This is a genomic window from Bifidobacterium sp. LH_413 (genome assembly GCF_056357015.1).
In genome coordinates, this window is record NZ_JBKEVK010000002.1 from 113,445 (window position 1) to 171,115 (window position 57,671).

At 65.8% G+C, this 57,671-nt stretch carries 39 protein-coding genes, 1 other RNA gene and 1 pseudogene (1 of these 41 only partly in view); 9 read left to right on the forward strand and 32 right to left on the reverse strand.

Annotated elements, in window-relative coordinates:
- Window positions 1-34: 34 nt before the first annotated feature.
- Entirely contained in the window at window positions 35-1,252 is a 1,218-nt protein-coding gene (locus tag AC1AYN_RS04835; protein WP_476532384.1) for a LacI family DNA-binding transcriptional regulator, read from the forward strand.
- Window positions 1,253-1,286: 34 nt separating this feature from the next.
- On the opposite strand, the gene AC1AYN_RS04840 is transcribed toward AC1AYN_RS04835, so the two are convergent.
- From AC1AYN_RS04840 to AC1AYN_RS04850, 3 genes are all read right to left on the reverse strand, one after another.
- Complete coding sequence (locus AC1AYN_RS04840; RefSeq protein ID WP_476532385.1) at window positions 1,287-2,771, reverse strand: UDP-glucose--hexose-1-phosphate uridylyltransferase; 1,485 nt, start codon at window positions 2,769-2,771, stop codon at window positions 1,287-1,289.
- Between the two features lie 204 nt (window positions 2,772-2,975).
- The gene (locus AC1AYN_RS04845; protein WP_476532386.1) at window positions 2,976-4,070 is read right to left on the reverse strand and encodes a hypothetical protein; all 1,095 of its coding nucleotides are present in this window, start codon (window positions 4,068-4,070) and stop codon (window positions 2,976-2,978) included.
- Window positions 4,071-4,219: 149 nt separating this feature from the next.
- Window positions 4,220-4,879, reverse strand: coding sequence for a histidine phosphatase family protein (locus tag AC1AYN_RS04850; protein WP_476532387.1), 660 nt, complete (start codon window positions 4,877-4,879; stop codon window positions 4,220-4,222).
- 166 nt (window positions 4,880-5,045) lie between these two features.
- Between AC1AYN_RS04850 and AC1AYN_RS04855 the strand changes: the two genes are divergently transcribed.
- Entirely contained in the window at window positions 5,046-6,473 is a 1,428-nt protein-coding gene (locus tag AC1AYN_RS04855; protein ID WP_476532388.1) for an MFS transporter, read from the forward strand.
- A 246-nt stretch (window positions 6,474-6,719) separates the two neighbouring features.
- On the opposite strand, the gene AC1AYN_RS04860 is transcribed toward AC1AYN_RS04855, so the two are convergent.
- Complete coding sequence (locus AC1AYN_RS04860; protein ID WP_165784846.1) at window positions 6,720-7,256, reverse strand: GtrA family protein; 537 nt, start codon at window positions 7,254-7,256, stop codon at window positions 6,720-6,722.
- Between the two features lie 206 nt (window positions 7,257-7,462).
- Here AC1AYN_RS04860 and AC1AYN_RS04865 point away from each other — a divergent pair, with 206 nt between their 5' ends.
- The gene (locus AC1AYN_RS04865) at window positions 7,463-8,938 is read left to right on the forward strand and encodes an aldehyde dehydrogenase family protein (RefSeq protein WP_476532389.1); all 1,476 of its coding nucleotides are present in this window, start codon (window positions 7,463-7,465) and stop codon (window positions 8,936-8,938) included.
- A gap of 42 nt (window positions 8,939-8,980) precedes the next feature.
- Window positions 8,981-9,331, forward strand: coding sequence for a phenylpyruvate tautomerase MIF-related protein (locus tag AC1AYN_RS04870; protein WP_476502953.1), 351 nt, complete (start codon window positions 8,981-8,983; stop codon window positions 9,329-9,331).
- 260 nt (window positions 9,332-9,591) lie between these two features.
- Here the strand turns inward: AC1AYN_RS04870 and AC1AYN_RS04875 are convergent, their stop codons facing one another.
- The 11 genes from AC1AYN_RS04875 to ptsP all read right to left on the reverse strand — a co-directional run bounded on the left by AC1AYN_RS04875 (window position 9,592) and on the right by ptsP (window position 26,767).
- Window positions 9,592-11,109, reverse strand: a complete 1,518-nt coding sequence (locus AC1AYN_RS04875) for a formate--tetrahydrofolate ligase (RefSeq protein ID WP_476532390.1) — start codon at window positions 11,107-11,109, stop codon at window positions 9,592-9,594.
- Window positions 11,110-11,199: 90 nt separating this feature from the next.
- Window positions 11,200-12,639, reverse strand: coding sequence for an MFS transporter (locus tag AC1AYN_RS04880; RefSeq protein ID WP_476532391.1), 1,440 nt, complete (start codon window positions 12,637-12,639; stop codon window positions 11,200-11,202).
- A 497-nt stretch (window positions 12,640-13,136) separates the two neighbouring features.
- The gene (locus tag AC1AYN_RS04885; RefSeq protein WP_476532392.1) at window positions 13,137-14,756 is read right to left on the reverse strand and encodes a C69 family dipeptidase; all 1,620 of its coding nucleotides are present in this window, start codon (window positions 14,754-14,756) and stop codon (window positions 13,137-13,139) included.
- A gap of 289 nt (window positions 14,757-15,045) precedes the next feature.
- Window positions 15,046-15,600, reverse strand: coding sequence for a YbhB/YbcL family Raf kinase inhibitor-like protein (locus tag AC1AYN_RS04890; RefSeq protein ID WP_034527399.1), 555 nt, complete (start codon window positions 15,598-15,600; stop codon window positions 15,046-15,048).
- Window positions 15,601-15,883: 283 nt separating this feature from the next.
- Window positions 15,884-19,780, reverse strand: a complete 3,897-nt coding sequence (locus AC1AYN_RS04895; RefSeq protein WP_476532393.1) for a fibronectin type III domain-containing protein — start codon at window positions 19,778-19,780, stop codon at window positions 15,884-15,886.
- A gap of 206 nt (window positions 19,781-19,986) precedes the next feature.
- Window positions 19,987-21,417, reverse strand: a complete 1,431-nt coding sequence (locus AC1AYN_RS04900; protein WP_476532394.1) for a 6-phospho-beta-glucosidase — start codon at window positions 21,415-21,417, stop codon at window positions 19,987-19,989.
- A gap of 14 nt (window positions 21,418-21,431) precedes the next feature.
- A complete protein-coding gene (locus AC1AYN_RS04905) occupies window positions 21,432-21,767 on the reverse strand; it encodes a PTS sugar transporter subunit IIA (protein WP_476502960.1) in 336 nt (111 codons plus the stop codon).
- Between the two features lie 66 nt (window positions 21,768-21,833).
- Window positions 21,834-22,136 (reverse strand): PTS sugar transporter subunit IIB, encoded by a 303-nt coding sequence (locus AC1AYN_RS04910; protein ID WP_476502961.1) that lies wholly within the window; start codon window positions 22,134-22,136, stop codon window positions 21,834-21,836.
- Window positions 22,137-22,330: 194 nt separating this feature from the next.
- A complete protein-coding gene (locus tag AC1AYN_RS04915; protein WP_476502962.1) occupies window positions 22,331-23,677 on the reverse strand; it encodes a PTS sugar transporter subunit IIC in 1,347 nt (448 codons plus the stop codon).
- A gap of 309 nt (window positions 23,678-23,986) precedes the next feature.
- Complete coding sequence (locus tag AC1AYN_RS04920; RefSeq protein WP_476532395.1) at window positions 23,987-24,694, reverse strand: GntR family transcriptional regulator; 708 nt, start codon at window positions 24,692-24,694, stop codon at window positions 23,987-23,989.
- 417 nt (window positions 24,695-25,111) lie between these two features.
- Window positions 25,112-26,767 (reverse strand): phosphoenolpyruvate--protein phosphotransferase, encoded by a 1,656-nt coding sequence (gene ptsP, locus AC1AYN_RS04925; protein ID WP_476502964.1) that lies wholly within the window; start codon window positions 26,765-26,767, stop codon window positions 25,112-25,114.
- A gap of 248 nt (window positions 26,768-27,015) precedes the next feature.
- On the opposite strand from ptsP, the gene AC1AYN_RS04930 reads away from it, so the two are divergent.
- Window positions 27,016-27,279, forward strand: coding sequence for an HPr family phosphocarrier protein (locus AC1AYN_RS04930; RefSeq protein WP_101623155.1), 264 nt, complete (start codon window positions 27,016-27,018; stop codon window positions 27,277-27,279).
- Window positions 27,280-27,468: 189 nt separating this feature from the next.
- Entirely contained in the window at window positions 27,469-28,479 is a 1,011-nt protein-coding gene (locus tag AC1AYN_RS04935; RefSeq protein ID WP_476502965.1) for a LacI family DNA-binding transcriptional regulator, read from the forward strand.
- Between the two features lie 54 nt (window positions 28,480-28,533).
- Here the strand turns inward: AC1AYN_RS04935 and AC1AYN_RS04940 are convergent, their stop codons facing one another.
- The 6 genes and pseudogenes from AC1AYN_RS04940 to ffs form a co-directional block, all read right to left on the reverse strand.
- The gene (locus tag AC1AYN_RS04940) at window positions 28,534-29,685 is read right to left on the reverse strand and encodes a DNA polymerase III subunit delta' (protein WP_476532396.1); all 1,152 of its coding nucleotides are present in this window, start codon (window positions 29,683-29,685) and stop codon (window positions 28,534-28,536) included.
- Entirely contained in the window at window positions 29,682-30,326 is a 645-nt protein-coding gene (gene tmk, locus AC1AYN_RS04945; RefSeq protein WP_476532397.1) for a dTMP kinase, read from the reverse strand. The genes AC1AYN_RS04940 and tmk overlap by 4 nt, the downstream gene beginning before the upstream one ends.
- A 15-nt stretch (window positions 30,327-30,341) precedes the next feature.
- On the reverse strand, window positions 30,342-31,148 hold the full coding sequence (locus AC1AYN_RS04950) for a topoisomerase C-terminal repeat-containing protein (RefSeq protein ID WP_476532582.1): 807 nt from the start codon (window positions 31,146-31,148) through the stop codon (window positions 30,342-30,344).
- Window positions 31,149-31,255: 107 nt separating this feature from the next.
- Window positions 31,256-33,491, reverse strand: a pseudogene (gene topA / locus AC1AYN_RS04955) (type I DNA topoisomerase); the annotation flags it as partial.
- A gap of 164 nt (window positions 33,492-33,655) precedes the next feature.
- Entirely contained in the window at window positions 33,656-35,035 is a 1,380-nt protein-coding gene (locus AC1AYN_RS04960; protein WP_476532398.1) for a phosphatase PAP2 family protein, read from the reverse strand.
- Between the two features lie 289 nt (window positions 35,036-35,324).
- Window positions 35,325-35,421: signal recognition particle sRNA small type (ffs, locus tag AC1AYN_RS04965), an RNA gene on the reverse strand.
- A gap of 186 nt (window positions 35,422-35,607) precedes the next feature.
- Here ffs and AC1AYN_RS04970 point away from each other — a divergent pair.
- A complete protein-coding gene (locus AC1AYN_RS04970) occupies window positions 35,608-37,956 on the forward strand; it encodes a transglycosylase domain-containing protein (RefSeq protein ID WP_476532399.1) in 2,349 nt (782 codons plus the stop codon).
- Window positions 37,957-38,239: 283 nt separating this feature from the next.
- Here AC1AYN_RS04970 and leuA read toward each other — a convergent pair whose 3' ends face one another.
- Window positions 38,240-40,159, reverse strand: coding sequence for a 2-isopropylmalate synthase (gene leuA, locus AC1AYN_RS04975; protein WP_476502970.1), 1,920 nt, complete (start codon window positions 40,157-40,159; stop codon window positions 38,240-38,242).
- Window positions 40,160-40,320: 161 nt separating this feature from the next.
- Between leuA and AC1AYN_RS04980 the strand changes: the two genes are divergently transcribed.
- Window positions 40,321-41,730 (forward strand): metallophosphoesterase family protein, encoded by a 1,410-nt coding sequence (locus AC1AYN_RS04980; protein ID WP_476532583.1) that lies wholly within the window; start codon window positions 40,321-40,323, stop codon window positions 41,728-41,730.
- Between the two features lie 64 nt (window positions 41,731-41,794).
- Here AC1AYN_RS04980 and AC1AYN_RS04985 read toward each other — a convergent pair whose 3' ends face one another.
- Complete coding sequence (locus AC1AYN_RS04985) at window positions 41,795-42,415, reverse strand: DUF5701 family protein (protein WP_034530326.1); 621 nt, start codon at window positions 42,413-42,415, stop codon at window positions 41,795-41,797.
- A 151-nt stretch (window positions 42,416-42,566) separates the two neighbouring features.
- On the opposite strand from AC1AYN_RS04985, the gene asd reads away from it, so the two are divergent.
- Window positions 42,567-43,661 carry an aspartate-semialdehyde dehydrogenase gene (gene asd / locus AC1AYN_RS04990; protein WP_476532400.1) on the forward strand — a complete coding sequence of 365 codons (1,095 nt, stop codon included), beginning with the start codon at window positions 42,567-42,569 and terminating at the stop codon, window positions 43,659-43,661.
- 55 nt (window positions 43,662-43,716) lie between these two features.
- Here the strand turns inward: asd and AC1AYN_RS04995 are convergent, their stop codons facing one another.
- The 9 genes from AC1AYN_RS04995 to AC1AYN_RS05035 all read right to left on the reverse strand — a co-directional run.
- Window positions 43,717-44,499: an ArsR/SmtB family transcription factor gene (locus AC1AYN_RS04995; RefSeq protein WP_476532401.1), complete on the reverse strand. Its 783-nt coding sequence runs from the start codon at window positions 44,497-44,499 to the stop codon at window positions 43,717-43,719.
- 164 nt (window positions 44,500-44,663) lie between these two features.
- Window positions 44,664-50,000, reverse strand: coding sequence for a S8 family peptidase (locus AC1AYN_RS05000; protein WP_476532402.1), 5,337 nt, complete (start codon window positions 49,998-50,000; stop codon window positions 44,664-44,666).
- A gap of 442 nt (window positions 50,001-50,442) precedes the next feature.
- Window positions 50,443-51,318, reverse strand: a complete 876-nt coding sequence (locus AC1AYN_RS05005; RefSeq protein WP_476532403.1) for a zeta toxin family protein — start codon at window positions 51,316-51,318, stop codon at window positions 50,443-50,445.
- Entirely contained in the window at window positions 51,315-51,647 is a 333-nt protein-coding gene (locus AC1AYN_RS05010; protein WP_476532404.1) for a hypothetical protein, read from the reverse strand. Before AC1AYN_RS05010 ends, AC1AYN_RS05005 begins: the two co-directional genes overlap by 4 nt.
- A 388-nt stretch (window positions 51,648-52,035) precedes the next feature.
- The gene (cas2, locus tag AC1AYN_RS05015) at window positions 52,036-52,368 is read right to left on the reverse strand and encodes a CRISPR-associated endonuclease Cas2 (protein ID WP_476532405.1); all 333 of its coding nucleotides are present in this window, start codon (window positions 52,366-52,368) and stop codon (window positions 52,036-52,038) included.
- Window positions 52,365-53,270 (reverse strand): type II CRISPR-associated endonuclease Cas1, encoded by a 906-nt coding sequence (cas1, locus tag AC1AYN_RS05020; RefSeq protein ID WP_476532406.1) that lies wholly within the window; start codon window positions 53,268-53,270, stop codon window positions 52,365-52,367. Before cas1 ends, cas2 begins: the two co-directional genes overlap by 4 nt.
- A 10-nt stretch (window positions 53,271-53,280) precedes the next feature.
- The gene (cas9, locus tag AC1AYN_RS05025; RefSeq protein WP_476532407.1) at window positions 53,281-56,727 is read right to left on the reverse strand and encodes a type II CRISPR RNA-guided endonuclease Cas9; all 3,447 of its coding nucleotides are present in this window, start codon (window positions 56,725-56,727) and stop codon (window positions 53,281-53,283) included.
- Between the two features lie 215 nt (window positions 56,728-56,942).
- Window positions 56,943-57,512, reverse strand: a complete 570-nt coding sequence (locus AC1AYN_RS05030) for an ACT domain-containing protein (protein WP_476502978.1) — start codon at window positions 57,510-57,512, stop codon at window positions 56,943-56,945.
- Window positions 57,513-57,590: 78 nt separating this feature from the next.
- A protein-coding gene (locus AC1AYN_RS05035; RefSeq protein ID WP_163197055.1) for an aspartate kinase crosses the window boundary here: on the reverse strand, window positions 57,591-57,671 show its 3' end. Its footprint extends 684 nt past the window's final position; 81 of the gene's 765 nt are visible here — the last part of the coding sequence; the start codon falls outside the window, past its right edge; it ends in the stop codon at window positions 57,591-57,593.

Sequence of the window (57,671 nt, forward strand, 5' to 3'; positions counted from 1 at the left end):
GCAACGCGCTGATCACGAACGGAAAGCACTACCCATGACCGGCAATACCGCATCATCGACGAACACCCCCACGCGTGCGACGCGTGACGCGAGCACGGCGGCGGGGACAGGCAAACGCGATTATCTCCCCGCCGAACGGCAGGACATGATCCTCAACCTGCTCACCCGGCAATCCGTCGCCACCGTCGCCGAACTCGCACAGCTCCTCAACACCACCGAAATCACCGTGCGACGCGACCTGACCGTCCTGAGCAAGGCCGGACTGCTCAAGCGCGTGCGCGGCGGCGCGATGTCCGTCGGCGACGCCACCGAGCGCGCGACGGCCATTCCGGCCGCGGGCGCGACGCTCTCCGAGCGCACCGCGACCGACGGCATCGCCCTCACACCGGTCGCGCACGCCGTCGAACTCGGTGACGAGACGCCCGCCATCGGCGTCATGCTGCCCGAACCCAGCTTCTTCTGGCCCGGCGTCATCAACCACATGCGCGACATGGCTTCGCGCATGGGCCTGCGCGTCGTCACCCGCGAGACCTCCTACAACGCGGATGTGCACGAGGACGAGATCCTCGACGAGCTCACCGGCGACTCGACCATCTGCGGTCTGCTCGTCGCCCCCAACGCGCACGCCGACAGCGGACGCCGCACATGGGATTGGATCGACCGGGCGGACATGCCGGTCGTCGTCATCGAACGCGACCTGCCGATGCTGGCCACGCACTACGTGGACTCGGTGCGCACCAACCATCCGTACGGCGTGCGCAAGGCCGCCGCGCACTTCCTCGAACGCGGGCACACCCGCATCGGCGCCGCCCTCACCGACACCCCCACCTCACCGCTCATCCAGGAGGGATGGCGGCGCGTCGTCGCCGGATGCGACGAAATCGACTGCCCGTTCATCATCGATGGCATCCAGCCGTATGACACGAAGGGCGTGGCCAAAATCGCCGACGAGGTCATCGACTCCGGCGTGACGGCCATGCTCGTCCACTCCGACTATCTGGCCATCGCGCTCGCGCAGACGCTGGAACAACGTGGCAAGCGCGTGCCGGAAGACATCTCGCTGATTTCAGTCGACGGGTTCGCCACGCCCAGTTCGCGGCCGCTCACCGTGCTGCGATCCTCCGAAAAGGATTTCGCGGCGGCCGCGCTGGAGACGCTCGTCAACCGCATCCAGAACCCCGGATCCGCCACACGGCACGTGTACGTGGATCCGAACCTCATCGACCGCGGATCCGTGGCCGACATCCGCTGACGGAACGCCTCCGGCGGACGCCGGCCACGCCGCCTCACGCCTCGGCTTGCGCGGTGCGCGCGAAGCCGAGGGAGGCGAGGAAGTCCGCCGCGTCGCCGCTTGCGGCGAAGACGGCGGTCCCGGCGAGGATGCGACGGCACGTCGCGCCGAGTTCGTCGCGCGCCGCCTCGACCGTTCCGGCCGCGGCACCGGCGACGCCTGCCGCGCCAGCCGCGTCGCCGAGCACGCCCAGTTCGTCGGCGAGACGTCCGGGCACCACGAACAGTCCCTGCATGCCGGCCAGTCCGATCTCATCCGTTCCGATGATCGCCTGCGCCGACTCCCCCGCCGCCACGTCGCCGTCCGTTCCGGACGCGGCGTCGCGCAGGATGAGGTTCATCTCGTAGCCGCGATCGGTCGCGATGAGGCTCGCCGACACCGACGCCCCGTCACGGACGACTCCCTCACCGGCACCGGCACCAGCACCAGCGGAAACGCCCTCGCCCTCGACCCACGCGGCGCGGATGCGCTCGGACGCGGAGACGGCCGTACCGGCCGACTGCGCGACGACGCGCACCGCGGTGCCCGGCCAGTCGAGGAGCTCCACGACCGCGTCGGACGAACCGGGCACGGCGAACGTGGCCGCCGCCTCGGCGCGATGCAGCGGCAGGAGCTCGGCGCCGCCCTCGTAGTGCTCGTGCACGGCGGCCGTGCCGCCACGGAGCGCCGACGCGGCGTCGCAGCCGATGAAGTGGCCGGGGAACCGGTCGACGAAATCGATGAGGCGCGCGAACATGTCGGCGTCGGCGATCAGCGGCGTATGCTCCATGCTCGCGCACACGCCATGCTGGCGGACGATGCCGTAGCGCTTGAACCGCCAGAACCAATCGTCGCCGCCGAGCGTGAGCGGCACGGTCCTGAGCGTGCGACGGCCGCGCGGCGCGTAGCCTTCGTTCTCGTGGCACGCCCCGCACGCGGGGTAGCGTCCGGACACGTCGCCGGAGGCGGGGTCCTCCTGCGCGAACTCGGGCTTGGCGAGGTCGATGACGAAGGCAAGCCCGTGCGCGTCGAATCGGGGGTTCGCGTCGAGCTCGCTCTTCTTCACGGAATCATTGCCCACGCAGTAGTCGTACAGCCAGCGCATCGCGTCCTCGCCGCCGCCGTTGCGCTCCTCGTCGAGGAAGCGGCGGGCCACGGTCGAGGGGTTCGCGGAGAGCAGGCCCATCACGCCGTCCGACGCGATCGGCGCCTCGTCGCGCGTGCAAATGCCGGCGACGACGATGGCGTCGCGGAACCGGTCGAGCAGACGGTCCGGGGTCAGCGGTTCACGGGAGGTCGCGCCGGTGACGCGGTACGTGGCGAGGCCGAGCATCGCGAGTATCTCGTTGCGCTTCCAGTCCACGTCGAGCGGGTCGAGTTCGAGCCGTCGCGTCGCGTAGTCGATGAGCGCGTCGATGCTGCCGTACACGTTGGCGAGCGCGTCGGCCTGAGCCGCCGCCTCGCCGTCGATCTCGATGGGGTCTCGATCGGTGAATGCCATGGATGTCCCTCCGCCGTTTGCCGAATGATGCGGGCGTTCCGGGCCGACTTCGTCGCCGGCTACGTCGCGCCATGATGACCCCATCGTAGTCGTCGCGCGGCGTTCCGACAACCGTCGCCGCGACGATACACCGTCGTGATGCACCGTCGCGGCGGCACGGCGGACGCGACCACGTACCCGCAATACGTACCCGCGATCACGCGGTCACAGCTCCACGGTCTCCTTGTTGTCGTTCTTGACGTGCGCGAATTTGGCGGCGAGCGCGGCCTTGTTGCGCTTCTCGTCCTCCTCCTTCGCCTTCTTCTTCGCCTCGGCTGGGTCCCACAGCACGTCCTCGCGATGCTTCGTCCATTCGGCGGCGGCGAGCGGCGCGACGAACGCTGCGGTCGCGTCGAGCAGGGCGGCGTCCCCCACGCCGGTCGTCGCGCCTTCCGCGGCCGCCGTCGCGGCGTCGGCGAGCGCGGCGGCACGGGCGGCGAGCAGGTCGCGGATCTGCACGTCGGTCAGGCAGATGCGCGGCACGGAGATCTGTTCGCGCAGCTCGTTGACGACGAGCAGCAGCGGCAGCACGGCGCGCACGGCGGCATCGTCGACCGGTGTATCGGCGGTGACCAGCGCGGCTGGCCCGGTGGCGGAGTCGTCCTCGACGGCGGCGAGCAGCGCGTCGCACACGGTGAGCGCGGCCGCGAACCGGTGCGCCATCGCGTCGACGAGCGCGGGCGACGGCTCGAACGCGTCGTCGTCGACCGGCACGGCGGCGGCACCGGCGGCGTCCGCGGCTTCGGCCGCGCCGCCGGTCTCGCCGCCATCGCCGGTACCGTCGCCGGCGACCGCGTACTCCCCCGCGTCGAACGTGCCGTCGTTCACGGCGGCTTCGACGGCGTCCAGCGTCGCGTGCACGCGCACGGACGCGGCGTCGTCCCACGTGATGCCGAGGTCGGCGGCGACGTCGTCGACGAGCGTCGCGTCGCCGGTGTCGGAGAAGTCGGCGAGCGCGTCGTAGGCGTCGTTGGCGGCGAGCAGCGCGTCGACGATCGTCTGCGGACGTCCGGGGATCGCGTCCGCGCCCTCGTACACGAATTCGGCGTCGGGCACGGTCACGTCCTCGCCGGTGAGGATGCGGGCGAAGGCGCGCGTCACGCGCACCTGCAGGTTCTCGCCGTATTTCGCGTCGTTGTCCATGCGCATCGCGTCGGTGAGCGGCCACAGCGCGATCAGGCGCGCCGCCTCGCGCGCCGCCTCGCGCACGGCGGGCGCGGCGGCCACGCGCACGATGTCTGCGGTGTTCAGTTCGGTCATCTTGCTCCTTTGCGTTTCGTTCGGACGGCGTGCGATGCCTTCCGTCGTGCGCGGCGCACGGCACCCCACCCGTCCGGCTTCGCCGGCCACCCTCCCCTCTCGCGGGGAGGGAAGCGGCCACACGTATCGGCTTTGATTCTAGTGTGCGTCTATTGGATTCCGGCGGCGGGGTCGACATACGTGATGGACATCACACGGCCGGTCTCGCAGTCGAACGTGATGGACGTGATCGAGGCGAGCGCGGTGTGGCGCAGGAACATCCAGTGTTCGGCGTGACCGGTTTCGAGCAGATGACGGAACGACCAGATCGGCGATTCGTGGCTGACGACGATGATCTGCTCGCCGGGGTGCTGGCGGACCTTCTCGCGCGCGAAGTCGCCGACGCGTGCGGCGATGTGCGCGTACGACTCGCCCCAGCTGGGCTTCCACAGGTTCGCGACGAGCCTCCAGTTGCCGTTCCTCCACAGCGCGCCCTCGCCGTGGCCGATGCGCTTGCCCCGGAACTCGTTGCCGGCTTCGATGACGCGTTCGTCGGTCGTGAGCGTGAGCGGTTCCTGCCCGCGCGCCTCGCGCACCGGGTTCAACGCGGCGAGGATCGCGCCGGCGGTCTCGCGCGTGCGGTCGAGCGGCGACGAGTAGACGGCGGAGACGGTGTTCATCTGCGGGCTCGCGGCGATGTACGCGCCGGTCGCCTCGGCCATGCGGCGGCCCACGTCGGACAGGTGGAAGTCGGGCAGGCGCTCGTAGAGCAGATGATCGGGGTTGTACACCTTGCCGTGACGGACGAAATGGATGGTGGTGGCGGTCATCGCCGGCCTCCTTCGGGAATCGGTGAACGGTTCGCGATACGGTTCGCACTATGTATTCCAATCTACCGCGGTACGGCCGCGTGTCGCGGCGCACGCGCGCGTAGAGTGGCCGCGACCGAAGAGGGCCGACGTTATCCGATCGGGAGCGGAAAGGAGCGGGTGCGGTATGTCCAATACAGTGATCACCGGAATCAGGGATGTCGCCGGCAAGGTGTTCGGCGGGTATGCGGAGCTGCTGCGCATCCCGCACACGGCACGGTATTCGATCGGCGGCGTCATCGCGTGCATGCCGTTCCCGATGATCGGCATGACGATCACGATCTCCGTGCAGCATTACTACGGCAACTATTCGCTCGCCGGCCTGCTGACCGCGCTCCAGGCGATCGCGCTGGCCGTCGCGACGCCGCTGCTCGGCAAGCTCACCGACAAGTTCGGCCAGCGGCAGGTCTCGATCCCGACGATCATCGTGTGGATCGTCGCGGCGATCGCGCTGACCACGTCGATCACGAACCGCGCGCCGGAATGGGTGCTGTACTGCCTGACGCCGCTCCTCGCCGCGATCCCGCCGTGGGGCGCGATGAGCCGCGCGCGCTGGACGCGTCTGCTCAAGGGCGACCGCGAGCGCACCGACCGCGCGCTGTCGCTGTGCGGCGTGCTCGACGAATGCATGTGGGTGGTCGGCAACCCGCTTGCCTCCACGCTGGCGGTGATCTCGGGCCTGCTCGCGTTCTCGTTCACCGGCGTGTGCGTGATCGTCGGCGCATTGATGTTCCTCACGGAACTCACGACCGAACCGCCGTCGCAATCGGACCTCGCGAGGGCGGAAGGCATCTCGCGCAAGGAGTACCGCGCGCGCGAGGCGGCGAAGGCGGAGGCGCTGCGCGCCGAGACCGCCGCCGAGGAGACGCGACGCCGGCTGCGCGCGCAGGGCGTGACTGACGAGTCAATCGTTTCACGTGAAACAATGCGCGCGATCGAGGAGGCGAAAAGCGGGCGGAAGGCGTCGATCTGGGGGCCGGGACTCATCGCCGTATGCGTGACGTGGTTCGGCCTGGGCGCGTTCCAGTCGGCCGCCGGCATCTCGATCATCGCGTTCGCGACCGAGTCGAATATGAAGCAGTACACGGGATTCGTGTTCGCCTGCTTCTCGATCAGCTCGCTGTGCGGAGCACTCGTGTACGGCGCGAAGAACTGGACGATTCCGCTGTGGAAGCGGTTCTACTTCTGCCTCGCGGTGGTGAACCTCGGCATCGGGTCGTTCATGTTCGCGAAGCACCTGTGGGTCATCATGATCATCTACCTGCTGATTGGCGTATGCCAGGCGCCCACGTGGATCAACGGCAACCAGCTGATGCTGCACCTCGTGCCGCCGTCGCGGCTCACCGAGGGCATGGCGTGGATGGGCGCGATGAACTCGATCGGCTCCTCCGCCGGATCGGCGATCGCCGGCCAGTTCATCGACCGCATGGGCTCGCACGGCGGCTTCATGGTCGTCACCGCCCTGGCGATCGGCTCCCTCGCGATCGCCCTCGTCGGATTGAAGCAGATCAAAACCTCCACCGAACAACCCACCTTGACCGAAGTGTCAGTGTGAGTGCACACCTTGGCCCCCTCTGACGAGGGGGCTGTCGAACGCAGTGAGACTGGGGGAGAGATAGCTGGAACGCAACGTTCATGGTCTCTCCCCCAGTCCGCTTACGCGGACAGCCCCCTCGTCAGAGGGGGGCCAAGGATGGACGGACTGCCTACGGCCCCACACCAGAGAGGGCCAAGAGTCCTAAAACAAAGGCCTGCGTGATGGATGTCCATCACGCAGGCCTCCTCGCATGCACGTCGTCCCCTACTTCGGCCAGCCCTTCGGGGTGTGCTCCAAAGACCAGACGCCGAGCTTGTGGGAGAAGCTGTTCTGCCACTTCTCCTCGAGCTGTTCGGCGGTGAGGCGGTTCTCGGCGGACTTGAGACGGTTCATCGCGTTCGTGTGCGTGTCGTCGAGCAGCCACTTGCGGATGAGGAAGTTCCACACCATCACCACGGCGGTGGCGATCAGCTTGCCGACGTTCGTGCGCAGCAGGTACTCCGCGTGCTGCGTGACGTAGGCGTCGTGGTTCATGCCGTAGGTGGAAATCCAGATGATCGCGTCGTTCATGAACAGGCCGATCACCGCGCCCACGACGAAGATGACGATCTCCATCCAGCGGGCCATGTCGTCACGATGCTTGAACACGAACTTCATGCTCGCCAGATAGTTGAAGATCAGCGAGATGATGAACGAGATGGTGGCGGCGATCACGTTGTGCATGTGGAACACGCCGACCAGGATGTTGAGGATGCCCCAGTCGATGATGAAGGCGATCACGCCGACGATGCCGAATTTCATAAGCTGTGCGATCAGTTTTCTCACAAGGGGCCATTCAACACCATCCATCTGACCGGAAGGCCGCTCCTCCGCCAGTCAGCCAACAATCTCCTCATTCGGGAGCCGATTGCCGACGCGCCTATCATGGCTATGACACCGGCTATGACGCATGGGTGTCATGCGAAAGCGAACGACGAAAGGCGGAGGACGGCATGGACCACATCAGGATGTATATCGATGGACGGTGGATCGATTCCCCGTCCGGAAGGACGGCGCAGATCATCAACCCCGCCGACGGCCGCCCGGCGGCGACGATGACGCTCGGTACCGCCGAGGATGCGGACAGGGCCGTCGCCGCCGCCGAACGGGCGTTCAGGCCCGGCTCGTCATGGCGGGAACTCGCCACGGACGAACGCGCGGAACTGATGCTCAAGGCCGCCGACCTGATCGAGGAGCGTGCGGACGAACTGGCCACGGCCGAGACCAACAGCGTGGGACGCGTATACCGGGAGACCAGATACGACGACGTGTATGCGGCCAGCGGCGCGTTCCGCTATTACGCCGGACTCGTCCACGAACTGCAGGGCAGGTCCTCCACCGCGAACGGCGACATGATGACCGTGACCGTCCGCGAGCCGCTGGGCGTGTGCGCAGTGCTGGCGCCATGGAACTATTCGATGGGCACCACGGCCGCCGGGATGGCCCCCGCGCTGGCGGCCGGCAATACGGTGGTGGTCAAACCGTCGTCGCTCTCCCCCGTCGCCACGGCGATGATGGTCCAGGCCATGGCCGATGCCGGATTCCCCGCAGGCAGCATCAACCTGGTGCTCGGCTCCGGCTCCGAGGTCGGCACCGCCATCGCCCGTAACGAGCACGTGGCCAAGATCACCTTCACCGGCGGCACCGAGACCGGCAGGGACATCATCGCGAAGTCCGCGACCAGCGTCAAACGCTATGCGATGGAGCTGGGAGGCAAATCGCCGTTCATCATCTTCGACGACGCGGATCTGGACGTCGCCGTCGACCGGCTCATGTTCGGCGTCTTCCTCAGCCAGGGGCAGGTGTGCGTCGCGGGTTCGAGACTGCTGGTCCAGGACACCGCCTACCGACGGGTGATGGACCTGCTTGAGGAACACGTTCCCGCAATCCGCATCGGCATGCCGATGGATCCGGACACCGAGTTCGGTCCGATGGTCTCCAAGCGGCACATGGAACGGGTGCTGGACTACATCCGCATCGGCCGGGAGGAAGGCGCCAAGGTACTCATCGGCGGCCACCGGATCACCGAGGGCGAGTTCGCGCAGGGATATTTCGTCGAACCGACCGTGTTCGTGGACTGCACTCCGGACATGCGCATCGTGCAGGAGGAGATCTTCGGCCCGGTGCTCACCGTGCAGACCTTCACGGATGAGGCCGAAGCCATCCGACTCGCCAACGACACCCGCTACGGTCTCGCCGGCGGCGTGTTCACCTCGGACATGGGCCGGGCGCTGCGCGTGTGCACCGGCGTGGACACGGGCATCATGTGGGTCAACACGTATATGGACGACACCCAAGGCATGTCGGTCAGCCCCCACGGGCAGAGCGGCACGACCGTGGACGGCGGTCTCGACGGGTTGAAGGAGTACACCGTGCTCAAGCAGATCAATCTGAAGTTCACCCCGTCCAAGGCGGGCTGGTTCGGCGGCGTATCCGGGAACTAGACTGGGGCCGTACATCGTACCATATTCCGTCAAGGAGGAATCATGCCCGTCATCCATACCCATGTGTCCGTGAAGACCACGAAGGAGCAGCGCGAGGCGCTGAAGGCCGCGTACGGCAAGGCGATCACCGCCGTGCCGGGCAAATCCGAAGGCTGGCTCATGTGCCCGTTCGAGGATGATATGCCGATCTACTTCGGCGGCTCCGACGACCAGCCGGCCGCCTACGTGGAGGTCAACGTGTTCGGCCGCGGCGCCATCCCCGGCTCCGCGTGGGAGAAGCTCACGAAGAGCATCATGGCCGCGCTGAACGGCGAGCTCGGCATCCCCGAGGACCGCACGTACATCCGCTACACCGCCACCTCCGACTGGGGCTGGAACGGCGGCAACTTCTAGCCGATACGGGATCACGGCATCGCATTTGAGCTGAACGGAACGAATCGCATTTCGTGGCCGCCCGCGGCGGCTGTCTCTCCCTCAGTCACGGCATACGCCGTGCCAGCTCCCTCGTCAGAGGGAGCCCGGTAATCGGCTCCCTCTGACGAGGGAGCTGTCGGCGAAGCCGACTGAGGGAGAGACAACCCCGCCACGTACACGCAAGAGAGCCCGCCATCACTGGCGGGCTCTCTGCTAATCAGCCGGAATCAGCCGAACAATCACACGATCTTCGGCATCGGGGTGGTGAGCGACGTGGTCAGGTTCACGTGGACCAGACCGGCGCCGGCGTGCACTTCGACCTTCTTCAGGGTCACGGTGCGCTCGTCCTCCGGGGCGCGGTCGTTGTCGGTCATCGTCGCCGGGGACTTGACCGCGACCAGCGCGAGGTCGGCGAGGGAGAAGCCGGCGGACTCGCACAGCTTCACGGCCTCGTCGCGGGAGGCGAGGAAGCCGTCCTTGAACTTGACGCGTTCAGCCGGAACGCCGTACGCGTGCTCGGCGACCCACTTCACGTTCTCGATGACGGACATGCCCTTGTGGCTGTGCGGACGGGCCGGCATCGAGCCGTTGGTGAGCACGTCGACGAACGCGTCGAGCTGCGGGGCGAGCGCCTCGCCGCCGTCGCGGTACAGGTTGCCGATGATCGGATCGCGGAACTCGAGCTTGGCGGCGGTCTCCTTCAGGGCCGGGATCTGGTCGTCCTCGCCGTCCCACAGGTTGACGAGCGGGAACGTCGGGATGTCGAGGCCTTCGAGACGGTTCACGTGGAACGGGTAGCGCCAGGAGAGCTCCGGATCGTCGCGCCACGTGGACGCGCGGGTCACGACGATCGCGGCGGACGGCCACTGCGCGTCGAACTCGCGGCAGGCGATGTCGAGCCACTTCTGCGCGCCCGCGTCGGTACCGTAGCCGGCTTCGACGATGACGACGTCGTGCAGCGCGCACGCCATCTCGACGGAGACGAGCGTCGGGATGCCGATGGACACGTTGGCGAACGGGCCGCCGTGCACGTAGACCGGGGAGCCGTTGACGGTCTCCGTCTTCGCGGGCTTGACCGCGTCGGCGAGGATGCCGGTGATGCGCCACAGGTCGATGAACTCGCCGAACGTGACGGCCTTGCCGTCCTTCGTGCCGGCGATCATCTTCGCGACGCGCTGGCCGATCTCGTCCATCGAACGGGACAGCACGACGATCTGCATGAGCTCGCAGGTCGGGGTGAGCACGACCTTCTCCTTGACGTCACCCTTGCCGTAGTCGACGGCGATGGAACGCAGGGAGCGGGACGGCACTTCGGAGACGCGCGGCACGAGGATCGTGTCGAGCTTGTCCTCGTCGACGGCCTTCTCGGCGAAGGAGACGAGCAGGTTCTGGGCCGCCTCGATGGCGCCCATCTCGCCGCACAGACCCCAGTCGATGAGCTCCGGGTGGGTCAGGGAGGCCTTGCCGCCGCCGGACGCGCCGCCCTTGGAACCTGCGGCGGTGATGCCCATGCTCGGCTGGCGCAGCACGGCGGCCGCGTCGATGCCGCGCTCGTTGAGCGCGTCGATCAGGGCGATGGTCGTCGTGGTCTTGCCTTCGCCGCGCGACGCCTTGAGCGGGGTGTCCGCCGTGACGAGCACGACCTTGCCGTGCTTGCGCGGGGCGTCGGGGTTCTTCTTCAGGTAGTCGAGGTAGCCGAACGCGTCGATCTTCTCGACCAGGCCATACTGGCTGGTGAAGTCTTCGATGGTGGTCATTGTTCTCCTATGTCTCCTACTCGCATCCGAAGATGCCGGAATCAACGCGCACAATGATGCCACACCCATTGGCACGTATTGTTTCATAGCCTACAACCCGTGATTCCCGAGACTCGATTCCGCGGGCGAAGCGCCTACCTTACCCGAGACCGTATGTCTCGTGACGCCGCCCACATGGCCAAGCCAGCATCCGAGCGGGATGGTGAGCACGCCGCCGATGATGAAGATGAGCCGCACGTCGATCATGTCGGACAGCGGCCCGAAGACCATCATGCCCAGCGGGGTACCGAAGGTGGAGAACGCGTTCAACAGTCCGAACACGCGGCCCTGCATGTCCTCCGACGATTCCTGTTGGAGCATCGTGAACGCCGGCGATGCGGCCAACGGCGTGGCCAGTCCGGTCAGGAAGTCGATGATCAGGAACACGAGCAGCGTCGGCGCAAGGCCCAATCCGGCCGTGGTGATGCCGATCAGCACGAATCCCACGGCCACCGCGCGCAGGCAGTCATGGATGCGTTTGGCGCCGATGGACGACATCAGCAGCCCGCCGAGAATCATGCCGATGCTCCACGCCAGCTCGTTGGCGGCCAGTTTGTCCGACGTGCTGGAGAGCACGGCGAACCCGAGGTTCAGGTCATCGTGCCGGTATTCGCGGTTGATCAGTAGCAACGTGAGGTTCATCGGCGCCACGTTGATGAAGCAGACCAGCGCGTTGCCGAGGATGACGCTTCTGATGCGCCGGGACCGCCACGCGTACGCGAAGCCCTCCCGCAGGTCTCGGATGACGCGCGCAGTGGTGCCGGGGGTCGCAACGGTTTCTCCAGCCGTCTCGCCGCCGGTCTCCTGCACGCCGGCCGATTCGGGGACGCGTATGCACGCCGTGAATCCGATGCCGATGACAGCCGTGGTCACGTCGACGAACAGAATCGCCCACAACGGCAGGACGTTGACCAATACGGCGGCCAGCGCGGGCGCGGCGATCTGATTGGCGGACTGCAGGGTCCCGTTGACGGAGTTGACCCGCATCAGCTTGGATTCCGGTGTGATCTGCGGAATGAACGACTGCACGGCCGGAGTCTGCACGCCACCTCCCGCCGACCGTAGGGCGAGCACCAGCATGATCAGCGGAAGACCCGCCCAGCCGGTCGCGAACGCCGCGGCCAACAGGACGGTGAGACCCGCGATCACGGCATCGGGCAGAATGATAAGCAGTTTACGGTTCCACCGGTCGGCCCAGACGCCGCCGAACATGGACACCACGGCCTGCGGCAGGCAAGTGGTGATCATCGCCGCAGCCATGACCGAACCGGAATCCGACCGCATGACCAGATGCCAGAAGATAGCGTATTGCACCACCGACGACCCCAGCAATGAAAGCGTCTGCCCGGTCAGCAGCAATGCAACCCGCCGTTTCCAGGTCGTGCCGCGCGATGGGGCCGCCGGCTGGCGGTCAGTTGGGCTGAGGGAGCCCGATGATGGCGTATTGGATGACGTATGAAGTGAAGTATTGTCCGAGGTATTGGTTGACATGACGATCCTTGGGTATCCGTCTCCCGCATGCCGATGAACGGGAGGTCCGATGATGACGACGGACGGCGCACGGATACAGCTCGAACATGGTCGCCGAAAACCGCTGGATCAAGGCATGCCGACGACCACGCGTCAGCGTGGGAAGGGCATACGAAGGGCCATAGGGAAAAGGCCATAGGGGCCGCAACAGCGGTGAAACGGGAGACGACGAGCCGCGTTACGCGCGCCCGCCGGTCACGCGCGGGCGGAACTGGATCCTCGCCATCACGCATGACATGATCATCATGCAACATCTCATGCGCGTCACGATACCAATCCGCCGAACCGCTCGCGCACGGCATCCGGAATCTGGACGGACCCCAGAAGTCTCCCCCACCCCCATACACCAGCGGCCGGAAGAGGAGCGTCGCCTCTTCCGGCCGCTGTCCGGCGTATCGGGCATCTCACGCGCAGCACCTGATCACGCAGGCGGCTGCGCCGGGCGTATCCGGACGAACCTAGAAGTCGGACATGTGGAAGCCGTTCTTCATGGCCATGGAACGCGTGTACAGCACGGAGTCGAGCAGCTCGTCGGTCTCGACGCGCAGCTGGTCCGCCATGGTCTGGTTGGCGGCGGCCAGGATCCCGCGCACTTCGCCGTTGCGCACGGCGTCGATGATCGCGTCCGGCTCGAGCGGCTGCACGTCGCCGTCCACGTTGTCCGCCTCGAACTCCTCTTCGGCGGCGGATTCCGCGGCGGCCTCAGCGTCCGTGAGACCCAGCCGCGCGACCTGCTCGTCGGTGGCGGCGACGAGACGGTGCCCGGCGGCGAGCGTCTTCTGCTGGTAGCGTTCGACGGCGTTCGCGGTGTCGGCGAACGCGCCGTCGCACAGGGCGGCGATCACGCGGTTCGCCCAGTAGAAGTTCTCGGTGGTGACGCGCGTCGTCGTGTCGGCGAGGTAGGCGGGGGTCGCGTCCACGTTCGGGTAGAACGGGACGAGCGTGTTGAACGGGTTGGAGCCGTACGCCATCCACTGGATCGCGCGGTTCGCCTGCGGACGGTACGGGCGGATCTGCAGCACGGCGAGCTGGCTCTGGCGGTTGATGCCGATCGGACGGTACATGTGGCGCGTGTGCTCGTCGCCGCGCTTGCCGTACGGATCGTACGGGGTGCCCTGGTAGTGGCCGGACAGCACGTACTTGACGTCCTCGATCGTGATCTTGCGCTCGGGCTGGCGGGCCCACGGGATGTCGTTGTTCTCCGGGCCGTGGTCGGCGTCCGCGCCGTCCCACACCTCGTCGTACGGGTTGAGGAAGCGCTGCATCCACCAGGCGCGCGGCGTGTTGTACACGTGGTCGGAGTCGGAGTGGGAGCCGAACGCGTCGCGCGGGTTGAACGGCGTCGTGTTCTCGACGGCGAGGTCGAGATGGTTCTCCTCGATGAACTCGGCGAGGTCGGCGGAACACATGTGGTCCTCCTGGTCACCGAGCGCGTCGTCGAGGTCGAACTCGTCGATGCCGAGCTGGTTCGGCATCGTCACGTACGCCTCGTCCGGCACGCGCTTGGCGATCCAATGATGGCCGCCGACGGTCTCCATCCACCAGATCTCGTTCGCGTCGCTGAACGCGGTGCCGTTCATCTCGTACGTGCCGTACTCCTCGAGCAGCGCGCCGAGTCGAGCGACGCCCTCGCGCGCGGTCCTGACGTACGGCAGGACGATGGTGAGGAAGTCCTCCTCGCCGATGCCGCCGGGGATCTCCGGCTCGTAGTCGGCGTCGCCGGGCGTGCCGTGCGCCGGGACGCGCTCGACGAACGGGTCGGCGCCGAGCACGCGCTCGTTCGTGGTGAGCGTTTCGGTGGCGCTCATCGCGACGTTCGCCTCGTTGACGCCCGCCTCGCCCCAGATGCCTTCCTTGCGGTCCGCGTTCGGCACGGACGTGTACTGCAGCGGATCGTCCGGCAGGTCGATCTCGACGTGCGAGATGACGGACTTGTAGCGGCGCGGCTGGTCCTCGGGCTTGATGACGAGGAACTGCTTGGGGCAGAACTCGCCGTTCGCGGAATCCTCGTTGCGGGCGATGATGGTCGAGCCGTCGTAGCTCGCGTCCTTGCCGACCAGAATCGTGGTGCAGGCCATAAGTGTGTGTTGTCCTTTCTGTAGTGCGTTTTTCCGTAGACGTTCCGTAGGTGCGGTGTCGCCTCCCTCTGACGGGGGAGGTGTCATGCGAAGCATGACGGAGGGAGAGACGGGAGCGGCCCGCGGGCCGCGGGAAACGGCATCGCGCAACGCGCGATTCATGCCGTTGCGGACCGGCGTCCGTGGTCTCTCCCCCACCCGGCTTCGCCGGGAGCCCCCTCGTCAGAGGGGGGCCGAGGAAAGCGCCATGCGCCGTGGGGCGCGTGTCCGAGGCGGCCCGGGCGCGCGATCAGGCCTTGCCGGTGAGGAAGATGCCGGCCTGGTCGGGGGTCTCGCCGGCCTCGCGCAGCTTGTGGAGCAGCTCGTTCATCCAGAAGCCCTGATTAAGTCCGGGCAGCGGGTTTTTGGTGGCGTAGACGTGCAGGTAGTAGTCGTGGTCCTTGTCCGGCGGCTGCGGGCCGTTGTACCGCATGGTGACGGCCGGGTCGTTCTCGCGGCCCACGAACTTGGAGGCGGACGAGTTGCGGCCCTGCACGGCCTCGGGGATCATCGAGGCCATCTGGCGGGAGAAGTCCGGCGGGATGGCGAGCGCGTGCGCGTCGTTGAAGTCGAACATCAGCGCGTCGATGGGCAGGTTCGCGACGGTCCAGTGGATCCATTCGAATCCGCACACGGGAATCGAGTCGGGGTCGGTGAACGTCCAGTGCAGGTACTGGGCGTCCGGCGAGACCTCGTCGATGTAGAAGGGGAAGGAGATGACGGGCACGCCGCCCGTGCGGTATTCGGGCGCCGCCGCCTTGGCGAAATCGTCCGGAACCACGGTGAAATCAGCTGAGATCTTCATGTCTCCCAGTGTATCGCGCGGAAACGCGGCGAACGCGACGGGAGATGCGCGCGGATGGCGGAACGACGGAACGACGGAACGACGGAACGACGACGCGCCCGTCCGCCGCGAACGTGCGAACGGGCGGGCGCGGGAACGCCGGATACGGTGGGGAGGACCGCCGTCGGACGGTCCTCCCCACCATGACGTGATATCACAAACAATGTCACGTAATGTCGGTCACGTCACGTCGGTCACGTCACGTCACGTCGCGCGTGACGGTGACGACGTGACGCGCCGCCGTTCACCGCCTCGCGCGATCGACCATGAAGGCGGCGCCACCGGCGATCAGGCACAGCAGCATGAGCGCGATCGGCACGACGATCGAGGTGCCGGTGTTCGCCGTCGTCCCGGCGGACTTCGCCGCGCCGTCGGCCTTGGCGGCCGGCTTCTTCGCGGAGCCGTCGGACGGCTTCTCCGACGGTCCCGCCGGCTGGTCCGGTTCGGACGGGTTGCCTGGTTCGGACGGTTCCGTCGTCGCCTTCTTCAGCGTGCCGGAGAGCGCCGTGATGGCGTTCTCGATGGACTGGGCGTCGGAGGTCCTGGCGTCGTACTTGAGGTAGGCGGCGTCCGCGAGGTTCGCGGCGAGCGTCTTGGCGTCCGCGATGGCCTTCTCGAACGCCTTGCGGCTGGCTTCGGTGTAGGTCGTCTCGTAGCTGTCGGCCTTGGTCGTCGCCTCGGCGTCAGCAATCTTCCCGTTGAGGTCCGGCAGCTTCGACAGGTCGATGTCGTCGCCCAGCTGACGCACCTTCTCATCGGTGGTGACGCCGATGAACTTGCCGAACTTGGCGGTGTTGTCGTTGCCGTCCGCGTCGGTGTTCGTCAGGCCGGGATCGTTGCCGTAGACGGCGGTGCCGTAGGTGGCACCGGTCGTGCTGTCGGGATCCGGGGTGCCGTTGCCCTGGTAACGCAGGAGGAACTTGCGCGACCAGCTCGTGATGTTCGGACCGCTGCCCACCGGCGCGCCCACACCGTTGATGATGGTGTTGAACGTGCGGACGGCCTTGGCGTTGTCGTCCGCGTTCTTCAGATCGGCGAACGACTGGGTGGCGACGTTCTCGATGATCACGCCCTTGGAGTTCGGCACTTCGACGGCGTTGTCCATCTCCATGGCCGTGGTGCCGGCGCCGGTGTGCTGGTCGGGATCGGTGGGATCGCCGTCATCCTGGGTGCCGGCGTCCTTCGCCTTCTCGGGACCGGTGTAGATGAACACGTTGTAGATGCCGAGGCCCACGGCGTAGTGCTTCTTCACGGTGTTGGCGACCTTGTAGGCGGCGTAGCCCTTCACGGTGCCGTTGTGGCTCATCCAGCCGGCCTGATCGACCGGGTCGTAGCACTTCTCGTTCTGGTAGAAGAACGTCTTGCCGTTCTCGCCGTTCCAGAGCGTATCGTACTCCTCGTGGTGCTCGTTGAACAGGGCGTACGCCGTCACGTCGTCGCCGTTCACGACGAGGCCGTTCTTGGAGTAGTTCCACTGCTTGCCCCAGCCGACGCCGGCGCCGTGGTCGGCGCGCCAGATCCAGAAGTGGTCGGCGATCGTGTTGCCGGTGTTGATCTCGATGCCGATGTCGGCCGAGGTCGTGCCGTCGGTGGTGCCGCCGATGCGGAAGAAGATGTCCTGCAGCTCGATCGGGTTCTTGGCGTCGCCGGCGGTCTTCGTGGTGCCCACCTGCAGCAGGTACTTGGAGTGCTTGCCGGCGTCGAGGATGAGCCCGGCGAGGCGGACGCCCTTCTGGGCCTTGTCGGAGACGCGGATGGCCGTATCCTCGTTGTCCGAGATGATGGTCGCCATGCCGGTGCCGAGGACGACGACGCCGCTGCGGTCGATGTCGATCGGGGTCTCGGCATGGTAGATGCCGGGCGTGAGGTAGATGTTCTTGCCGACAGCGATCTGCTTGTTGATCTCGGCGGTGGTGTCGGTCGGCTTGGCGATGTAGAACTCGGAGAGTGGGATGCTCGTGCCCTTGCCCATGCCGTCGTTCGCCTTGCCCTTGCCCCAGCTGACGCCCTTGGCGTTCTCGCGGTAGCCGGGCACGAACACCTGGTATTCGCCGTTGTCGTCAAGGTAGAGGAACGGCTTCTCGGCGATTTTCTCGGTGGAGTCGATGGTGGTCGTGACCTGCTGGTTGTTCCCGTCGCCGGCGATGCCCCAGTTGCTGGCGCCCTTGGTGCCGACGAGTTCGGTGCCGGTCTTGCCGTCGGAGCCGGGCACATTGCTCGCGGTCACGCCCTGCAGGAAGTTGTTGAGCGTGGTGCCGTACGCCGCGCCCTTGAGCTCGGAGTTGCGGGTGTAGAACTGCTGGCCGGATGCGGTGCCGGCGGTGTTGCCGCCGTCATCGCCCTCGAGCTTGGAGTCGGCGGTGTAGCCGCCGGACGCCCAGCCGTAGTTCCAGTCGTAGGCGACGGCGCGGTCGGTCCACACGCGGCGCATCGGCGCGGCCTGGGCGACGCCCCAGTTCATGTAGTCGGGGCGCCAGGACTGGTTCAGCTCGGCGGGTCGCGAATCGCCCGGCGCGAACGTGGCGTTGCCGGACTTGCCGTTCTCGGTGTGGGTGTTCTTCACGCCGAGGTTCTCGATGGAACGCCAGAAGTTGCAGGTGGCGTTGCCCTGCTGGGCCGAGGCGCCGGCGTTCGCGGCGAGGTAGGAGGACGTGGAGATGTTGTTGAGCATCGTGTCGGTCGGGATCTTGCCGAGGCCATTCAACGAGGTGTAGAAGCCCACGTTGATGTTGGAGATCACGTTGCCGTCCTTGACGTAGCTGCCGGGCTTGAAGTAGACCTGCCAGTGGTCGCTCCTGAACTGGGCGTCGGCGGCAATGTCGTTCTGCTTGGTGAACAGGTCGGCGAGGACCTTGTCGACCTTGACCATGTCATCGGTGGGGGCGAACACGAGCGTGTGGTCGCCGAAGAGCTCACGGTCGAGGGAGGCGGCGGTCTCGGGCAGGTCGGAGGCGTCGCCGTCCTCGTTCACGGTGACGACCTTGTAGTAGTTGGCGTATTTGCCGCCCTCGTTGAGCTTCTCGTCGGTGTAGGTGGTGCCGGTCACGGGCTTGTCGCCGGTGACGCTCACGAAGTCCTCGTCCGCGGCGTAGGCGGACTTGGCGCGCAGCACCTTGTAGCCCTTGGCGCCCTCGACCTTGTCCCAGGTGAGCGTGATGGCCTTGCCGTTCTTGGCTTCCGCGGCTTTCACGTTCGTCGGCGCGGCCAGACGCACGCCCTTGGCGGTCGTCAGCGCGACGGCGTCGGTCGCGGCGGAGGCCGCGGCCGTGCCGTTGAGGCTCTTGACGGTGACGTCGTACGAGGTGCCGGCGGCGAGGTCGCCGAGCGTCGCCTGGGTGGCGGTCGTCTTGAGCGTGACGGTCTGCTTGCCGGCGTCGGTCGGCGTGGCGTCGATCTCGTAGTCCGTGACGAAGGAGTCTCTGGCGGCGGTGAAGCTCACGTCGGCCGTGGCGTTGGTGACGTTGGACACGGTCACGCCGGTCGGCGCGGCGGGCGTCTTGTCCGTGTGGACGATGAAGTGCCCCGCGGCGGCGTCCACGGTGTCGGTGGAGTCGGTCACGACCAGATTCGTGCCGTCGGACTTGAAGAGCTCGTTGGTGTCGGTGTCCTGGAAGGCGACGGTGCCGTCGCCGGCGGGCACGAGTTTGATGGATTCCCAGCCGCCGTAGCCGCCGTCATCCTTCACGCAGACCTTGCCGTTGTTCTCCGCGGCGATGCTGGTCCAATCGGTGTTGTTGCGGACGTGGCCGCCCTTGAGGCGGGCGTTGCTCTTCTTGCCTTTGACCGTGACCGTGCGGGCGCCGTTCTGGTCGCCCCAGCCGACGATGCTCCACAGCGTGGAGTCGTCGGACGCGGCGGTGAACGTGACGGGCGAGTTCACCGTTCCGGGATCGGTGACGTACTCGCCTGAACCGACGTAGGCGTCGCCGTCCTTCTTCGCGAGCTCGATCCTGATGTCGTTGCCGAGACCGGCGTCGGCGGTGGTATCCGCCGTGGCATCGGCGGTGGCATCGGCGGTGGCATCGGCGGCCTGGGCCGTGGAGGCGGCCGTCAGACCGCACAGCAGCGTGGCGCACGCGACGAGCGCGCCGACCGCGGCGCGCCATCGGGTCGAAGCCCCTCCTTCATTGGAGTTCCCCATGAGATTCCTTTCTTCCATCCTCACCCGTCCTCCGTGGCCGGGTGCATGAGTACATGAATGCATGCAGTGCATAAGGCGCATAACGCGCATAAGCGCGTGAACGACATCGCGCGTGAACGACATGAAGAAGGCCCGCCGCATGACTCGGCGGGCCTTCAGGAGCCTTCCCGCGGATGTTGCGACCGCGAGAACGCGCGGCGATCGGACTACAGCTTCTCGCCGTTGCTGGCGATCACGTCGCGGTACCAGTAGAACGACTTCTTGCGGCTGCGCTGGTAGCTGCCGTTGCCGTTGTCGTCCGCGTCGACGTAGATCATGCCGTAGCGCTTCTTCATCTCGCCGGTACCGAAGGAGATGACGTCGATGCATCCCCACACGGTGTAGCCGATAACGGGAACGCCGTCGTAGTCGATGGCCTTCCTCACCTGCTCGATGTGCGAGCGCAGGTAGTCGATGCGCGCGTCGTCGGCGATGTAGCCGTCCGAATCGGGCGTCTCGTACATGCCGATGCCGTTCTCCACGATGAAGATCGGCTTGCCGTAGCGTTCGAACAGCGAGCACAGCACGTAGCGCAGGCCCACCGGGTCGATCTGCCAGCCCCAATCGGTGGCCTTGATGTACGGGTTCTTCACCTGGCCGGGCAGGCCATGGCCGTCGAACTCGGGCACCTTCTCGGCGGAGACGGCCGCGCTCATGTAGTAGCTGATCGAGATGAAGTCCACGGTGCCGGCCGCGATGATGTCGGTGTCGCCCGGCTCCATCTCGATGTCGAAGCCCTCGCGGTCCCAGCGGTTGAGCAGGTAGCACGGGTATTCGCCGTTCACGTACACGTCGCCGAACAGGTAGCGGTCGCGCATGAGCACTTCCGCGAGCATGACGTCCTCGGGCTTGCAGGTGGCCGGGTAGATCGGCACCATGGCGAGCATGCAGCCGATCTGGAAGTCCGGGTTGATCTGGTGGCCGCGCTGCACGACGAGCGCCGAGGCGACGAACTCGTTGTGGATGGCCTGCCAGATCTTCTGCTCCACCTCATGCGGGGTGTCGTTCGGATCCGGAATGATGCCCGAATTCGTGTACGGGAAGATCTCGGTGTGCATCTCCATCTGGTTGTTGACCTCGTTGAAGGTCAGCCAGTACTTGACCAGATCCTTGTAGCGCTCCATCACCGTGGAGGCGAACTTGAAGTAGTAGTCGACGACCTCGCGGTTGGCGAAGCCGCCCATCTTCGCCAGATGCAGCGGCATCTCGAAGTGCGAGAGCGTGACGACCGGCTCCATGCCCTTGGCGCGATAGTCCTCGAAGAGCCTCTCGTAGAACTTCAGGCCCTCCTCGTTCGGCTCCTCCTCGTCGCCGTTGGGGAAGATGCGCGACCAGGAGATCGAGGTGCGGAAGCACTTGAAGCCCATCTCCTGGAAGAGCGCGTCGTCCTCGCGGAACGTGTGGTAGTAGTCGATGCCGCGCTGGTTCGGATAGTTCTCGCCCGGGACCACGCCGTCGGTGATCCTGCGCGCCACGCCGTGGGCGCCGCCGGTGAGCACGTCGCAGATGCTCGGTCCGCGGCCGTCCTCGTTCCAGGCGCCTTCGAGCTGGTGCGCGGCGACCGCGCCGCCCCAGAGGAAGTTGTCGGGGAATCCCATCTTCGGTCCTTCGCTCACTCGGCGGTCTTGCCGTCGAGGCGCTTGTACAGGTCGATGATCTCGACGACCATCGCGCGGAACACCTCGGCGGCCATCATCTGGTCCTCGACGTGGGTGAGCAGCAGGCCCATCTTCACCGGGTTGCCGGCGGCCTCGCGCTGCACGAGGCCCGCATGCACGGCGTGGCCCTCGCGGTAGCTTGCGTCGCCTTCGTCGATGGACGCCTTGGCGCCTTCGAAGTCACCTTCCTTGGCCTTGCTGAGGGCCTCCATGTAGTCGGACTTGGCGGTGCCGGCCGCGGTGATCAGCTGGAAGCAGGTGGTCTCCAGATCGAATTCTTCGTCTGCCATGTTGGTACGCTTTCTCGTTTTGTCGCTGTTTTGTCGCTGTATGTGTGTGGTTCGGATGGGCGGCGATCACTTGCCGGCGAGCTTGAAGGCGAAGTCGAGGACCTTGTCGCCACGGGCCATGCCGTAGTCCTGCGGGGCGATGACCTCGACCGGCTTGGTCTCGAACTCCTTCTTGACGTCCTTGAGCATGTAGCGCACCTGCGGGCCGAGCAGGATCACGTCGGCGTCCTGCGCGTTGGTTTCGAGGGTGGAGACCGGCATGGCGGAGACGTCGACGTCCTCGAGGCCACGCTTGGCGGCCGCGGCCTGCATCTTCTTGACCAGGATGCTGGTGGACATGCCATCGCTGCAGCACAGTACGATCTTCATGATGTTTCTCCTTTGAATGGTGAATGGTTGAAGTTGGATGTGAAGTTGGATGTGAAAAGAGTGAGGCCGGCCTCACCGCGGGATGTGAGGAGGTTCGCGCGGGCCGGCCTGGATTGAGAGGTTGTTGTTCGTGGTAAGTGTCGGTGTCAGGCCGTCCGGCCGGTCTCACGGCCGGACGGCCTGCGGTCCGCCGATCACTCGGCTTCGGCCGCGCCCTGCTCTTCCTTGAGGAAGACCTTGTCCTGCATCTTCACGAACGGGGTGTAGATGAGAACGGAGATCACGCCGATGATAACCTGCAGCAGCGCGCACTTCCAGCCGCCGAGGATGAAGCCGGAGATGATCGGCGGGGTGGTCCACGGCACCTGGACGGCGCCGAACGGGGCGATGAGGCCGAGCGAGACCGAGCCGTACATGATGATCATGGCGACCATAGGCGTCAGGATGAACGGGATCAGCATGATCGGGTTGAACACGATCGGCAGGCCGAAGATGACCGGCTCGTTGATGCCGAAGACGCCCGGGACGATGGAGAGCTTGGCGACGGTGCGCATCTGCTCGGACTTGGCGAAGATCAGGGCCGCGATCAGCAGGCCGACGGTCAGGCCGACGCCGGAGTACTTGCAGAAGCAGTCGATCATCTGCGGGGTCAGGTAGTGGAAGCCGTTGGCCTTGGTGTACGGCGCGGTGCCGGCATCGAAGAGCTTCTGGTTGCTCAGCGTGTTGGCGAGCAGCAGCGGGGTGACGACGCCGGAGACGACGTTGGCGCCGTGGATGCCGCACCAGAACAGCAGCGACATGAGGACGATGATGATGATGGCGCCGGCCCAGGTATCGGTCAGGGACTGCAGCGGGATCTGGAGGATCTTGAAGATGAGCTCGGTCAGGGACAGGCCGCCGAAGACCTTGCACAGGTGGTACAGGATGGCGGAGCCGGTGACGACGAACAGGCCCGGGATGAGGGCGGAGAAGGCGTTGGTCACGCCGGCCGGAACCGCGTCGGGCATCTTGATCTTCAGGTCGTGCTTGATGCACAGGGTGTAGACCCAGCCGACGAGCAGGCCCATGATGATGGCGGAGATGATGCCGTTGGAGCCGGTCCAGGTCTGGTTGAAGATGCCGGAGAGCTCCGCGGTCTTCTTGCCCAGCTCGGGAACGTTGTCCTTGGTCAGGCTCATCGAGGACGGGGAGACGATGAAGAACGCGACCAGCGACAGCAGGCCGGAGGAGATGCCGTCGCACTTCTCGTTGCGGGCGTAGGCGTAGCCGATGCCGACGGCCACGATGATGGCCAGGATGTTGAACGTCGCGGCGTTCACCTGGTTGATGCCGGCGTTCCACTCATCGCCGAAGATGCCGGCCATGAAATCGCTGTAGCCGTCGAACGGCAGGTTGCCGATCAGCAGGAACAGGGAGCCGATCAGCGTGGCCGGCATGGTCAGGACGAAGCCGTCCTTCAGGGCCACCAGCGCCTTGAGGCTGGCGAACTTCATGAAGCCATTGAGCATAGCGTCGCCTATGGCTTGCATTTTCTCCTTCATCGTTTTTCCTTTCCTTGGATGGACTACGGCATCCATCCCATGTCCCTTATCCCGTCATTCAATGCCGAAAGACATCCACAACTTGCATTGTTGTCTATATCTTTTTGGGTTGTTTAAATAACGATGACTTAAGTATATACCCAGCACACACGGTGTCAAATCAGGGCGAATGCCGCACCCGAAGCCGAAAAACGCCGTCGTTCCGCCATTGTTAGCGCATACAAAAAGGCCCGGCGACACGCCGGGCCTTAACTTACGTAAATCGCTTTTAAAAAGCGTACCAGAATTTCTCCGGGCACGCGCCTCGCGTCATTTCATCGAGGCCATCGCGTAGAACTTCGCGTTCCTGTAGTGGTAGAGGTTCTTCGAGGCGTTGAACAGCTTGCCGTTCGTCAGGAACGCGTCGTCCTCGATGCAGATGGCGGGATCGCCCTCGTTGAGCTCGAGCAGGTGGGCCGCCTCGCCGCCCAGCCAGTCCATATGGATCACCTTGTCGACGAAGCCGAAGTTCAGGCCGAGATCGTCATGCACGTAGGAGTACAGGGACCCCTTCGCGATGTCCTCGTTGAGGAAGGGCACGTATTCCTTGAGATACCAAGCGGTCTCATAGCACAGCGGCCTGTCTTCCACGCGGCGCAGACGCACGACGCGCCACACCGGCGAGCCGACGGCGCAGCGCATGCGCTTCGACAGCGCCTCGTCGGTCTTCTCCAGCGCCACCTCGCACACCACCGATGTGACGCGGTTGCCGCCGAAATCGGCCGAGATGCCGTACGAGGTGCCGATCGGCATGTAGCCGCTGTCGCGCCCCTCACGCACGAACACGCCGTTGCCGCGCACGGGGAACACCTCCCCCGCCTCGGCGAGCACCGCGATGGCGCCGCGCACGAAATACCGGGAGAGCCCGTACTCCGCCATCAGCTGGTCCTCCGTGGGCAGTTTGCCCGTCTGCGAAAACTCCCCATCCGCGATGCGCTTCTGGATCTTCAACGCCAGTTCCCGCTGCTTGGAAGCCATAACCACCCTTTCCGTCCGGACGCGCGCGGCCGCCCATCGGCCGCCCGGGCAAGCGGATGCGCCGAGGACCGGCATACGGTGCCGATCGCCGACTATTACACATCACCGACTTGTCCACATAACCCGAGCACTATAGTACGCCCACGCCGCCGACGGGCCGAACGAGAAAAAGGCCCGGCCGGTCCCGCGGGGAGTGCTCATCCCACGGGACCGGCCGGGCCGGAAGGAGGTGACCCGGGTGAAGGGGAAGACCGGGTCACGGATGAATGGCGCGGCGGGCGATCCGGACGAAGGGGAATCCGGACGTTCCCGCCGCGCCAAGTGTGGTGGTGGTTATCAACCGACGTCTCTCCCCCAGTCAGCCTTTGGCTGACAGCCCCCTCGTCAGAGGGGGCCGGAATGGGAGCCGACTAGGAATCAGTCGCCCCAGGCGGGCTTGTAGAAGTCGCCGTTGAGGGCGGCCTCGGCCTTGGCCTTGGCCTCCTCGAAGGTGACCTCGGCCAGCTGGGCGCGCACGTCGTCGAGGGCGACCGGCGTCATCGACAGGGAGTTGACGCCGATGCCGGTGAGGATCACCGCCAGATCCGGATCGGCCGCGGCCTCGCCGCACACGCCGACCGGCATGCCGTACTTGTTGCCGGCGTCCGCGATGAGCTTGATCATGCGCAGCACCGCCGGGTGCCATGCGGTCTGGTAGTTGGAGACGGAGCCGAGCGTACGGTCGGCGGCCATCGTGTACTGGGTCAGGTCGTTGGTGCCGATGGAGACGAAGTCCGCCACCTGGGCGACCTTGTCGGCCATCACGGCGATGGACGGCACCTCGGCCATCACGCCGACCTTCTTCAGACCGAAGCTCTTGCCGAGCTTGACGAAGTAGGCGGCCTCATGCTCGTCGGCGACCATCGGGGCCATGACCCACAGGTCGGCGTCGGTCTGGGCGTCGGCGGCGGCGAGGGCCTTGAGCTGGCCTTCCAGGACCTCCTTGTGCACGCGCAGCGTGCGCAGACCACGCAGGCCGAGGGCCGGGTTCGGCTCGTCCTCCGGGGTGAGGAACGGCAGCGGCTTGTCGGCGCCCGCGTCGAGCATGCGGATGACGACCTTCTTGCCCGGGAACTGGGCGAGCAGCTCGGCGTACGCCTTGGTCTGCTCCTCGACGCTCGGCGGTTCGGAGTTGCCGATGAACAGGAACTCGGAGCGGAACAGGCCCACGCCCTCCGCGCCGTACTCCAGGGCGGTCTTGCCGTCGGCCGGCTTGCCGAGGTTGGCGAGCAGCGGCACGTGGTGGCCGTCCTTGGTGCCGCCGGCCTGGCCGCGCAGCTCCTTGGCGCGGGCGGCCTTCGCCTTGGCGTGCTCGGCCTCCTGGATCTCGGCCTCGGTCGGCTCGGTGACGACCTCGCCCTTGGCGGCGTTCACGATGATGGTCTCGCCGGTCTTGAGGTCCTCGGCGCCGGCCGCGGAGACGACCGCGACGATGCCGCGGGCGCGGGCCAGGATCGCGGTGTGCGAGGTCGGGCCGCCCTGCGAGGTGACGATGGCGAGGGTCTTGGTGAGGTCCAGGCTGGAGGTGTCGGCGGGGGAGAGATCCTCGGCGACGAGCACGAACGGCTCATCGGACTCCGGCACGCCGGGGGCGGGCACGCCGCGCAGCTCGGCGATGACGCGCTGGCCGACGTCGTGCAGGTCGGCCGCACGCTCGGCCTGGTAGCCGCCGATCATCCTGAACATCTCCTCGACCTGGGCGAAGCCTTCGAGCACGGCGCGCTCGCCGGTCTTGCCGCCGTTGACGAGGTTCTGGATGGAGGTGGCGAGGGCCGGGTCGGAGGCGAACATGGCGATGGCCTCGAGGATCGGGGCGGCCTTCTTGGCGCCCTCATCACCGTTCTTGGCCTCTTCGGCGCGGTGGTTCAGCTCGGCGTTGACGGTGGCCAGGGCCTTGGTGACGCGCTCGTTCTCGACGACGGCGCTGATCGACGCGTCACGACGCACGTCGGCCGGCTCCTCCAGCGGCGGGGCCATGCGGATGACCTTGCCCACAGCGACGCCACGTCCGATTCCACTTCCGGTGATAACCATGTTGAGCACTCCTTTATGACTTTCGTTTCACCGCCGGCATGCCTGCGGCTCATCCCGCAGCATCCACCCTCTTGCTTCGCAAGCGGGTAATCCATTTACCGACATGTGTCAGTATACACAGAAAAACCATTGTGGCAACGCCGGTAATCGTTTTCTGCGTGTCGCGGAAAAACGTGCTATAGTGCTTACCAGCGCACATCAGTGACTGACGCGCGTGAAGGAATTCAGTAAGACCAAAGGAGTGCTCCATGGCAACCGCCACCCGTTCCACCGTCATCAACGACCCCGTCGGCATCCACGCCCGTCCGGCCGCCGAATTCGCTCAGGCCGCCACCGCCTCCGGCTGCACGGTCACCATCGCCAAGGGCGACGGTGCCGCCGTCCCGGCCGGCTCCATCCTGTCCGTCATGGGTCTGGGCGTCAAGCAGGGCGACACCGTCACCCTGACCGTCGAAGGCGACAACGCCGAAGCCGTGGTCGACTCCCTGGTCGAGACCTTGACCAAGGCCTGATTCGATGCTTCCGCCCGGCCGCAAGGCCGGGCCACGGGAACCCGCATCCGACGCGATTGCGCATACGCGTCGGGCCGATTCCCCTCCTATTGCAAGGCGAATTCGCCGTCCGCGCGGTATCATGCTGTGGCGGGCGGCGATTTTGTTTTTCCGCACATATGCGCACATAACAGGAAAGGGCACAGCACCATGGCCAACCGGGCGGCGAAATCCCCCAGTTCCATCCTCGAGGTCGCCACGCTGGCGCAGGTCTCGACGGCGACGGTGTCACGCGTGCTCTCCGGCCGCCGCGCCAAGGACGACGACATCGCGCACCGCGTGCGCAAGGCGGCCGCCGAACTCAACTACTCCGTGAACTACGCGGCCAGCGCCCTGCGCAGCGACGTGACGAACACGATCGGCCTGGTCATCCCCTCCGCGACGGACAGCTTCAGCGCCGGACTGCTCGACGCGCTCGAACCGGTCGTCGACTCGGACAGCCGCCAGCTGCTGCTCGGCATCGGCGCAAGCGAGGCCATGCAGGCGGACCGCATCGAGGCGCTCTGCTCGCGCAAGGTGGACGGTCTGATCGCCGTCACCTCCGCCGGCAACGACCTGTCCCGCGTGTTCGACCGCTATGCGGACACGATTCCGATCGTCCAGGTGGGCGGCGACCAGCGCTCGTTCCGCACGAACATGGTCTCCATCGACGAGAACACGGCGATGGAGTCGATCATCCGCCATCTCGCCGAGCAGGGCGTGAGATACGTGGCCTACCTCGCCGGCAAGGAGGTCTCGTTCGAGTCGGCGGAACTGTTCGCCATGTTCCACACGCAGCTGCGCGCCGCCGGCCTCGACACCGTCAGCGCGTGGAACCGTTTCGGCGATTCGACGGTGCAGCGCGGCTTCGACTGCACGATCCGCCTGTTCGGCGAACACGGCCACCCGGATGCGATCGTCTGCGCGGACGACACGATCGCGTTCGGCGTGATGATGGCCCTGCACGCGCTCGGCATGAGCGTGCCGGAGGACATCAAGGTGGTCGGCTACAACGATTCCCCCATCGCCTCCGCCACCCTGCCGACGATGACCTCGGTGCGACCGCCCTACGACCGCATCGTCGCCGAGTCGCTGCGTCTCATCGAGGCAGGCCCCGGGCACCCGAGCCACGTCGCCCTGCCGCCGCAGCTCATCGTCCGCGTCTCCAGCACGAAGCGCTGACGCGCCGCCTCGCGACGACGCGTCCTGCCCCGCGCCCGCGGGCACCGGACGGGCTCACGGGATCAGCGCGCAGAACAGCGCCTCGAAGACGAGCGTCGGATTGCCGTTGCCCATGAGCCGTTTGCGGGCGTGCGCCACCTCGTCGAGCCGTTCCAGCGTCGCCTCGCGCGACAGCCGCGCCGCGAGCTCGGTGATCGCCGCACGGTTCTCCAGATTGATAATCCCGACCGCATCCTCCGCATCGTTCTGCAGGACGGCGATGTCGCGGTAGACGGACGCGATCGAGTTCAGCGCGCGGTCGAGCACGTCGCGGCTGCGACGCGTCGCCCGCCGCTTCATCTCGTCCTTCTTCGCGATCGCGTTGTACGCGCCGCGCAGTTTCGGCGGGATGCGGTCGTCCGCGCCCAGTCCGTTGACGCGGCGAAAATCCGCCTCGGCCTTCGCCGCCTGTCCGGCCACGTCCACTTCGGCCTGCGCCTTCGCGTTGTCGATGAGACGGCCGGCGAGCAGCACCGCGTCGGACGCCTTCGCGAGTTCCAGCACGCCGACGACGAGTTCGTCACGATCGGTCATGACGCGTTCGTCGGTCGCGTACAGTTTCGCGATGCCGATATGCCCTTCCGCGAGCCGCGCCGCGCGTTTCGCCACATGCGGGTCCGCGCCGGCGTTCGATTCCAGGTAGGCGGCGACCGCGTCGGCGGGCGGCACGGCGAGGTTCACGATGCGCGTGCGCGAACGAATCGTCGGCAGCACGTCCTGCGCGCTCGGCGCGCACAACAGCCAGATGCAATGCTCGGCCGGCTCCTCGATCTCCTTGAGCAGCACGTTCGTCGTGCGTTCGAGCATGCGGTCGACGTCCTCGATGATGATGATGCGCCACGGCGCGGTGCTCGGCATCTGCTCGGACACGCCAATCAGCTCGCGCACCTCGTCGATGCCGATCGTCACCTTGTCAGTGGCGAGCACGCTCACGTCCGGATGCGTGCCGGCGAGCACCTGCTTCGTGACCTTCGTCGGCTCGTCGTCCATGCCATGATCGGGGCTTTCAAGCGCGGCGGCGAACGCGTGCGCGAGGTTCGATCGGCCCGATCCGGGAGGTCCACAGATCAGCCACGACTGCGCGATCTGCTTCGGATCGCCGGCGGCGATCGCCTTCAGCCGTTCGACGACCGGCTGCTGCCCGATGATCGCATCCCATACGCTCATCGCGTCTCACCGCCCGCCGTCAGCGCCGCGAGATCGCGTTCGATGCACGCCCACACCGCGTCGATCGGCTGCGACGCATCGACGACGCGGAACCGGTCGGGCTCGGCGGCGGCAAGAGCGAGGAACGCCTCGCGCGTGCGACGCTGGAAGTCGTCGCCCGCGGATTCCATACGGTCCTCGTCGTGGGTGAGCCGGGAGTGGGACAGCGACGGATCCATGTCGAGCAGGTAGGTGCGGTCCGGCAGGAGGCCGTTCGTCGCCCACATGCTCAATTCGCGGATTTCCGCGGCGGTGAGTTCGCGGCCGCCCGCCTGATAGGCGAGGGAGGAGTCGAGATACCGGTCGGTGATGACCACCGCGCCGCGTTCCAACGCCGGACGGATGACCTCGGCGACGTGCTGGGCGCGGTCGGCGGCGAAGAGCAGCGCCTCGGCGCGCGGGGCGATGTCGGCAGTCTCCGCGACGGGGACGCCGTGGAGGAGAAGGCTGCGGATGGCCTGTCCCAGCGGGGTGCCGCCGGGTTCCCGGGTGACGACGACCTCGCGGCCCGCGGCCTCCAATGCCGCGCGCAGCCGCTCGACCTGCGTGGTCTTGCCGACGCCGTCGACGCCTTCGAACGAGATGAACAGTCCGGTAGTCATGGTGATGGCCCGCCGCTACTTCTTCTTCGCGGTTCTGGAGGTCTTGGGCTTGGCGGCGACGACCGGCGGGCGCTCGAAGCCCTCGTTCGCGGTGAGCCAGTCGATGTCGCCCTTCACGGTGGAGGCGGTGGAGCCGATCTTCTCCGCGATGCGCGTGTTGGCCCAGCCCTTCGCGGCGAGCTTCCTCACCTCGGCGCGGCGTTCGGCACGCTTCGCCTCGACGGCGCTCACCTTCGGCGCGGCCTTCGTGGCCTTGGAACCCTTCGCGCCCTTCGCCGCGGAGCCCTTGGCCCCGGAACGCCCGCGTGAGCCACCGCGCTTGGTGGCCGGCCCCATCGCGCGCTTCTCCGCGAGAATCCGGTACGCGTCCGCCGGCTCGATGGTCGCCGGATCGTACTGGCGCGGCAGCGTGCGGTTGGTCTCGCCGTCGGTCAGGTACAGGCCGAAACGGCCCTCCTTGATGACGACGGGCTTGCCGCTCTCCGGGTCGTTGCCGAGCGCGCGGATCGGCGGCTTGGCGGCGCCGCGCCCGCGCCCGCGGTACTTGGGCTGCGCGAACAGGTCCTTCGCCTGGTCGATGGTGACGGTGAAGATCTCGTCCTCCGAGTTCAGCGACCGGGTCTCGCTCGTCCCGTCCGCCTTCGTCTTGGTCAGGTACGGGCCGTAGCGGCCGTTGTTCGCGGCCACGGTCACGACGGCCGTCTCGCCGGTCTCCGCGTTCGTCTCTTCGTAGGAGCCGACCTCGCGCGGCAGACCGAGCAGCTTCAGCGCGTCCTCGAGCGTCACCGATTCGGGGCTCATCGTCTTGAACAGGCTCGCCATCTTCGGGCGCGGCGCATCCGACTTGCGCGAACGGCGCGGGGCCGGCTTGCCGGCCGCCTCCGCCTCCTTCGCGGCCTTGCGCGCCGCCGCCTCGGCCTCGGCCGCCTCGGGCGTGATCAGCGCGACGTACGGCCCGAACCGGCCGTTGCGCACCTCGACGGTGCCGCCGGTCGCCGGATCGGTGCCGAGCACGCGCGGCCCGCCGGAATGGTTCTCGATCAGGTCGTGCGCGACCTCGACGGTCAGCTCGTCGGGTGCGAGCGTGTCAGGCAGGGAGGCGCGCTTCGGATTGCCTTCGTCGTCGAGATGCTCCATGTCCTCGAGATACGGGCCGTAGCGGCCGACGCGCACGTGCAGGCCGTCGCCGATCTCGATGGTGTTGATGGCGCGCGCGTCGATCTCGCCGAGCTGCGCGACCTGCTGCTGCAGGCCCTCATGCGCCTCGTCGGCGCTCTGCGCGGCGCCCTCGCCGGAGCCGAAGTAGAAGCGGGTGAGCCAGTCGCGGCCGGTCTCGCGCCCGTGCGCGATCTGGTCGAGGCCGTTCTCCATCTCCGCGGTGAACTGGTAGTCGACGAGCTTGGGGAACTTCGTCTCCAACAGCTTGGTCACGGCGAACGCCAGCCAGGAGGGGATGAGCGCGCGGCCGCGTTCGTACACGTAGCCGCGGTCGATGATCGTGGAGATGATCGACGCGTAGGTGGACGGGCGGCCGATCTCCTTGGCCTCCAGCGTCTTGACGAGCGAGGCTTCGGTATAGCGTGCCGGCGGCTGGGTCTCGTGGCCGTCCGCGTGCACGTCGGAGGCGGCGAGCGTCTGCCCTTCGCGCATCGGCGGCAGGGACGCGTTCTCGTCCTTGCCCTTGCCGTCCTTGCCGTCCGCGGAGGCCTTGCCGTCGGCACCGGCCTTCGCGCCCGAGGCACCCGTACCGGAGGTCGCGTGACGTCCCTCCCCCGTCGCCTTCATGAAGCCGGGGAATTCAATTACAGTGCCGGACGCCTGGAACAGCGCGTCCTCGGCCACGCCGGCATCGTCGACGCCGGCGGGCGCGGAGAGCTTCACCGTGGCGGTGGAGCCGGTCGCGTCGGCCATCTGCGAGGCGAGCGTGCGCTGCCAGATGAGCCGGTACAGCTTCAGCTGGTCGCCGGGCACCTTGCCCACGAGCTCGTCCGGATCGCGGAACCTCGCGCCGGCCGGGCGGATGCATTCATGCGCCTCCTGCGCGCCGGCGGTCTTCGTCGCGTACTGCTTCGGCGCGTCGGAGAGGAACCTCGAACCGAAATGGTATTCGACCGCGTCGCGCGCGGCGGCGATCGCCTCCTGCGAGAGCGTCACCGAATCGGTTCGCATATACGTGATGTAGCCGTTCTCGTACAGGCCCTGCGCGGCGCGCATCGTGGCGCGCGAGCTCATGCCGAGACGGTTGCCGGCGGTCTGCTGCAGCGTGGACGTGGTGAACGGCGGCAGCGGGCGGCGGCGGTACGGCTTCGTCTCCATCGAGACGACGGTGAACGGCGCGTCCTTCAGGCGTTCGGCGAGCGCGCGCGCCGCCGTCTCGTCGAGCTGGCGCACGTTGCCGGCGAAGCCTTCCGGCGTGAGCTTGCCGTCCGCGCCGAAGTCCTTCGACGTGGCGAGACGTTTGCCGCCGAGCGCGACCATGCGCGCGTCGAACGCCGCCGCCGCGCCGGACGCGTCCGGCGCGTCGAACGCCGCCGTCAGATCCCAGTAGGGCGCGCGGACGAACGCCATGCGCTCGCGCTCGCGCTCGACGATGAGTCGCGTCGCGACGGACTGCACACGGCCGGCGGACAGTCCCGGCCCGACCTTGCGCCACAGCACGGGCGACAGTTCGTAGCCGTAGAGGCGATCGAGGATGCGTCGCGTCTCCTGCGCGTCGACCATGTCGGCGTCGACGTCGCGGGTCTGGTCGAGCGACTTTTTGATCGCGTTCTTGGTGATCTCGTGGAACACCATGCGCTTGACCGGCACCTTGGGCTTCAACGTTTCGACCAGATGCCACGCGATGGCCTCGCCTTCGCGGTCCTCATCGGTGGCGAGGTAGAGTTCGCTCGCGTTCTTCAACGCGGATTTCAGTTCGGAGACGGTGCGCTTCTTGTCGCCGTCGACGATGTAGTAGGGCTTGAACCCGTCGTTCACGTCGACGCCGAACTTGCCGTATTTCGCCTTGTCGGCGGCGGGCACCTGGCTGGGCTGGGCGAGGTCGCGGATGTGTCCCACCGACGCCATCACCGTGTAGCCGTCACCCAGGTATCCGCCGATCTTGCGGGCCTTGGTGGGAGACTCCACGATCACCAGCTTGGTGCCGTTCGCGGTGCGTGCTGCCATGACCTCTCCTTCACCTCTCCGTTATCATTCGTCACTGCCGTCGCGGCGTCCGTGCGCGATGCCGACGCCGTACGGTGCCGTCGTGCTGTCATCATACTCACCAACGGTGGCCATCCGTGTGTCCGACGCCGACCGGACCGGCCGGGCGGCGCGCGGCGGCCGGCTCAGCGCCGCTTCGGCGGGGCCGGCGGCGCGCCGACGAGGCCGAGTCGCGTCAACGGCGCGGCGGTGAGCTGGCGCATCGCGAGCAGGAGGCCGGAGACGAGCGCCGTCGCGCCGCAAATCAGGATGATCGCGGCGGCGACCGCGCTGGAACGCGCCCATTCCGCGCTCATCAGCAGGCCGGGCACGACCTGCCAGACCACGTACGCGCCGTACAGGCAGGCGAACGCGCCGCCGGTGATCGCGATCGAGCCGACGATCTGCACGCCGGCGGAGGAACGGCGTTTGCCGGTCGCGTCCATGCCGGACGCGCGCGTGAACGCGAGCACGATCAGTGCGATGCCGGCGACCAGCAGCACGGACATGAGCGCGTCGGACGGGCGGTGCCATTGGCCGTTCACGACGGACAACGCGACGAACACGGTCCACAGCGCGCCGACGATCGCGGCGAGGAAACGCCATCCGCGGGAGACGGCGAACAGCAGGGCGACCGCGGCGGCGGCGCCGAGGATCGTGTGGCCGCTGGGCGCGGAGTTGGCGGCGGCGATCTGCGTGTGGATGATGAACGGGCGCGGCAGCACGTCCTTGAGGAACGACGCGCCGAAGCACAGCAGGCCGAACGCGACGAGCTGGCCGAGCAGCCACCAGCGTCTGCGCACGATCGTGACGACGGCGGCGACGGCGGCGAGCAGGATGGAGCCGACGAGCACGGCCACGTGCGAGCCGGCGGCGAGGAGTCCCGCGAACCAGCCGGGCACGCTGTCGGCGAAGTAGACCTCGACCATGTCGTCGAACGACTGGCCGGTCTCCGTATGCACGCCGAGCCAGTAGACGCCCATCGCGGCGGCGACGAGCAGCAGGCCGAACACGACGCACAGCACGCGGCTCGACGTGCGCGGGCGGCGGGCGAGCGCATCGTCGTCGGCGCGGCGACGGTCCGCGGCGAAGGCCGCGTCGTCGCCGACGGCGCGCAGGTCGACGCGCGCCGCGCCGGGCGCGACGGTCGGACCGTGGTCGACGGCGGTGCCGGAGATGTCGAGACCGTCCTGCGTGTCGGACACGGAGACGTCGGCGACGTCGGACAGGGTACTAAACGCGGATGCCCGGTCGTCGGGGGACGCGGCGGAGGGGACGCCGGTCGCCAGCGCGGACAACGTAGGCGACGGGGACGGGACGCCGGACACGAACGGGGCGGACTGGCCGGCCGGACCAATCGGGCCGCCGGACGGGGATTGTGCGCCGGTCGCGGGCCGCGTGCCGGCCGGGGCCGGCGGGGCGGGCAGATCGTCCAACGGTTCGAAATCGCGCAACAGGTTCACGGGCGCATGCGGATCACGGATCCGCGGGCTCTCGGGGGTCGTGGGTCGCTGTTCGTCACTCATGCCACCCACACTAGCCCACACACGGAGAAAACGGACCTCCGCGCCCCACCCATGCGACCTTCCCGCCCATGCGACCTTCCCGCCCATGCGTCCACTGGGCCCCACCTCCCATGCGCCCCCTTCAGGGGGAGCTGGCGCGCGAAGCGCGACTGAGGGGGTATCCAACGAGCCCCCTCAGTCCGCCTATGGCGGACAGCTCCCCCACTCCGTGGGGGCGCAGGAAGAAGGCGGGCGAGCCGGGCGCGACGGCGACATCGCCGACGGACGGGGACGGTAACGGGAAACAAGTATGGAAAAACCTCCGCACACCCGTCAGAGGCCGCTTACCCTTGCTGCATTCCTGCCCTGGGGGGTTTGGGCGACATAACGCCGTGCGGAGGCTCAGACCACTATACACCATCCCCGGACGAACGCACGGACGCGCGAGCGGACCGACCGGCGAACCAAGCCGAAACCACCCCAACGAACCACCCCGGCGACTTGTGAGGATTCCAAGGATAAACCCGCGTGGAGAACGGTCACACCGGGACTTCCGTCCCGCTTGTTCAGGGCGTGTGGCTACGGTGGTGCTCATGGTCTCACATTCTCGTAACGGCAAAGGACGTGTGCGCGGGCACGTCAGGAGCACGGCGGAACGCAAGCCCGCCGCCCGCCATTACCGGGGCGGCAATCATCGCGTCAAGGGCGGCAAAGGCCCGAAACTCAAGGGACGCAGCAGGCATCTCGTATTGAAATGGATCCTCGGGCTCATCGCGCTGGGACTCGCGGCGGGCATCGGCCTGTTCACCTACCTGTACGTCTCCACGCCGATCCCCTCGCCGGAGAAGATCGCGTTGGCGGAGAACACGACCGTCTACTTCAACGACGGCACCACGGAGATGGGCACGTTCTCCGAGCAGAACCGCGACATCATCGACTGCGCCGTGCTGCCCGACTACGTGGGCAACGCGGTCGTCGCGTCGGAGAACCGCACGTTCTACACGGACAAGGGCATCGACCTGCGCGGCATCGGACGCGCGCTCGTCAACAACGTGACCAAGGGGACGCGCCAGGGCGGCTCGACCATCACCCAGCAGTACGCGGAACGCTACTATCTGGGCGAAACCACGTCGTACACCGGCAAGGTGCGCGAGGCGATCCTCGCGCTGAAGATCGCGCAGACGCAGGACAAGAGCAAGGTCCTGTGCAACTATCTGAACACCATCTACCTGGGCCGCGGCGCATACGGCATCCAGGCGGCGGCGAAGGCCTACTACAACAAGGACGCGAAGGACCTGACGCTCTCCGAGGCGGCCACGCTGGCCGGCATCATCCCCGCCCCCTCCACGTGGGATCCGGTCGACAACCCGAAGATGGCGAAGCAGCGTTTCAACCGCGTCATCTCGATCATGCGCGAGGACGGCTACATCACCGCGAAGCAGGCGAAGGACGCGGCCATGCCGCAGACCGTGCAGACCAGCACCGACGACGTATATAAAGGTCCGAACGGCTATCTGCTGCAGATGGTGAGGGACGAGCTGGAAAGCCGCAAGGCGTTCACCAAGGACGAGCTCGACACGGGCGGCTACAAGATCGTCACCACGATCGACAAATCCAAGCAGGACCTCATGCAGCAGGTCGTCAGCCCCTCGAAGAACGGCATGCAGGGCACCGTGCCCGACGGCATGCAGTTCGGCGCGATGAGCGCGAACCCGAAGGACGGCTCGATCATCGCCCTGTACGCGGGCGACGACTACCTCGCCAAACAGCTCAACAACGCCACCCAGGCCCAGTACGAGGTCGGCTCCACGATGAAGCCGTTCGCGCTGCTCGCCACCGTGCAGGCGGGCGTCAGCCTCGACACCACGTTCAACGGCAACTCGTACCGCACGTTCCCGGGCATCAGCAACACGGTGAGCAACTTCGCCAACGAGAACTACGGCTACATCAACCTGTACAAGGCGACCGCCTACTCGTCGAACACCGTCTACATGGATCTGCAGACCAAGCTCGGCGCGAAGAAGATCGCGCAGACGGCGCGCACGGCAGGAGTCTCGAACACGTCGCTCGACGGCTCCGAACCGTTCACCGTGCTCGGCAACAACGCGCTGAGCGTCGAGGACATGACCAACGCCTACGCGACCCTCGCCAACGAGGGCAAGAAGGCGACCCTGCACATCGTCGCCAGCGTGCAGAACAGCAAGGGCAAGGACCTCTACCAGGCGCCCACCGGCACCGAACAGGTGTTCACCGCGAACGACACGGACCTCGTCACCAAGGCGCTCACCGGCGTCGTCCAGTACGGCACCGCCACCGAGGCGCGGCAGACCGGACACACCATCGCCGGCAAGTCCGGCACGTCGAACAACTCGTACGCGGCGAGCTTCATCGGCTACACGCCGTCCGTCGTCTCCACATTCGCCATGTGGTACCCGGACGCGAACGGCAACCCGCAGGAGATTCCTTCGTTCGGCCAGTGGACCGGCGGCTCCGACTACCCGGTGCACCTGTTCACCGAATACATGACGCAGGCGCTCGCCGGCACCACGAACGAGACGTTCCCCACCGCGAAGGACGGCGGCAAGATCGGCGGCTCCGACGGCACGTGGGGCACCGGCTCCCGGTCCACGTCGAAGCGCTACTCGTACGGGTACTCCTACGGTTCCGGCGAATCCGGTTCGACCGGCACCGGCGAATCCGGTTCCAGCGGTTCCGCGGGCGCCGGCACGGGCGGCGGCACCGGCACGGGCACGGGTTCGGGTTCCGGCGAGAGTTCCGGTGATTCCGGTTCCAGCGGGTCCGGCTCCGGCACGAGCTCCGGTGATTCCGGCAACACCGGCGGAAACACGTCCGGCGGCGAATCCGGCGGCAGCGACACCGGTGGCGGCGAATCCGGCGGCGGCTCGGACAACGGCGGCACCGGCGGCACCTCCGGCGAGTGACGCCCCGCGCCCTCCCCTGAAGAGGACGCCACCCCTCCTGCTCCCCCTCTCAGGGGGAGCTGTCGGCCAAAGGCCGACTGAGGGGGTACATAATGGCCCCCTCTGACGAGGGGGCTGTCCGCGTGAGCGGACTGGGGGAGAGAAGAAGAGCGGCCGCAGGCCGCGGGAATATCGCATCGGCCGAAGGCCGATTCCGTTTCCCCGCGGCCTGCGGCCGCTGTCTCTCCACCAGTCGGCCTACGGCCGACAGCCCCCTCGTCAGAGGGGGCCATTGTATACGTCTTCAGCGACGGCCGGCGTTGGCGCGGTTGATCGCGGAGATGATCGCCTTGAGCGAGCTCGTGATGATCGAGGAGTCGATGCCGACGCCCCAGATGATCTGCGCGTCCGCGTCCTCGCCCACCTGGCATTCGACGTAGGAGGCGGCCATCGCGTCCGTGCCGACGGACATGGTGTGCTCCACGTAGTCCATCACGGAGGCTTCGATGCCGAAGTTGGCGAGCGCGTTGAGGAACGCGGCGATCGGGCCGTTGCCGATGCCGGAGACCTCGCGCACCTGCTCCTCGTCCTTGCCGACGTTGATGCCGCGGTCGAGGACCTTCGCCTTGAGCACGGTGTCGGAGCCGTCCTCGCCAGAGGAGACGGACACCTTGAGCAGCTTGAGGCGGCCCCACGGGGCGAGCGTCTCGTCGTGCGTGTCGCCGACGACCACGCCGGCGGCGGTCATGCCCGACTGCTCGACCGGCAGGTACTCGTCCTTGAAGAGACGCCAGATGTCCTCGTCCTTGACTTCCTTCTTCGTGTCGTCCGCGTACTTCTGCACGATCTTGTCGAACTCCACCTGCAGGCGCTTCGGCAGGTCGAGGTTGTGGTTCGTCTTGAGCAGGTACGCCATGCCGCCCTTGCCGGACTGCGAGTTGACGCGGATGATCGCCTCGTACGTGCGGCCGATGTCCTTCGGGTCGATCGGCAGGTACGGCACGAGCCAGACGAAGTCGTCGAGGTTCGCGCCGGCGCGGTCGGCGGCCACCTGACGGGCTTCGAGGCCCTTCTTGATGGCGTCCTGGTGGGAGCCGGAGAACGCGGTGAACACGAAGTTGCCCGCGTACGGGTGGCGCTCGGAGATCTTGATCTGGTTGCAGTATTCGACGGTCTTGCGGATCTCCGGCACGTTCGAGTAGTCGATCTGCGGGTCGACGCCCTGCGTGAGCAGGTTGAGGCCCAGCGTGACGAGGTCGACGTTGCCGGTGCGCTCGCCGTTGCCGAGCAGGCAGCCTTCGACGCGGTCGGCGCCGGCGAGCACGGCCAGCTCGGTGGCGGCCACGCCCATGCCCTCGTCGTTGTGCGGGTGGAGGGACAGCACGATGGAGTCGCGGTCCTGCAGGTGGGTGGAGACGTACTCGACCTCGTCGGCGAACACGTTCGGCGTGGTCATCTCGACGGTGGCCGGCAGGTTGATGATCATCGGGTGCTCGGGCGTCGGCTTGATGACGTCGATGACCGCGTTGCACACCTCGACGGCGTACTCCGGCTCGGTGCCGGTGAACGATTCCGGCGAGTACTCGTAGTAGAGGTCGATGCCCTTGGCCTCGCCCTCAAGGCTCTTGCACAGTTCGGCCGCGTCGGTGGCGAGCTTCTTGATCTCCGCCTTGTTCTTGCGGAACACGACCTCGCGCTGCAGCACGGAGACGGAGTTGTAGAAGTGGACGACCGCGCGCTTGGCGCCCTTGAGCGCCTCGTAGGTGCGGCGAATCAGGTGCTCGCGGCACTGGGTGAGCACGACGATGGTGACGTCGTCCGGAATCAGCTCACGCTCGATGAGCATGCGGATGAAGTCGAAGTCGGTTTCGGAGGCGGACGGGAAGCCCACCTCGATCTCCTTGAAGCCCATGGAGACGAGCAGGTTCCAGAAGCGCAGCTTGCGCTCGGAGTCCATCGGGTTGACGAGCGCCTGGTTGCCGTCGCGCAGGTCGACGGAGCACCAGCGGGGCGCGCGCTGGAGCTTCTTGCCCGGCCAAGTGCGCTCCGGGTAGTCGAACGGCACCTGCTTGTCGTAGGCGACGTACTTGTTGTACGGCATCTTGCTCGGCTTCTGCGGGTCGCCGATGAAGCGCGCGGGAGGCAGCAGCGGGTCGTTGTTCCCTCCGTTGGACGCTGCGGCGACCGCCGCGAGATCGAATACCGATGATTGATCCTGACCCATCGTTCCTCCTTTGCTTGGTGCGTGGCCGTCTCCCGGCGGCCATTTCCGCCGGAATTCCCGGCGTATATCCGTTTACGCGCATGTAACATGCGCAATCCCCCATCCTACCTACGCCGCGTCCCAACGCCTCGCCGGTTCCAAAAACGACTAGCATGAGTGCCATGACACTGCGTTTTCGCAAGGACGGCACGTTCCGCGTGCTGCAGATGGCCGACATCCAGGACAAGCCGGAGGTCGACAAGGACACGATCCGTCTCATCGAGGAGGCGATCCACGTCGCCGACCCCGATCTCGTCGTCTTCACCGGCGACCAGATCCGCGGCTACGACCCCGCGTACATCGACACGTTCCTGCGCCGCCGAGGCGAGAACCCGGGCGCGCGCGTCCGCCTCATCACCGAGATCGAGGCGAAACTGCAGGGCGTGCGGCGGCGCATGGCGCAACGCCGCGACCCGAGCGTGCCTCCCGTCGACGACGTCGTCACGCTCGACGAGCTCATGGACGACACGCGACGCAAGGTGCGCGCTACGTTCGCCGCGTTCCTCGGCCCGGTGATGAACGCGGGCGTCCCGTTCGCCGCGACCTACGGCAACCATGACTTCCAATGCGGCGTGCTCACCGACGAACAGGATGGCATCTACCGCGAATTCCCCGGATGCATGAATCCGGACGCCGCGGCGTCGGACGCCGACGGTCTCGCGTTCGGACCGGGCACGTTCGCGATGCCGATCGAGGCGTCCGACGGATCGGGGCGCATCGCGATGAGTGTCACGATGATCGACTCCGGCGACTACGCGGACCGGAACACGCCCGCCGAACGCGACGCGCAATACCCGCTGTACGCGACGAACCCGCGCCGTCTCGATCTCTCCGACTCCGACGGCTACGGCACCCCCTCGCCCGAGGCGATTGCGTGGCTGAAGTCCTCGCAGGCCGCGATGCGCGACCGCAACGGCGACGGCAGACCGGTGCCGACGATCGCGTTCCAGCACATCCCGCCGCAGGAGTTCTACGACGTGTTGAAGGAGGTGCCCGCCTGGACGCCGAACGCGGTGGAGGGCGCACGCACGCACGCGGGACGTTGCTACGTGCTCGACGAATCCAAGTGTCTGCCCGGCTCGCGGCTCGGCGAGGCGATCGGCTGCGCCGACGAGAACGTGGGCGAGGTCGACGCGATGCGCGAGGCCGGCGGCTATTTCGCGCTGTTCTGCGGCCATGACCACAAGAACGCGTTCGTCGGGCATGCGGACGGCATCGACCTCGGGTATGCGCCGACCTGCGGATTCGAATGCTACGGGCCGAAGTCACGCCACCGCGGCATCCGCCTGTTCGAGTTCCACGAGGAGAATCCGGTCGACTACGTGACGCACATGCTCACGTGGGGCGACCTGGTCGGCCGCTACTCCGGCAATGAGCTGCGCGTGTGGTTCGAGGACCATTGCGTGACCGACGGCGCCACCGTGCGCAACGAACTGCGTCGCCCCGAAGTATTCGCCACAATCGCCGCGCTCATCGGCGCGGGCGCCTATTGGCTGACGAAAACCGCCTTCCGCAATCGCGGCAGACGATAGGAAGGGGTCCTGCGCCCCCTTCAGGGGGAGCTGTCGGCCTCCGGCCGACTGAGGGGGTCCTCCCTCAGATGAACAGGCTCACGCCTCGCCGGGCGATGCAGTAGGCGTTGCCGAGCCAGGTGTGGCGGGAGTTCGGCCAGACCGCGCCCAGGCGCGGCGCGTTCTGGCTCATCCAGATGCTCGGCACGCGGCCATCGGCGGAACGCGATCCGAGCAGGTTGAAGCCGTTCTTCTCGAGCAGCCATTCCGGGTGCTGCGTGGCGATCGCGAGACCCTCCTCCAACGTGAGCGGCAGACGCTCGTCCGAGTCGATGAGCTTGCGCGCCACGTCCGGCTCACGGTTCACATAGCAGGTGCCGGTATGCGGGTCGACGACCAAGTAGAACGGGCCTTCCGGCGGCTCGAAGCCGTCCTGCGGCAGGAAGCTGGCGATGTCGCGCGGCGGCATCGTCGTGAAGCCGGCCATGCGGTAGATGGAGGTTCGCGCGATCAGCGACTCCGGCGAGACGAGCTCGCGCGTCGGCACCAGCAGGATGTTCGTACCGAGATCGGAATGTTCCAACGCCTCGATGAGCGGGTTCGCGAGCGCGCGGAACGCCGCGGCGCTCATATCCGCCACATCCGGGTACCCCAACGCCACGATCCGGTCAAGCTGTTTGCGCGCTTCCTGAGATGCAATCGACATGCCTCCTAGCGTACCGCGCGCCACGGCGTACCGCACCACCGTACCGCGCGCAGGCCATCATGCGGAAACGCGTGCGCCACGCCCCGGACGGTTCCGTAGAATGGAGATTCACGTGTGTAATCGCCCATCCATCTCACCCAAGGGGTTTGCTATGTCCGAAAAACTGAAGGTCGGCGTGCTCGGCGCGACCGGCATGGTCGGCCAGCGTTTCATCACGCTGCTGGAGAACCATCCGTGGTTCGAGGTGACGACGCTCGCCGCGTCCGCGCATTCCGCCGGCAAGACGTATGAGGAGGCGGTCGGCGACCGTTGGAAGATGGAAGCGCCGATGCCCGAATACGTCAAGCACATGACGGTGGTCGACGGCGACGAGGCCGAGAAGGTCGCCGCGGGCGTCGACTTCATGTTCTCCGCGGTGAACATGCCGAAGGACCAGATCCGCGCGATCGAGGAGCGGTACGCGAAGACGGAGACGCCGGTCGTCTCGAACAACAGCGCGCACCGCTGGACCCCGGACGTGCCGATGGTCGTGCCGGAGATCAACCCGGAGCATTTCGCGGTGATCGAGCATCAGCGCAAGCGTCTCGGCACGACGCGCGGATTCATCGCCGTCAAGCCGAACTGCTCGATCCAGGCGTATACGCCGGCGCTGGCCGCGTGGAAGGAGTTCGAGCCGCGCGAGGTGGTCGTGAGCACCTACCAGGCGATCTCCGGCGCGGGCAAGACGTTCAAGGACTGGCCCGAGATGGTGGGCAACATCATCCCGTTCATCTCCGGCGAGGAGGCGAAGAGCGAGAAGGAGCCGCTCAAGGTGTTCGGCCACGTGGATGCGGAGAAGGGCGAGATCGTCCCGTTCGACGGCCCGCTGCGCATCACGTCGCAGTGCATCCGCGTTCCCGTGCTCGACGGCCACACCGCGACCGTGTTCATCAACTTCGGCAAGAAGGCGACGAAGGAGGAGCTCGTCGACCGTCTCGTCAACTACACGTCGGAGGCGGCCCGTCTCGGCCTGCCGCACGCGCCGAAGCACTTCATCCAGTACCTGACCGAGGACGACCGTCCGCAGGTCAAGCTGGACGTGGACTATGAGGGCGGCATGGGCGTCTCGATCGGCCGCCTGCGCGAGGATTCGATCTTCGACTGGAAGTTCGTCGGCCTCGCCCACAACACGCTGCGCGGCGCCGCCGGCGGCGCGCTCGAATGCGCCGAGATGCTCAAGGCCCTCGGCTACATCACGAAGAAGTAGTCACGAAGCAGTAGCGGCGGCAGCGGGAGCAGACGCATTCGTCTCCCCCGCGCCCTCAACCCCGCGAAGACCCGTCAAGGCCCGCGCCATCGGCTCCGTCCGAGGCGCGGGCCTTCGCGTCCGGGTCCAGCGGCAGGCACGACCACGTGTAGGCGATCCGATAGTCGTAGTCGGCGGCGTTCCGCTTCTCGCTGAGTTTCTCGTAGCGCTCCCACACCGCCCAGATCTCCCGCTGCACCTGCAGCAGTTCGTCCCGGTCGAGGATGAGGTTGCCGGTGCTCAGCGGCGTGTACGGGTAGCGTTCGCGCCGCTCTTCGATCGGCACGGCGGCGCTGGCGTCCATGACCGCGCCGATGCGCATGCGCAGCGCGCGCAGGATGCCGTCCATCAGCCGCATGCGCACCATCGGATCGGGTTGCGCGCTCACGGCGAAACTGAAGCTCTTCGCGGCCGCGCGCCACGGCATCTCGCGCCGGCGCACGCCGTCGTCGTCGGCGCGGCGGATCAGCCCGGCCTTGCCGAGCAGGCGCAGATGGTAGCTCATCGAACTGGGCGAGACGCCGGCCAGCTGCGACAGCTGCGTGGCCGTGCGCGGTTCCTGGCGGTCGTACAGTTCCTCGAGCACAAGCAGTCGTGTGGGGTTCGACAGCATCGAGATGACGTCGGGATCGGTGATCTTCAATTCGGCGGGGAAATCCATGGGAACGTGGGAATCGGTGGGAACGGAATCAGTGGAATCGCTGATATCGGTGGGAACGCCGGCATCGGATGTGCCGGATCGCGTGGTGTCGGGTGACGTCGCGTCGTCGCGCGCGGCGTCGTGTCGTATCGCTTCCATGAAGAACCGCCTATCTGTCCGCGTCCATTGTAGCGGTGCGCGCGTGATGCGCGACCGGAACGCCGGAACGCGGCGGATAGGCGGTTTTCGGGAATTCCCGGTTCACGCGTGGCGTGCTTCGCACGCGTCACGCGTGAACGCGGGATGGCGGGACGCCGGAAGCGTCACTTGGCGCCGTGACGTGCGGTGCCGTTGCCAGAACGCGATTTCGCGACGCTCGCACCGGCGATCGCGAGCATCGTCGCGATGACGATGAGGGCGGCGATGCCGGCACCCGTGATCGGGAGCCTGCCTGCCGTATCCGCGTCACCGCCGGTGACGATGCCCTCGCCGCCGTGCTGGTCGCCGGGACCGGCCTTGCGCAGACCGTCGATCGCGGCGAGCAGCGCGGCCGTCGCATCGTCGATCTGGTTCTGCCGGGCGTTCGCGTCGGCGTTCACGCGCTTCGCGGATTCGAGCGCGGCGGTCAGCGCGTTCCACGAGGCGGACTCGTAGTCGGCGGCGTTCAGCTTCTCGGCCTTGGCGATGGCGGCTTCGAGCTTCGACTTGTCGGTCTTGGCGGGCTTCTGGCCGCCATCGTTCACGGCGGGCGTGTCGATGGTCGGGGCGGAGCCGGTGACGTCCGGGACGGCGCCGCGCAGGTGCAGGACGAGCGCCTTGGCGTCCTTGGCGGTCGCGGATTCGCCACGATGCGCGGCGATCGTGCCGGCCTTGTCCTCCTGCAGGAGCGTGCCGTTCGCCTGGCCGTCGGCCTCGCCGAACCACAGGTCCGGGTGGTACACGTCGAACGTGGCCTGGGGCGCGGTGTCGGCGACGTAGTCCTTGCGGTAGTTCGCGTCGGCGTCGTCATGCGCCGCGTAGATCGACTGCATCGAGACCTGGTAGCGGATCGTCGTGGCCGTGGTGGTCGCCGTGTAGCCGAGGTTGGCGAGCTTGACCGGCAGCACCAGCGTGTTCGAGTCGGAAATCGACGCGTCGTCGATGGGCTCGATGTCCGCGAGGCTGTTCGACGCCACGTCGGAGGTGACCGCATACACGGTGTCCGCGCTGGAACCGTACGGGCTGGTGCTCACGGTGGTCACGAAGTCGGGGCGGCCGTCGCCGCTCACGTCGAAGTAGACGACCGGGAACACGGTGGTGCCGAGGCGGGACCAGCTCTGCTGGGTCTGGATGCCGAACGCAAGGTAGCCCTGCGACGGATCGTCGAGCTGCGGGGCGGTCGTGGCGGCGCCCACCGCGCGGATGTCGGCCGCGCTGATGCTGCGCTTGGCGGTGAGGTCCTGCTCGTTGCCGTACACGTCGACCGGGTCGGTCGCGCCCAGCTGGAACGCGCCCAGACGGCCCACGTAGGCTTCGGAGCCGTCGCCTTGGTTCACGCCGTGGCCGGAGACCTTGAGCTCGCCCTGCTTGGCGTCCGCGTCGGCGAAGGCGATCTCGGTGGTCGTCTCGGTGACGGGCTTCGGCGCGGCCACGACGGACACGCGCAGCGGGAACGCGCCGTCGGTCTGGTCGGTGTCCGCCGGGGTGAACGTCACGACGCCGGTCGCGTCGGTCACGTAGGAGCGGTCGAGGCCGCCGACCTTCGCGTCCATCGTCTTGTCGAGCGTGTGGCGCAGCTTCGCGGCGTCCGGGATGTTCAGCGTCACGATGACGTCGGCCGTGCCGTGGGCGGCCACGGTGACCTCCGACTTGTCGAGCGTGTAGGTCACGCCCGGCGTCTCGGTGCGGGCCGCGTAGGCGACCTTGTAGGTGCGCGCGACGTCGGAGTCGTTGGTGACGGTCAGCTTCTTCGACTGCGTGACGCCGGCCTTGCCGACCTGGACGATGCCGAAGGACGCGGTCACGCCTTCGATGTCGTCGGCGGCGGCGACGCGCACGTCGTTGTTCACGGCGGCGTAGGCGTCGATGCGGCCGGAACCGACGCGCAGCGGGCCGTAGGCGGTCTTGCCCTTGCCGGTGGCGTCGCCGGCGGTGGTCACGTCGTGCGCGGCAGTGTTGATCAGCTGCGCCTTGAGGTTCGTGGCCTTGGACGGGCCGGACCAGCCGGAGTGCGCCTCGAGGACGAGCGCCGCGACGCCGGAGGTGAGCGGCGTGGCCATCGACGTGCCGGACATGATCGCCAGTTCGGTGCCAGTGCCGTTGCCCGCGGAGACGACGCCCACGCCGGGCGCGGCCACGTCGGGCTTGGCGGTGCCGTCATACGAGCCATGCACGCCGCGCGACGTGAACGAGGCGATGGTGTCCGCGGAGGACGGGTAGTTGGCCTTGACCGTGTGCGCGTAGTCGGAGGAGAGGGTGATCTCCAGCGTGCCCGCGTCGAGCGCCGGCTTGAGCTTGTCGGCCGTGGTCTTGGTCATCTGGAAGCCGGGGATGGAGTAGTTGCCGGCGATGCCGCTTTCCAGCACGTCGCCCTGCGAGGCGAAGACGATGCCGGCCGCGCCTGCGTTGTACGCGTTGTCGAAACGCGTGCCGGAACCGCACAGCACGTTGCTGTCGTCCCATTCGACGTAGGCGATGTTGCCCTTGACGCGGGCGGCGTCCTCATCGGAGTAGGGCGAGCAGCCGGTCAGGTTGTCCGGATCGGCGACCTTGACGACCTTGCCGGTGACGGAGTAGGTCGGCGTGACCTGCGGGAAGTACTGCGAGTACTGGCCCGCGTACTGGCCGGCGAGGTCGTTCGGGGCGTCCACCTTGATGGCGTCCTGGCGGGAGCCGCCGGACTGGCTGGCGGCCACGGCGAGCGCGCTCGGCGTGGAGGCCGGGCTGCCGCCGATGTCGGTGAAGTCGCCGTCGTTGCCGGCGGCCGCGATGGACAGGGTGCCGTAGGAGGCGATCTTCTCGATCTTGGCGCTGTCCGGGTCGTCGATCGCGCCGTACGCGGTGCCGAGCGACATGGACACGACGTCGATGTCGACGTTGTTGGCCAGCTTCTCGGCCACCCAGTCGAGGGCGGCGCCGGTCACGTCGGTCGCGCCGCCGTTGTCGCCGAAGACCTTGAGCATGTAGACGCCGGCTTCGGGGGCCGCGCCCGGTCCGATCTCCATCTTCTGCAGATCGTCGTCGGTGAGCTTCGTGTAGTCGCCCTTGAACGTGGTCTTGTCGGCGTTCTCGCCGTAGCCCGCGGCCGTGCCGGCCACGTGGGTGCCGTGGCCGCCGCCGGGGCCGTCGATCGGGTTGGCGTCCGGGGCCGGGAACGGGTTGTAGACGGTGTCGGCGGCCGACGAGTCGGCGTTGTACGTGGCGCCGGCGAAGTCGTAGCCGCCCTTGTACTTGGCCGGGTCGATCAGCGTCTTCAGGTACGGGTCGGTGAGCGGGTCGGTGGTGTACGACTGCGCCGTGCGGTAGGCGATCGGATTGCCGGTGCCGCCGAAGTCCACGTGCGTGTAGTCGATGCCGGTGTCGATGATCGCGATGTTCACGTTCTTGCCGGTCTTGCCGGTCTTCACCCACGTCTTGCGCGCGTTGACGATCGTGTCGTTGTTCGCGTTGGCGGGTTCGGCGGCGGAGGCGGTGGTGGACTGGGTGGTCGTGGTCGTCTGGGTATCGGCGGTGGTCGCGAAACGCTGGACGATCGGCGACACCTTGACGATGTCGTTCGACTGGCCGGCCAGCGTGTTCAGCGCGGCGGCGTCGGCGCGGACGGCGACGCCGGGCACGCTGTAGGAGGCCGTGTACAGCCTGCTCGCGTTCGGGTCGAGCGCCTTGAGCTGGTCGAAGACGGCGTCGGAGGTCTTCTCGGCCTTGTCGGCCTGGCCGTTGGCGATGCCGGTGGAGCGCTTCTCCTTGGCCTTGTCGGAGACGCGGGCGCGGCCGAGCTCCGATTCGGCGGCGAGCTTCTGGTCGAGCGCGCTGGCGCCCTTGATCTGGATGAACGCGGACATGGTGCCGGAGACCTTCACCATGTCCTCGGAGACCTGGCCGCCCTGCTCGGGCTGGCCGGCGGTGTCGCCGTTGTTCGCGTCGGCGCCGTCGCCGGTGCCGTCGGTCTTCGGGTCGCCGACAGTGATGTCGCGCTCGTAATGGCCGCCGCCCGTGATGGTGATCTGGATGTTGTACACATCGTCGACCGGTTCGGCGGCGAGCTTCGCGGCATACGTGATGGTGCCGTCGTCCTTGCGGTTGACGAAGACCATGAAGTTGCCGGAACCGTCCTCGACGCTCGGATCGGCCAGACGCTGCAGGTTCATCTTCGAGTTGAGCACGGTGATGGTGCCGTTGTAGTTCTCCGGCACGTTCTTCATCGAGACGGTCACGCCCTTGCCCTCGGGGCCGAAGTCCTCCTTGGAGACCTTGTCGGGGGTGATGCTCGCCTCGATGGGCTGCGGATAGTTGCCGGAATCATCGGTCACGATGAAGGTCTTCCGCGCGTAGTCGCCGGTGGTGCGGGAGCGCGCGGTGACCGTGTACTCGCCCAGAATGGCGGAATTGACGGTCAGGACGTTCGTGTATTCGCCGTTGCCGTTCGCGCGGGCGGTGCCGACGAGACCTTCCTGGAGGTTCGGCAGCTTCATGTAGACGTCGAACGCGTCGAAGGGCGCGAAGTCCTTCATGGTCATCGTCATGCCGTTCTTGGTGAGGTCGTCGGCCGTGAGCTTCGTGGAGCGCAGTTCGACCGTCTTGCTCTGGTGGCGTTCCTTGCCGGGCTTGATGGTGAACGAGGTCATCGCGTAGATGCCGGTGCCGGACAGGTCCTGGATGGACAGGTACCAGGTGCCGGCCGGGTAGTTCACGCTGTTGGACTGCAGGGCGTCGGTGTACACGCCATCCGCATCGGTGCGGATGTGGGCGGTGTCGGCGAGGTTCATGATCGAACCGTCCGGGCCTTCCAGCAGGACCGACAGACGGGTGTTGGGCGAATAGCCTTCGGCGCGGATGCGGATCTTCTGGTCGATGAACTGGTCCTGGGTCAGGTCGCCGTTCTCGATGGTGATCTTCGCGGTCTCGCGCGCGTTGGCGGTGACCTGCAGGGTGGCGTCGGCGATGGTCTTGCTGGTGCGGCCGACGGCCTTGATGGCGTGCGCGCCGATTTCGGTGTCCTGCGAACCGGCGCACAGCTTGCCGGTGACCTTGCCGTTGTCGTCGGCGGTGTACGGACCATAGCCCTGGGCCTTGCCAGTCGGCGAGATGTCGGTGAAGTCCACCTGCTCGCCGGCGGCGAAGCCGGTGCCGGTGGCGGTGACGCAGCTGTTCCAGTAGGCGTAGCGTTCGATGGACGACGGGTCGAGGGTCAGCTGGTTGTCGGACGCCTTCTGCGCGTCATAGACGATGTCGGCGTCGCCGCCCTTGTCGGACTTGATGATGGAGTCGGGCGCGTTGAGGTCGTTTTTCCAGCCGAACTGGTCGGCGAACGAGCCCGCGTCTGCGCTGGCGGTTGCGCTGGGTTTCGCGTCCGCGGCGGTCCGCTCGGCGGCGAGCGCCGTGGTCGCGGTCAGGGACATCGACGCGAGCGTCGCCACCGCGGCGACGATCGCGAGCGCCCTGGCCCGGATGGTGTTCTTCATGGTTCTCCTCACGTATGTCGAGCGGCGGCTGATGCCGTGCGCTCTCCGGGTGCGGACGTCGATACTCCCTGCCGCTCCCGAATGCGCCACATCCTACTTGAAAATTTTTTCAAGTCGATAACGCATCCACTACGTGGACAAGATTCCGTAGGGTGGGGCCGGTTGCACAACCCCCGAGTGTGGTGTATAGTGAAGTCTATACAAAATTCTTAATGAAAGGACCCGGTATGGACCCGACCGTTCTCAATGGACTTATCGAACTCATCCTCGCCTGCACCGTCGCCGAAATCGTGCGGAGACTTCTCTGACCCAGACTCAGCGATGAACCTAATCCGCTATTGCCGCATTCAAAGCGCTGCCAACTGACACCTTTCAAAGCCCACGATGAGTGTTTGCTAATTCCCAACATAGACTTCATTCCTCCGACAACGAGGTCAGTCTATCAAGACATGCGGCCATCAGCATCATCTTCACGCCGATGGCTTAATTCGGATTGCAAACGCTTCATCAAATCAATGGCGTCGGTTCCGGCACCACTCACTGCAACCATCTCGCCGGTAAGATGCTTCAATGTCGCTGTCGCCATTCGTCGATGCACATTATCCAGAGATTTATCCGATAGCTGTTCTTGGATAATGCTCACGTACTCCGTTGCCGCCATTGGCCAGTTCGTCTCATCAATCTCGATATTGGACAACGTCGTTCCACGACGATTGACCAACCACACCCTATCGACATGCCGACCGCGAATGAGCTGCGCGACATTATTGGGCAACTGCCGTACTACATAATCATGGTATGCGGGATTAGTCCACCGGCCGGCGCCGTTCCTCTTGACCTGATCAACATACCGCTCAAGGATGCCTAGCAGCGATAGAACAGCAGGCGTACAGACAACGATAACAACCGTACGGTAACCAGCATCGTGAAAAGTTTCCAATGTATGTTCATTGGCTTCAGGATGCGCGAATGTGGTTTCGACAATCACGCTGGTCCTATGGGAGCGAAGATAATCGAGACTCATGCGCACCCATGCACCGGATGCATCTTTGGTCAGATCCGGCATATGCAGTGCATCCGTATCCATCATGATCGCATAATCAGGATGATAGGTGCGCAAATCATCTCCATTGACCTCGTTCGCTTCCGGATCGGCAATGGAGACATTCGCTATTGCACGGGTCTTACCCGCACCGGGCTGAGCACCGACCATGTACAGAGTAGGCGCATCCGACGGGTTGATTCTATAGGACGGCGCAATGAACGAATCAAAGATTTCGGCAAGTTCATCGGAAGTGAGCCGCATATACGAGGTCACGAAATCCGTTCCCTCGGGAAACGACCGGACACGGCAATAGGATTGACGGCCATATGCTCATGAACCATCTGCGGGCCATTGATTCTGAATTCGCGCATTTTACCGGCGCGTTGGGAGAACTCCCGGGTTTTCTCTTCGACGGCCTTGCGGCTGTCGACATCCACCATGGAAGTTTCCCGTCGTACGCCATTGACCGCATCAAGCAGGGCGTTGCGCATGATGACGTCCTTGGTACGGTGCGCCAAGTACATGTATTCGCCAACCAAACGGTTCGCGCTCTCACGCATCACGTCGTAGATCATCGGGTCATAGGATTCCGTCTGAGCCATCAAGCACCTCCTCCCGCCCCATTGTCCTCTCTAGTATGAACAACGAGGCAGGTATTAGCATTCTCCCCTCTTGATAGACTTGTCAAGCACTGGCTCACCCAGCCGCAGATGTTGGGAATTAGCATTCTCCCCTCTTGATAGACTTGAAAAGCAGCGTAAGGAGATCGCTCGTCTGTTGGGAATTAGCATTCTCCCCTCTTGATAGACTTGCGGACGAGCTGCGCGTCGCGGCGAACGAGTTGGGAATTAGCATTCTCCCCTCTTGATAGACTTGATGACCAACCTGGACATAGAAACAGCGGGTTGGGAATTAGCATTCTCCCCTCTTGATAGACTTGATAGCCTGCCGAGAGGGGCCATTTTCTGCGGGTTTGGGCGCTTTTTGCGTTTAGAAAAGCGTGAAGAGGTCCGGCGTTTCCGGTTCGTCTTCCGGTTCGAGGTTGGCGAATCGCAGGGCGGAGGACCATTGATGATCGCTGATGTGCAGGACGCGCACGTACCCGCGAGCGGGCAATGCCGCTTTGATCGCCTTCACCGTCGCACGATTTCCTGCCTGGTTGGGTGTGTATCTGGCGTAAACCGAATACTGTACCATGCTGTAGCCCATATCCACCAGCAGGTTCCTGAACTCCGTGGCCGTTCTGCGCTGCTGTTTGGTCTTGACCGGCAGATCGAACATCACCAGACACCACATGCCACCACTGTCCTCGTCCTTTTTCATTCGGCACCTACGTATTCCGGCACAGGCAGCCTGTCGATCTTCCCCTCGCAATACAGACCGTATTGTTGCGCGAAATCGTTCAGCGAACTGGGGATGGTCAAGCCGGTGCCGTTCAACTGCTGGTTCACCGCCTCCACAAGCCGGCGCTTGGCACTTCTGTCCGATAGGGAATCCTCGACGCTCAATTCCGCGACCTTGCGGTCAATCGCCGGACGATACGGCTCCAGAATGTCATCCGCCAAACAGAAATAATTGCCACGATTCCGGTGGTGCATGCCAAGCGAAGGAATCAGCCCGGCCGATATCACCGCTTTGACGGCGAACCCACGCAACACCATATAGGCGTAATCCAATTGCGCGTTACGTCCGATTCCCTCACCGGGTACACGCCGGAATTCCTCTTCCGCAGGAAACGCACGCCGCCAGTATTCTCTCGCCGCGTGACCTTCGCAGTTGGAGGGGTCTCCGGAACGCACGGAGGCGGCGATGCCACGCAACAAACCGCCTCCGTCGCGGCCGAGGGAGTCCAGACAAGCGGCCTGCCCGCGTATCTTCGCCTGCACGATCCTGCCCCACGCGTTCTTCCGACGCGGCAACGTCATGTCGACCTGTGCCAGCTGCCGTTGCGTGACCGTGGTCGGCGTGTCCGTCCAAGCGTGAAGCGCCGCATCCGGCACCCCACGCCAATCGCACAACATGACGGACACGCCATACCGGGCCATCTCATGCAGCACCGCGGCGGAGCACGCCACCTTCAATCCGAGCAGTACCACGGCCGTCTGAGCCAGTGGCACGTCCACAGACGCATCGGCATCATCGCGTTGCACGCGCATATTGCCGCGCGTGTACGAGATGCGCCCCGCCATCTCGGTGCAGTCGATAACCCGCCACTGGCTCTGCATGATGACCGCCTTACTCAGACCATCGCCACGAACACGGCATGCCGGTCTTCGAATGCCAGCGAGGTTCACCCAAGGCGTTGCGGCGAATCACTGTAGGAGCGAAACCTCCAAAGACATCAACTGAAGGCAACCAGCCGGATCCTCCGATTATCTTCTGGACATTGTTTGAGGCTCTTTGCTTTTCGACCTCATTCTTCAATCCCTCAGCGGCTATCAATCGTGGATGCAATCGCAGCTTGCTATTCGTCATGAACCCGTCCACCACCCAAGTGCAACGCGCGGTATCAATGGAATACGAGTATTCGCTACACCAGTCAGCGAACTCGCCGATCTGTCCCTTGAGTTTGCCTCGGGAAAGATCCACGTGAATTTCGTCGCCGACGACCAGCCAGCCGAGATATTCGGCGTTGCCGGACTGTACCGCCTGCACGGTACGCGGCTCACCCCAGCGTATCGACACCGATTGCGGCGGCAACGGCGCGGAGAACAAGTCGCTCCCACGGGACTTCAACAAATCCGCCTGGAATACGCGAATCATGCCATACCAGTACTTACGAGTACCCTTGGCGTTCTGCTTCCAACACCGGTACACGCGCGCATGGTGGATCGCCGATCCGATGTCGGCGGAACCGCCACGGACGGCGACCTGCGCCGACTGCCCATCGAAGAATTCTACCTCATCATCGGCCGTGTATGGGGTGCCGTGCACGGCGATCCATCGCATGTCGTTCACTGGCAGACCGGTCTTCTCGTCATAATCGGGAAGCCGGGTGAGCGCACACCACAACGCAGGCGTGGAGGCCCTGCGAATCAAATCGGCATCCATGGCATCGCCGAGACGGACCCGCTTCAACGGCTTGACCGTCGCATCATGCGCTATCGAATTGCCCAGTTGCAATCGCAACGGCTGGCGCACCACCACACGATTGCGGTCGAACGCTTTATCGAGTAGTTCAGCCAGTCGCCTCATGCCTTCGCACCACCACTGGTACGACGCATAGACCTTGCACGGCGCATATGGGTAATCCGTCCAAATACGTCGATCCCCAATCGGCTTCTTCATCGCCCACGCCTCGCGTATCGAATCACGTACCACCAGCGCCTCCGCTATGGAAGGCCGCAGCAATGCGATTACGGCGGCATCCACCGCATGATGGCGACGGTCGAGACGCGTCTTGCCCTGAGGACCGAAGAAGTGGATTCGTTCCTCCAACCCGCTCGCCTTGCGCGCAAAATACGTAATCTGCCCGCGGAAGACCCTCACATCCACTAAGGTCGTTTCAGAGCGTTCCTTATCGGACCTGGCACGATAATATTCCGCGTTGAAATACCAATCGATGCGGCGGTGAAGCTCGTTGGCCATCCATGCCACCGATTCGATGGAACGATCATCAATCGGATCGTCCTTTTCGGTCTGCCTGAGCCGCATCTTGACTTCCTGCTGGAAACGACGCCATGTCTTCGCATCGCAATCGCGCAGCATATTGTCGACCCGCTGAAGCACGGCCTTCAGATTGACGCCGCGTTCCTGTGCCCATTTGGTTTTCACCCACGCTGAGAAAAGCGTACCCGACTTGTTCCCATTGCAATCGCTGCACACCGCCACCAGATTCGCTCGGGTATTGGTGGAACCTGAACCCGAGCGGGGAACGATGTGGTCCATCTCGCAATTCCTGAACGTAATCGTACGTCCGCAGTACAGGCACTGACCATTCTGCCGCTGCACATCCAGATCCCAATCCTTCCTATCAGATTCCTGACGTCGCAACGCCTCGAATCCGCGGATGTCATCCCTGCGGTCGCCATATCCACTTGCCCGCAGCTCCTTTGCGAGACCGGCCCGGTAGACGCTCCGCTTCTCGTTGTCACGTTCATATTCCCGTGCCGTCTTCACCGATTTGAACCCGGAACGCACGTGCTCGACTTGCACGGACACAGGGTTGCCCCAACGCCCACGACAATTCGTCAACCACTGGTTGACGATCTTCACGACCCTATCCGCTGAAGGATTGCCCAACGGTGTGCCGATAGGATCCGCCGCCGGCCTCCAGTAATCGGAGACGTGGAACAGCGCCTTGCGCGCGGCATGAAGGTCGTCGTCGGTGATCAGCATGCGTTCTGTGAGCTTCCGCAGTGTCTCCTCGCCGTATGCGGCGCGGCCGGCAGGCAGGTCAATCGAATCCAGTTTGGCCATCGCCTCATCGTCCAATGCGTCGACGAACTCGATGGCGTCGGCATAGTCCAGATCATCATGGACCTTGTCGAAGTCCACGGTATTGGACAGCAATCGAATCATCGCCTCCTGCGCCGTATCCGATGCGCCCTGCCACCACTTCAACAGCGGTTTGGAGATTTTCCTGTCAGCCTCACGGATGCGCTGCAGGGACGTCAGCCGTGGCGGGGTACTGGAGATGCGCTCTTCACCGTCCTCGGTCATACTGCCGACACCTTTGAGCTGGTTCCTTGCATACCCGAGATGGTCTGCGACATCGATCCATGTGACGTCGTCCTTCGCATCGGAGGCGAGCAGCTCATACGCCAACTGCTTCTCGGCCACCGTCAAGGACCGCTCATACCCGTCGTCCTCCCGGATACGCAGATTCGTCAGCACATTGATGATGCGATACCGCTGGAACGCCAATGATGCCTTCAGCGCACGCTTCTGCGAAGAATCGAACGGATCGCTACCGACATGCTTCTCCGCCGACCCCCTAGGCGATACCGCACGGAACACTTCACGGAACAACGGCTCCCATTCGCCGCGTGGGACGCGCTGCACGTCGAAGATGCGCTTCAGCTCGTTCGCGTTGTCTTCCTGCATGAGCCGCCGCGGCAGCAACCCCTCGCCGCGTTTGGTACTGGTGCGCAGGCGCGGCGGCTCCGCATAGCCGAACAGCAGCACAGCCACGACGAGCTGCGCCGGTGTGGGGTTCCCCGTTACGGTACGGCCGGCAAGTTCTTCCGCACGTTTCTTCAGTTCCTCGTACTGCTCTGAATACGGGTTGTCCACCAACAGCGACTCCACACGATGGTACGGGTTGCGCCATCCTCTGTGCCGCGCGATATGGCGTAGCGCGATGGACAGTTCCTCGCGCCGCGTGGCCTCGTCTTCGATGAAGGATTCGGCCAGTCGGGCGCGCACGTGCCATTCCTCGAACGGTGCGGTCAATGACTCCGATTCAACAATTGGATACCCAGCCTGCTTGAGCGCAGTGTCGAGATGGTCGAGGCGCTGGCGACGGTTACGCATCATGCGCCGAGCCCGTCGGCTCACACCGGCGATGTTCTTCCGGCTGATAGCCTCCTTCTGCTTGGTCGGGTCGACGCCGCCGTCATGGATGACTGACTGCGCATTGAGGATGCGTACCGGCATGTCCTTGCTGTCGACTTCGATCGCGGCCAATCCCACCGAGTTCAGCCCGACATCGATGCCGATCCTGTACCGCATGTCTTTCATGGTTCTTTCCTCCACTCCGAGAATCCGCTGATACCGGCATACTACTGGAACAAAAAATGGGGCGGGTCATATGACCCGCCCCTGACAGAAAAAATCTGCCGAGCAATCAAAGCGGCTAACATGTCCGCTCTTATTGGGAATTAGCACCGCCTACTATACCCGCATCCCCATGGGACACGCAACGGGGGCTCCACCCGACTTGCTCGGCTTATGAATCACCGACCGGTGCCGCCGTAGACCACGGCTTCCACCTTGTCGGCGTCGAGGCCGTAGGCGGTGTGGAGGGCCTTGACGGCCTCGTTGAGCTGGTCGAGCGGCACGAGCGCGGCGATGCGGATCTCAGAGGTGGAGATCATCAGCACGTTGATGCCCTTGTCGCTCAGCGCCTGGAAGAACTTGGCGGCGAGACCCGAGTGGGTCTTCATGCCGACGCCGACGACCGCGACCTTGCCGACGTTCGGATCGACGTCGAAGGACTTGTAGTCGAGCGCCTCATGCGCGTCGAGCAGCGCGCTTTCAACGGCCTTGACGGAGGCCTCCGGCACGGTGAAGGAGATGTCGGCGGTGCCGGCGGAGGAGCCGGCCTGCACGATCATGTCCACATTGATGCCGGCGGCGGCCAGCTCGGTGAACACCTTCGCGGCCATGCCCGGCTCGTTCGGCACGCCGCGCACGGTGGCGAGCGCCTCGCTGCGGTCGTGCGCGATGCCGGAGATGACCGGAGCCTCCGGTCCGAGGTCGGGGAACAGGTCGCCCATCGATTTGTTGTCGTTGTTCTCGCTCATGGTGATGATGTCGCTTTCGGTTTCGTTACGTTTCGTTGCGTTACTGTTCGATCTGTTCAATCGTGATGTCGCGTCGCGTCAGTCGATGTTCGGCAGGCTGCGCGGGTCGACGCCCTCGGGCACGACGAGCGTGCCGGGACGGTGCGAGAAGGAGGAGCG

What these genes read in the sequence shown, in the direction of transcription:
- AC1AYN_RS04930 (WP_101623155.1), top strand. Translation starts at nt 27,016, where the DNA reads ATGGCAACCGCCACCCGTTCCACCGTCATCAACGACCCCGTCGGCATC.
- AC1AYN_RS04900 (WP_476532394.1), bottom strand. Translation starts at nt 21,417, where the DNA reads ATGGGATTCCCCGACAACTTCCTCTGGGGCGGCGCGGTCGCCGCGCAC.
- AC1AYN_RS04880 (WP_476532391.1), bottom strand. Translation starts at nt 12,639, where the DNA reads ATGTCAACCAATACCTCGGACAATACTTCACTTCATACGTCATCCAAT.
- AC1AYN_RS04905 (WP_476502960.1), bottom strand. Translation starts at nt 21,767, where the DNA reads ATGGCAGACGAAGAATTCGATCTGGAGACCACCTGCTTCCAGCTGATC.
- cas2 (WP_476532405.1), bottom strand. Translation starts at nt 52,368, where the DNA reads ATGAAAAAGGACGAGGACAGTGGTGGCATGTGGTGTCTGGTGATGTTC.
- AC1AYN_RS04960 (WP_476532398.1), bottom strand. Translation starts at nt 35,035, where the DNA reads ATGAGTGACGAACAGCGACCCACGACCCCCGAGAGCCCGCGGATCCGT.
- asd (WP_476532400.1), top strand. Translation starts at nt 42,567, where the DNA reads ATGTCCGAAAAACTGAAGGTCGGCGTGCTCGGCGCGACCGGCATGGTC.
- AC1AYN_RS04985 (WP_034530326.1), bottom strand. Translation starts at nt 42,415, where the DNA reads ATGTCGATTGCATCTCAGGAAGCGCGCAAACAGCTTGACCGGATCGTG.
- tmk (WP_476532397.1), bottom strand. Translation starts at nt 30,326, where the DNA reads ATGACTACCGGACTGTTCATCTCGTTCGAAGGCGTCGACGGCGTCGGC.
- AC1AYN_RS04980 (WP_476532583.1), top strand. Translation starts at nt 40,321, where the DNA reads ATGACACTGCGTTTTCGCAAGGACGGCACGTTCCGCGTGCTGCAGATG.
- AC1AYN_RS04860 (WP_165784846.1), bottom strand. Translation starts at nt 7,256, where the DNA reads ATGAAATTCGGCATCGTCGGCGTGATCGCCTTCATCATCGACTGGGGC.
- ptsP (WP_476502964.1), bottom strand. Translation starts at nt 26,767, where the DNA reads ATGGTTATCACCGGAAGTGGAATCGGACGTGGCGTCGCTGTGGGCAAG.
- AC1AYN_RS04970 (WP_476532399.1), top strand. Translation starts at nt 35,608, where the DNA reads ATGGTCTCACATTCTCGTAACGGCAAAGGACGTGTGCGCGGGCACGTC.
- AC1AYN_RS04885 (WP_476532392.1), bottom strand. Translation starts at nt 14,756, where the DNA reads ATGGCCTGCACCACGATTCTGGTCGGCAAGGACGCGAGCTACGACGGC.
- AC1AYN_RS04890 (WP_034527399.1), bottom strand. Translation starts at nt 15,600, where the DNA reads ATGAAGATCTCAGCTGATTTCACCGTGGTTCCGGACGATTTCGCCAAG.
- AC1AYN_RS04915 (WP_476502962.1), bottom strand. Translation starts at nt 23,677, where the DNA reads ATGAAGGAGAAAATGCAAGCCATAGGCGACGCTATGCTCAATGGCTTC.
- AC1AYN_RS04875 (WP_476532390.1), bottom strand. Translation starts at nt 11,109, where the DNA reads ATGACCACCATCGAAGACTTCACCAGCCAGTATGGCCTGGTCGAGAAG.
- AC1AYN_RS05010 (WP_476532404.1), bottom strand. Translation starts at nt 51,647, where the DNA reads ATGGCTCAGACGGAATCCTATGACCCGATGATCTACGACGTGATGCGT.
- AC1AYN_RS04840 (WP_476532385.1), bottom strand. Translation starts at nt 2,771, where the DNA reads ATGGCATTCACCGATCGAGACCCCATCGAGATCGACGGCGAGGCGGCG.
- AC1AYN_RS04895 (WP_476532393.1), bottom strand. Translation starts at nt 19,780, where the DNA reads ATGGGGAACTCCAATGAAGGAGGGGCTTCGACCCGATGGCGCGCCGCG.
- AC1AYN_RS04940 (WP_476532396.1), bottom strand. Translation starts at nt 29,685, where the DNA reads ATGAGCGTATGGGATGCGATCATCGGGCAGCAGCCGGTCGTCGAACGG.
- AC1AYN_RS04850 (WP_476532387.1), bottom strand. Translation starts at nt 4,879, where the DNA reads ATGACCGCCACCACCATCCATTTCGTCCGTCACGGCAAGGTGTACAAC.
- cas9 (WP_476532407.1), bottom strand. Translation starts at nt 56,727, where the DNA reads ATGAAAGACATGCGGTACAGGATCGGCATCGATGTCGGGCTGAACTCG.
- AC1AYN_RS04845 (WP_476532386.1), bottom strand. Translation starts at nt 4,070, where the DNA reads ATGACCGAACTGAACACCGCAGACATCGTGCGCGTGGCCGCCGCGCCC.
- AC1AYN_RS04870 (WP_476502953.1), top strand. Translation starts at nt 8,981, where the DNA reads ATGCCCGTCATCCATACCCATGTGTCCGTGAAGACCACGAAGGAGCAG.
- AC1AYN_RS04920 (WP_476532395.1), bottom strand. Translation starts at nt 24,694, where the DNA reads ATGGCTTCCAAGCAGCGGGAACTGGCGTTGAAGATCCAGAAGCGCATC.
- leuA (WP_476502970.1), bottom strand. Translation starts at nt 40,159, where the DNA reads ATGGGTCAGGATCAATCATCGGTATTCGATCTCGCGGCGGTCGCCGCA.
- AC1AYN_RS04855 (WP_476532388.1), top strand. Translation starts at nt 5,046, where the DNA reads ATGTCCAATACAGTGATCACCGGAATCAGGGATGTCGCCGGCAAGGTG.
- AC1AYN_RS04835 (WP_476532384.1), top strand. Translation starts at nt 35, where the DNA reads ATGACCGGCAATACCGCATCATCGACGAACACCCCCACGCGTGCGACG.
- AC1AYN_RS04910 (WP_476502961.1), bottom strand. Translation starts at nt 22,136, where the DNA reads ATGAAGATCGTACTGTGCTGCAGCGATGGCATGTCCACCAGCATCCTG.
- AC1AYN_RS04935 (WP_476502965.1), top strand. Translation starts at nt 27,469, where the DNA reads ATGGCCAACCGGGCGGCGAAATCCCCCAGTTCCATCCTCGAGGTCGCC.
- AC1AYN_RS05000 (WP_476532402.1), bottom strand. Translation starts at nt 50,000, where the DNA reads ATGAAGAACACCATCCGGGCCAGGGCGCTCGCGATCGTCGCCGCGGTG.
- AC1AYN_RS04995 (WP_476532401.1), bottom strand. Translation starts at nt 44,499, where the DNA reads ATGGAAGCGATACGACACGACGCCGCGCGCGACGACGCGACGTCACCC.
- AC1AYN_RS05030 (WP_476502978.1), bottom strand. Translation starts at nt 57,512, where the DNA reads ATGAGCGAGAACAACGACAACAAATCGATGGGCGACCTGTTCCCCGAC.
- AC1AYN_RS04950 (WP_476532582.1), bottom strand. Translation starts at nt 31,148, where the DNA reads ATGGCGAGCCTGTTCAAGACGATGAGCCCCGAATCGGTGACGCTCGAG.
- AC1AYN_RS04865 (WP_476532389.1), top strand. Translation starts at nt 7,463, where the DNA reads ATGTATATCGATGGACGGTGGATCGATTCCCCGTCCGGAAGGACGGCG.
- cas1 (WP_476532406.1), bottom strand. Translation starts at nt 53,270, where the DNA reads ATGCAGAGCCAGTGGCGGGTTATCGACTGCACCGAGATGGCGGGGCGC.